The 57671-nt window shown below is 40.5% G+C and carries 49 protein-coding genes and 2 pseudogenes (2 of these 51 only partly in view); 22 read left to right on the forward strand and 29 right to left on the reverse strand.

Annotated features, from left to right (window positions below; genetic code table 11):
- The 6 genes and pseudogenes from ABZP26_RS04830 to ABZP26_RS04855 all read left to right on the forward strand — a co-directional run.
- On the forward strand, positions 1-143 hold the final stretch of the coding sequence (locus ABZP26_RS04830; RefSeq protein WP_368485415.1) for a FliH/SctL family protein. 490 nt of this gene lie to the left of the window's left edge; only the last 143 of its 633 coding nucleotides appear in the window; its start codon lies off the left edge, out of view; its stop codon occupies positions 141-143.
- Positions 136-1485 (forward strand): FliI/YscN family ATPase, encoded by a 1350-nt coding sequence (locus tag ABZP26_RS04835; protein ID WP_368485416.1) that lies wholly within the window; start codon positions 136-138, stop codon positions 1483-1485. Before ABZP26_RS04830 ends, ABZP26_RS04835 begins: the two co-directional genes overlap by 8 nt.
- The gene (locus tag ABZP26_RS04840) at positions 1478-1894 is read left to right on the forward strand and encodes a hypothetical protein (protein ID WP_368485417.1); all 417 of its coding nucleotides are present in this window, start codon (positions 1478-1480) and stop codon (positions 1892-1894) included. Before ABZP26_RS04835 ends, ABZP26_RS04840 begins: the two co-directional genes overlap by 8 nt.
- Positions 1895-1942: 48 nt before the next feature.
- Positions 1943-4369, forward strand: coding sequence for an ATP-dependent helicase HrpB (gene hrpB, locus ABZP26_RS04845; RefSeq protein WP_368485418.1), 2427 nt, complete (start codon positions 1943-1945; stop codon positions 4367-4369).
- A gap of 220 nt (positions 4370-4589) precedes the next feature.
- Positions 4590-5141 (forward strand): heme NO-binding domain-containing protein, encoded by a 552-nt coding sequence (locus ABZP26_RS04850; RefSeq protein ID WP_368485419.1) that lies wholly within the window; start codon positions 4590-4592, stop codon positions 5139-5141.
- Positions 5134-6083, forward strand: a pseudogene (locus ABZP26_RS04855) (sensor histidine kinase). The gene ABZP26_RS04850 and the pseudogene ABZP26_RS04855 overlap by 8 nt, the downstream one beginning before the upstream one ends.
- A gap of 76 nt (positions 6084-6159) precedes the next feature.
- On the opposite strand, the gene ABZP26_RS04860 reads toward ABZP26_RS04855, so the two are convergent.
- Positions 6160-6381, reverse strand: coding sequence for a hypothetical protein (locus ABZP26_RS04860; RefSeq protein ID WP_008108632.1), 222 nt, complete (start codon positions 6379-6381; stop codon positions 6160-6162).
- A gap of 191 nt (positions 6382-6572) precedes the next feature.
- On the opposite strand from ABZP26_RS04860, the gene ABZP26_RS04865 reads away from it, so the two are divergent.
- Both ABZP26_RS04865 and ABZP26_RS04870 read left to right on the forward strand, forming a co-directional pair.
- Complete coding sequence (locus ABZP26_RS04865; RefSeq protein ID WP_368485420.1) at positions 6573-7286, forward strand: DUF1499 domain-containing protein; 714 nt, start codon at positions 6573-6575, stop codon at positions 7284-7286.
- Positions 7287-7405: 119 nt separating this feature from the next.
- Entirely contained in the window at positions 7406-8452 is a 1047-nt protein-coding gene (locus tag ABZP26_RS04870; protein WP_013464412.1) for an NAD(P)-dependent alcohol dehydrogenase, read from the forward strand.
- Positions 8453-8506: 54 nt separating this feature from the next.
- Here the strand turns inward: ABZP26_RS04870 and ABZP26_RS04875 are convergent, their stop codons facing one another.
- A complete protein-coding gene (locus ABZP26_RS04875; protein WP_368485421.1) occupies positions 8507-9712 on the reverse strand; it encodes an MFS transporter in 1206 nt (401 codons plus the stop codon).
- A 340-nt stretch (positions 9713-10052) separates the two neighbouring features.
- Between ABZP26_RS04875 and ABZP26_RS04880 the strand changes: the two genes are divergently transcribed.
- The 3 genes from ABZP26_RS04880 to ABZP26_RS04890 all read left to right on the forward strand — a co-directional run bounded on the left by ABZP26_RS04880 (position 10053) and on the right by ABZP26_RS04890 (position 12884).
- Positions 10053-10475 (forward strand): hypothetical protein, encoded by a 423-nt coding sequence (locus ABZP26_RS04880; protein ID WP_028835426.1) that lies wholly within the window; start codon positions 10053-10055, stop codon positions 10473-10475.
- Positions 10472-10669, forward strand: coding sequence for a helix-turn-helix transcriptional regulator (locus ABZP26_RS04885; protein WP_013464415.1), 198 nt, complete (start codon positions 10472-10474; stop codon positions 10667-10669). The genes ABZP26_RS04880 and ABZP26_RS04885 overlap by 4 nt, the downstream gene beginning before the upstream one ends.
- Positions 10670-10757: 88 nt before the next feature.
- The gene (locus ABZP26_RS04890; protein ID WP_368485422.1) at positions 10758-12884 is read left to right on the forward strand and encodes a TonB-dependent receptor plug domain-containing protein; all 2127 of its coding nucleotides are present in this window, start codon (positions 10758-10760) and stop codon (positions 12882-12884) included.
- 79 nt (positions 12885-12963) lie between these two features.
- Here ABZP26_RS04890 and ABZP26_RS04895 read toward each other — a convergent pair whose 3' ends face one another.
- Positions 12964-13845: a LysR family transcriptional regulator gene (locus ABZP26_RS04895; protein WP_368485423.1), complete on the reverse strand. Its 882-nt coding sequence runs from the start codon at positions 13843-13845 to the stop codon at positions 12964-12966.
- Between the two features lie 111 nt (positions 13846-13956).
- Here ABZP26_RS04895 and ABZP26_RS04900 point away from each other — a divergent pair, with 111 nt between their 5' ends.
- Positions 13957-14937: a TDT family transporter gene (locus ABZP26_RS04900; protein ID WP_290191258.1), complete on the forward strand. Its 981-nt coding sequence runs from the start codon at positions 13957-13959 to the stop codon at positions 14935-14937.
- Between the two features lie 77 nt (positions 14938-15014).
- Here the strand turns inward: ABZP26_RS04900 and ABZP26_RS04905 are convergent, their stop codons facing one another.
- Positions 15015-16415 carry a pre-peptidase C-terminal domain-containing protein gene (locus ABZP26_RS04905; RefSeq protein WP_368485424.1) on the reverse strand — a complete coding sequence of 467 codons (1401 nt, stop codon included), beginning with the start codon at positions 16413-16415 and terminating at the stop codon, positions 15015-15017.
- A 294-nt stretch (positions 16416-16709) separates the two neighbouring features.
- On the reverse strand, positions 16710-16883 hold the full coding sequence (locus tag ABZP26_RS04910) for a DUF2986 domain-containing protein (RefSeq protein ID WP_013464421.1): 174 nt from the start codon (positions 16881-16883) through the stop codon (positions 16710-16712).
- A gap of 161 nt (positions 16884-17044) precedes the next feature.
- Between ABZP26_RS04910 and ABZP26_RS04915 the strand changes: the two genes are divergently transcribed.
- On the forward strand, positions 17045-18532 hold the full coding sequence (locus ABZP26_RS04915) for a dipeptidase (RefSeq protein ID WP_368485425.1): 1488 nt from the start codon (positions 17045-17047) through the stop codon (positions 18530-18532).
- Positions 18533-18604: 72 nt separating this feature from the next.
- On the opposite strand, the gene ABZP26_RS04920 is transcribed toward ABZP26_RS04915, so the two are convergent.
- The 5 genes from ABZP26_RS04920 to ABZP26_RS04940 form a co-directional block, all read right to left on the reverse strand.
- Positions 18605-19366 carry an EAL domain-containing protein gene (locus ABZP26_RS04920; protein WP_058154340.1) on the reverse strand — a complete coding sequence of 254 codons (762 nt, stop codon included), beginning with the start codon at positions 19364-19366 and terminating at the stop codon, positions 18605-18607.
- A gap of 256 nt (positions 19367-19622) precedes the next feature.
- Positions 19623-20051, reverse strand: coding sequence for an OsmC family protein (locus ABZP26_RS04925; RefSeq protein ID WP_058154341.1), 429 nt, complete (start codon positions 20049-20051; stop codon positions 19623-19625).
- A 192-nt stretch (positions 20052-20243) separates the two neighbouring features.
- The gene (locus ABZP26_RS04930; RefSeq protein ID WP_058154342.1) at positions 20244-21401 is read right to left on the reverse strand and encodes a N(5)-(carboxyethyl)ornithine synthase; all 1158 of its coding nucleotides are present in this window, start codon (positions 21399-21401) and stop codon (positions 20244-20246) included.
- Between the two features lie 285 nt (positions 21402-21686).
- Positions 21687-21821, reverse strand: a complete 135-nt coding sequence (locus ABZP26_RS04935; protein WP_010391223.1) for a DUF2256 domain-containing protein — start codon at positions 21819-21821, stop codon at positions 21687-21689.
- Positions 21822-21823: 2 nt separating this feature from the next.
- On the reverse strand, positions 21824-23353 hold the full coding sequence (locus ABZP26_RS04940; protein ID WP_058154343.1) for a cryptochrome/deoxyribodipyrimidine photo-lyase family protein: 1530 nt from the start codon (positions 23351-23353) through the stop codon (positions 21824-21826).
- A 102-nt stretch (positions 23354-23455) separates the two neighbouring features.
- On the opposite strand from ABZP26_RS04940, the gene ABZP26_RS04945 reads away from it, so the two are divergent.
- The gene (locus tag ABZP26_RS04945; protein WP_368485426.1) at positions 23456-24064 is read left to right on the forward strand and encodes a flavin reductase family protein; all 609 of its coding nucleotides are present in this window, start codon (positions 23456-23458) and stop codon (positions 24062-24064) included.
- Positions 24065-24082: 18 nt separating this feature from the next.
- Here ABZP26_RS04945 and ABZP26_RS04950 read toward each other — a convergent pair whose 3' ends face one another.
- The 6 genes from ABZP26_RS04950 to ABZP26_RS04975 all read right to left on the reverse strand — a co-directional run bounded on the left by ABZP26_RS04950 (position 24083) and on the right by ABZP26_RS04975 (position 32442).
- Positions 24083-25384, reverse strand: a complete 1302-nt coding sequence (locus tag ABZP26_RS04950; protein ID WP_290191264.1) for an MFS transporter — start codon at positions 25382-25384, stop codon at positions 24083-24085.
- Positions 25385-25451: 67 nt separating this feature from the next.
- A complete protein-coding gene (locus ABZP26_RS04955) occupies positions 25452-28757 on the reverse strand; it encodes a PAS domain S-box protein (protein WP_368485427.1) in 3306 nt (1101 codons plus the stop codon).
- The gene (locus ABZP26_RS04960) at positions 28757-29995 is read right to left on the reverse strand and encodes an ABC transporter substrate-binding protein (protein ID WP_368485428.1); all 1239 of its coding nucleotides are present in this window, start codon (positions 29993-29995) and stop codon (positions 28757-28759) included. Before ABZP26_RS04960 ends, ABZP26_RS04955 begins: the two co-directional genes overlap by 1 nt.
- A 181-nt stretch (positions 29996-30176) precedes the next feature.
- Positions 30177-31019, reverse strand: a complete 843-nt coding sequence (yghU, locus tag ABZP26_RS04965; protein ID WP_036956827.1) for a glutathione-dependent disulfide-bond oxidoreductase — start codon at positions 31017-31019, stop codon at positions 30177-30179.
- Between the two features lie 18 nt (positions 31020-31037).
- Positions 31038-31643: a rhomboid family intramembrane serine protease gene (locus ABZP26_RS04970; RefSeq protein WP_036956828.1), complete on the reverse strand. Its 606-nt coding sequence runs from the start codon at positions 31641-31643 to the stop codon at positions 31038-31040.
- A gap of 115 nt (positions 31644-31758) precedes the next feature.
- Entirely contained in the window at positions 31759-32442 is a 684-nt protein-coding gene (locus ABZP26_RS04975) for a type 1 glutamine amidotransferase domain-containing protein (protein ID WP_036956829.1), read from the reverse strand.
- A gap of 156 nt (positions 32443-32598) precedes the next feature.
- Between ABZP26_RS04975 and ABZP26_RS04980 the strand changes: the two genes are divergently transcribed.
- Entirely contained in the window at positions 32599-33516 is a 918-nt protein-coding gene (locus tag ABZP26_RS04980; RefSeq protein ID WP_033103835.1) for a LysR family transcriptional regulator, read from the forward strand.
- A 6-nt stretch (positions 33517-33522) separates the two neighbouring features.
- Here ABZP26_RS04980 and ABZP26_RS04985 read toward each other — a convergent pair whose 3' ends face one another.
- The 4 genes from ABZP26_RS04985 to ABZP26_RS05000 form a co-directional block, all read right to left on the reverse strand.
- On the reverse strand, positions 33523-34257 hold the full coding sequence (locus tag ABZP26_RS04985) for a dienelactone hydrolase family protein (RefSeq protein ID WP_028835409.1): 735 nt from the start codon (positions 34255-34257) through the stop codon (positions 33523-33525).
- 71 nt (positions 34258-34328) lie between these two features.
- Positions 34329-35654 (reverse strand): glycerophosphodiester phosphodiesterase family protein, encoded by a 1326-nt coding sequence (locus tag ABZP26_RS04990; protein WP_290191266.1) that lies wholly within the window; start codon positions 35652-35654, stop codon positions 34329-34331.
- Positions 35655-35723: 69 nt separating this feature from the next.
- Positions 35724-36578 (reverse strand): DMT family transporter, encoded by an 855-nt coding sequence (locus tag ABZP26_RS04995; protein WP_290191267.1) that lies wholly within the window; start codon positions 36576-36578, stop codon positions 35724-35726.
- Positions 36579-36678: 100 nt separating this feature from the next.
- Positions 36679-38814, reverse strand: a complete 2136-nt coding sequence (locus ABZP26_RS05000) for a M3 family metallopeptidase (protein WP_036956833.1) — start codon at positions 38812-38814, stop codon at positions 36679-36681.
- A 340-nt stretch (positions 38815-39154) separates the two neighbouring features.
- Here ABZP26_RS05000 and ABZP26_RS05005 point away from each other — a divergent pair, with 340 nt between their 5' ends.
- The 6 genes from ABZP26_RS05005 to yegD all read left to right on the forward strand — a co-directional run bounded on the left by ABZP26_RS05005 (position 39155) and on the right by yegD (position 46153).
- Positions 39155-40027, forward strand: coding sequence for a mechanosensitive ion channel family protein (locus ABZP26_RS05005; protein WP_013464439.1), 873 nt, complete (start codon positions 39155-39157; stop codon positions 40025-40027).
- 348 nt (positions 40028-40375) lie between these two features.
- On the forward strand, positions 40376-42664 hold the full coding sequence (locus ABZP26_RS05010; protein ID WP_028835403.1) for a TonB-dependent receptor: 2289 nt from the start codon (positions 40376-40378) through the stop codon (positions 42662-42664).
- Positions 42665-42779: 115 nt separating this feature from the next.
- The gene (locus ABZP26_RS05015) at positions 42780-43079 is read left to right on the forward strand and encodes a hypothetical protein (RefSeq protein ID WP_024602851.1); all 300 of its coding nucleotides are present in this window, start codon (positions 42780-42782) and stop codon (positions 43077-43079) included.
- A gap of 96 nt (positions 43080-43175) precedes the next feature.
- Positions 43176-43832: an HAD family phosphatase gene (locus tag ABZP26_RS05020; RefSeq protein WP_036956834.1), complete on the forward strand. Its 657-nt coding sequence runs from the start codon at positions 43176-43178 to the stop codon at positions 43830-43832.
- Between the two features lie 34 nt (positions 43833-43866).
- Complete coding sequence (locus ABZP26_RS05025; RefSeq protein WP_036956835.1) at positions 43867-44709, forward strand: DNA ligase; 843 nt, start codon at positions 43867-43869, stop codon at positions 44707-44709.
- A gap of 79 nt (positions 44710-44788) precedes the next feature.
- Positions 44789-46153 (forward strand): molecular chaperone, encoded by a 1365-nt coding sequence (yegD, locus tag ABZP26_RS05030; protein ID WP_036956836.1) that lies wholly within the window; start codon positions 44789-44791, stop codon positions 46151-46153.
- A gap of 4 nt (positions 46154-46157) precedes the next feature.
- Here the strand turns inward: yegD and ABZP26_RS05035 are convergent, their stop codons facing one another.
- The 4 genes and pseudogenes from ABZP26_RS05035 to ABZP26_RS05050 form a co-directional block, all read right to left on the reverse strand.
- The gene (locus ABZP26_RS05035) at positions 46158-46622 is read right to left on the reverse strand and encodes a methylglyoxal synthase (protein WP_013464445.1); all 465 of its coding nucleotides are present in this window, start codon (positions 46620-46622) and stop codon (positions 46158-46160) included.
- Positions 46623-46637: 15 nt separating this feature from the next.
- Complete coding sequence (locus tag ABZP26_RS05040; RefSeq protein ID WP_033103913.1) at positions 46638-47270, reverse strand: LysE family translocator; 633 nt, start codon at positions 47268-47270, stop codon at positions 46638-46640.
- A 145-nt stretch (positions 47271-47415) separates the two neighbouring features.
- A pseudogene (locus ABZP26_RS05045) lies at positions 47416-49189 on the reverse strand (S8 family serine peptidase).
- A gap of 225 nt (positions 49190-49414) precedes the next feature.
- On the reverse strand, positions 49415-50590 hold the full coding sequence (locus tag ABZP26_RS05050; protein ID WP_013464448.1) for a multidrug effflux MFS transporter: 1176 nt from the start codon (positions 50588-50590) through the stop codon (positions 49415-49417).
- A gap of 184 nt (positions 50591-50774) precedes the next feature.
- On the opposite strand from ABZP26_RS05050, the gene ABZP26_RS05055 reads away from it, so the two are divergent.
- Positions 50775-51248 carry a hotdog fold domain-containing protein gene (locus ABZP26_RS05055; RefSeq protein WP_036956837.1) on the forward strand — a complete coding sequence of 158 codons (474 nt, stop codon included), beginning with the start codon at positions 50775-50777 and terminating at the stop codon, positions 51246-51248.
- A 76-nt stretch (positions 51249-51324) separates the two neighbouring features.
- Here ABZP26_RS05055 and ABZP26_RS05060 read toward each other — a convergent pair whose 3' ends face one another.
- From ABZP26_RS05060 to ABZP26_RS05080, 5 genes are all read right to left on the reverse strand, one after another.
- The gene (locus ABZP26_RS05060) at positions 51325-51807 is read right to left on the reverse strand and encodes a polymer-forming cytoskeletal protein (RefSeq protein ID WP_036956838.1); all 483 of its coding nucleotides are present in this window, start codon (positions 51805-51807) and stop codon (positions 51325-51327) included.
- Entirely contained in the window at positions 51797-52960 is a 1164-nt protein-coding gene (locus tag ABZP26_RS05065) for a M23 family metallopeptidase (RefSeq protein WP_016899427.1), read from the reverse strand. Before ABZP26_RS05065 ends, ABZP26_RS05060 begins: the two co-directional genes overlap by 11 nt.
- 142 nt (positions 52961-53102) lie before the next feature.
- The gene (gene fahA, locus ABZP26_RS05070) at positions 53103-54416 is read right to left on the reverse strand and encodes a fumarylacetoacetase (protein ID WP_028835398.1); all 1314 of its coding nucleotides are present in this window, start codon (positions 54414-54416) and stop codon (positions 53103-53105) included.
- Positions 54417-54613: 197 nt separating this feature from the next.
- Positions 54614-55660, reverse strand: a complete 1047-nt coding sequence (gene hppD, locus ABZP26_RS05075; RefSeq protein ID WP_016899429.1) for a 4-hydroxyphenylpyruvate dioxygenase — start codon at positions 55658-55660, stop codon at positions 54614-54616.
- A 540-nt stretch (positions 55661-56200) separates the two neighbouring features.
- Positions 56201-57671, reverse strand: the 3' portion of a protein-coding gene (locus tag ABZP26_RS05080) for a peptide MFS transporter (protein WP_036956839.1). 29 nt of this gene lie beyond the right edge of the window; the window shows 1471 of its 1500 coding nt (coding positions 30-1500); the start codon falls outside the window, past its right edge — the gene reads right to left on this strand; its stop codon occupies positions 56201-56203.

The raw sequence follows: 57671 nt of genomic DNA on the forward strand, positions 1-57671 counted from the left end.
TTTACTTTGATGAGGCTCTGATCAGTGGAGACGTTGAACTGGTGGCAGAGCAACAAACACATCGGTTTTCTTTTTCAGAGCGCCTACAAAGCTTACTGGGTGAAGTGATACCTGAAATACTCAAAGCGCAGCCACATGACTAACCCCCTACACACTAGTTTAAAATCTGCGCTGACAGCGCTAACCCCGCCTGAATTAGTTAAAAGCTATGGTCGTTTAACACGAGTCAATGGTTTAACACTTACCGCGACGGGTGGGCAATTCGCTATGGGCGAAAAGTACCAAGTTGAGAGTGTTGACGGTCACTGGTATGACGCTGAAGTTGTGTGTTTTAATCAAGATGAAGCCTATTTAATGCCCTTGAAAAAAATACAAAATTTATATTCTGGTGGGCGAGTCAGACCAGTTATAAAAAACAGCCATGTGGCTATTTCAGAAAAGTTATTGGGGCGAGTAATTGATGCGCAAATGCAACCCATTGATAACCTAGGGCCACTTGAACAAGACAGCACAATGGGTGCTTGTAAATTGAGTAACGATTATTCTTTAACGCCACTGGAGCGCAAAGGCGTTACCGAGCCGTTAGATGTGGGTATTCGCGCTATTAATAGCCTATTTAGTGTGGGTAAAGGCCAGCGGTTAGGGTTATTTGCAGGTTCGGGTGTGGGTAAAAGTAAATTACTTGGCATGATGACCCGCTTTACCTCGGCCGATGTAGTCATTGTAAGCCTAGTCGGTGAGCGTGGTTGGGAAGTAAAAGATTTTATTGAGCAAAGCTTAGGTAAAGAAGGGTTAAAAAAGGCTATTGTGATTGCATCCCCAGCGGACGATTCTCCCTTATTGCGTATTAAAGCCGCCGAGCTTAGTCATAAACTGGCGGCCTATTTTAGAGATAAAAACTCAAATGTATTGCTATTAATGGACTCATTAACCCGCTATGCGCAAGCACAGCGTGAAATTGGCCTATCGGTAGGCGAGCTGCCCGCATCTAAAGGGTACCCGCCATCGGTATTTAGTAAATTAACCCAGTTGGTTGAAAGCTCCGGTAATAGTGAAAAAAGTAAAGGCAGCATGACCGCCATTTATACGGTATTGGCTGAGGGGGATGATCAACAAGACCCAATAGCCGATAACGCCCGAGCAATTCTTGATGGCCATATAGTATTGGATCGCACCTTAGCAGAAAAGGGCCACTATCCGGCCATTAATATTGGTTCATCGATTAGTCGAGTGATGCCAAATATAGTGAGTGATGAGCAGCTAAGCTTTTGTTATAAATTGAAAAAACTTTATAGCCGCTATATGCAAGTACATGAGCTTATACCTTTAGGGGCGTATCAGGCAGGTAAAGACCCGGAACTCGACAGTGCGGTAAATTTGTATCCACAAATCGAATCATTTCTATGCCAAGGATTGAACGAACAAGTGGATTTCTCACAGTCAGTGAATCAGTTAAATGCAGTGATGGGTGAACTGAATGCTTAATAAATTTTTAGGATTACAACAGCAAAAATTAGATAAAATGCTGGCCGAGCAAACTCAATTACAACAAAGAAGTAACTTAGAGCAGCAGCGACTATCGCAGCTACAGCAGCACATAAACAGTATGGATAAAAACCAGCAAATGAGCTCGGCGCTAAGCTTACAAAATTTATCAGGGATGAAGCGTATTTTGTCTGGTTTGTCAGCGCAGCAACAAGCGCGGATTCATGATTCACAGCAATATGAATTACGTCAACAGCAAGCTTGTTTTAAGCAAATGAGCTTTACCAAAGGCATAGAAGGGATAGTAAGCAACAGGCACCGTGCTTTTCAAAGCCAAGCGCAGCAACAAGAAGCTAAAGTTTTAGATGAAATGATAAGCCAAGCACATAGTCGTACCCTACATAAATAACTGCTAATTTTTGCTACAATGGCGACAAAGTAATTTAGGGTAAATAGCGTGCTGCCGGTTCAAGAAATATATAACTCACTCATTGATGCATTAAAAGCCAACCCAATCACCTTACTGCAAGCGCCGCCTGGTGCAGGTAAATCAACGTGGTTGCCATTACAGCTTATGCGCGATGGGCCTTATAAACACATAGTGATGTTGGAGCCTCGGCGCTTAGCTGCACGTAATATTGCCAATTATTTAGCGCATTGCCAAAACGAAACGCTGGGGCAAAGTGTCGGTTTACGGATGCGAGGTGAGAGTAAAGTAAGCGTACACACGCGCCTTGAAATAGTCACCGAAGGCATGCTGACACGCATGTTACAAAATGACCCTGAACTCAGTGATGTTGATTTACTGATTTTTGATGAGTTTCATGAGCGCTCTATCGCAGCAGATACCGCGCTGGCTTTTGCTTTAGAATCGCAAGCGGCGCTACGTGAAGATTTAACCATTATGCTGATGTCGGCCACCCTCGATAGCGATCGTTATACCGCATTTTTTAATTGCCCAGTTATTCAGTCAAGCGGGCGAAGTTACCCGATTGACGAAATATATTGCCCAATAAAAGATGAAAGCCGCTGGCTTGATGCCATCCCCGCTATTATAAAACAAGCACTCAATGAGCAAACCGGCAGTGCGCTGGTATTTTTACCCGGCCAACGAGAAATACTGCGCGTGCAACAAGCATTGAGCGACTTACCTAGTAACTGCCTAGTCGCCACTTTATTTGGTGAGCAAGATAAAGCCAATCAACAAGCTGCAATAGCACCTGCGCCTCAAGGGATGCGAAAAGTAGTACTGACCACCAATGTTGCCGAAACCAGCTTAACCATTGAAGGCATTCGAATTGTGATTGATAGCGGCAAGCGCCGTGCAGCCAGCTTTAATTTAAAAACCGGTGTAACTGAGCTGACGACTCAAAGTATATCTCGTTCATCGGCAGTACAACGCGCAGGGCGTGCAGGACGAATAGAACCAGGGGTTGTGTATCGTTTAGGTTCAAAACAAACTTTTGAGCGACGAAACAGCCACGATAACCCTGATATTTTGACCTCAGATATTAGCCAACTGATGCTTGAGGCGAAGCAGTGGGGCGCAAGCATTAGTGAACTCACCTTACTTGACCCGCCGAGTGAGCAACAATGCAACCAAGCTACCAATTTATTATCTATGCTTGAAGCGATAGATAGCCACGGTAAGCTCACCGCACTGGGGAGTAAAATGTTGGGCTTTGGTGCCGATATTCGCCTAGCGCACATGTTATTAAAAGCGCAAATGCTAGAACCACAGTTAAGTGGGATTTATCGCTTAGCTATTTATTTAGTCGCCTTACTAGAAAGCCGAGTTAGCACTGCCAATGAGCTCAACCTAGCACTGCATAGTCAACAGCAGCGTCCGCATCCTGTGTTTAAGCAACAATTAAATTATTGGTTAAAACGCTTAAAATTTACCGACAGCAAAACAGATTTAAACACCGATCATTTAAGCTTATTAGTGTCGCTTGCCTACCCAGATCGCATCGCTAAAAAACGCGGTAATGGCTACTTACTTGCTAATGGCGCAGGGGCCGAGCTAAACCCTGACTACTGGCATAATGACGAATATATAGCTATTGCCAGTATGGGCGGACACAAAGGCGGGCGAGTTTTTGCGGCCACGGCGCTAAATCCATTAGCGCTTAAAGAGTATTTACCGCATTTATTCACTGAGTTGACCCGCTGCGAGTTTGATGAAAAAGCTGCTAGGTTTATTCATCAAGATGAAGTAAAACTTGGAGAAATTACCCTTAGCAGCCAACCAAGTAAACATAAGCTTGATAAAACAGAGCGTGCCAAGGCATGGCTTAGTGTGTTTGCCAAGCAGGGCTTTTCACTGTTTAACGAGCAAAAAGAAAGTGAGCAGTTACTTATTAGAATGTGCCTAGCCAGCAAATTGATGCCAGAACAGTTTCCTGTTATTAATCAGCAGCAGCTCATTGAAACAGCAGGTGATTGGTTAGGGGTATACCTTGAAGATATTAAAACCCTTGAGCAACTTAAAAAGTTTAATTATTTTGAGGCACTACAAAACTGTTTTAATTGGCAACAGCAAAGCGAGCTAAAATCTTTACTCCCACTGCGACTAACAGTACCAAGTGGCTCTAACATAAAAATTGAATACCAACTTGATGGACCTGCCAAGCTTAGTGTGCGCATGCAAGAGGTATATGGTTTAACCAGTACACCTATGCTAGCTAACGGTAAATTAGCATTGCTAATGGAGTTGTTATCGCCAGGCAAGCGTTCACTACAGTTAACCCAAGACTTAGCACATTTTTGGAATAGTAGTTACCGCGAGGTACAAAAAGAGATGAAAGGGCGCTACCCCAAGCACTTTTGGCCAGACGATCCTGCCAATAGCGTTGCCACCAATAGAGTAAAAAGCAGAATGTGATCACGCTTCCTTAATGTCACTTAATGTTAAACGTTGACCATACAAATAACGAACATTTTTGGGCGTTTTACAAGCGACTAAACTATTATTACTTTAATGCTGATATTTTACTGGGTAAGACTTATTACCCTAGTGTACATATGAGCAGTAAGGTAGCGAGCGTTTGTAACTAATTGAAGATGCAGCTAACAATCTAAAAGTGATAATAGAGGGAACATGCATGAAAGGCGTTATCTTTAGAGGGCTTGAGGCACTGGTTATTGAAAAACGTGGCATGGCAGCATGGGACGACTTACTTGAAAAAAATGCACCGGAGGGTCGTGTTTATATTTCTGCAGAAAGTTATCCAGATGAAGAAATAGTTGGTTTAGCACAAGATGTAGCAACTGCACTTTCTATGTCTATGCCAGAGGTATTAAAGGCCTTTGGAGAGTATTTATTTTCTCACTTAAAGGCACGTCATCCAAGCATTGTTGCTAACTTTAATTGTTTTGCTGATCTCATTATTGGTATTGATAAAGTAATTCATGTTGAAGTAGCTAAGCTTTATCATGAGCCTAATTTACCTGAAATTGACGCCCAAATTATTGAAGACGGGTTTATTTTAATGCGTTACAACTCTAAGCGACAGCTTTGTATGTGCGCCGAAGGGCTTATTTTTGGTGCTGCGGCTCATTATGGGGTTGATGCTAAACTTAATCATGCCCAGTGTATGCATGATGGGTTTGATTCGTGTTTAATTGAAATAAAATATGAGACTCCCCATGGCTGAAGACGACTACAATTATAAAAAAGCGTATTTGCGCGAAAAATCAGCCAGAGATCAATTAGAAACCCTACTAGAAGACAAAACACGGGCATTGTTTATTGTTAATCAAGAGCTGGAAGAAAAGCTCGAAACGGTTAAAAACCAACAAATAACCTTAATGCAAAGTGAAAAAATGGCCACGCTAGGGACACTCTCTGCTGGGATGGCCCACGAAATAAATAACCCGCTTGCTTACATAACCAGCAATGTAGAAAGTATAAAATTTATAAAGCCCGTGTTGGTTTCGTTAATGACGGCGGCTCAACAATTTGTAGATAAATCGATTTCAGTATCGCAGTTAGAGTCTATTTTAGTTCAGCTCAATCAAGAAAACGATTTAAGCTTTATTGTGGACGATATTGATGACTTAGTTGATGATACCCAAGAGGGATTAGAACGTATCGCTCATATTGTTAATAACCTTGTTGACTTTGCAAGCCTAAAAGACAACGTAACTGCAATGGCAGATATTACAGAATCACTCAATAGCACACTAAAACTACTCGACAACCAGCTAGGGACATGTGCTATAGAGTTACACATTGAAAAGTTACCTCTAACACGGTGTAATAATCATCGATGAAACAAGTGTTTGTAAACTTATTAATTAATGCCAAACACGCCTGCGACGATTTGCGCGATCAGCAAGGAAAAATAAGTGTTAAGCTGTTTGCCAATGAAAACAATATTTACATAGAGGTGGCAGATAACGGCTGTGGAATGGACGCTGATACACTTAAACAAATGTTCGATCCCTTCTTTACCACTAAACCCGTAGGCCAAGGCACTGGTATGGGAATGGCTATAGTTTACAATGTACTTAAAGAGCACAATGGCACTATAGAGGTTGAAAGTAAAGTGGGTATGGGGTCTTTAATACGTTGTGTAATACCTATTGCTACATAACTTTGTAAGCTTAAAGTTTACAATGCAGGCATGGCTACAAAGTGTGTTGTGGCTATTGAGCGTAGGTATAAGTATCTTAACTCGATACTTCTTGTCCGCCGTGTTGCTCGGCTAAATCATCAAGTTCGGCAACCGTATAATCAAATCCGCTTTCATCATATTCGTAGCTTACTTTAACGCTGTCGCCGCCATTAAAAAGACGTGTTTTTACGTCATTGACTGGCCAATCTTTTAATTCGTGTAAAAAACGGTTTGCAACTTGGGATGATTCAAATCGATAACTAATCTCTGTCTTCATAAATAATAATACCCTGATAATTTTACCCCCGTAGTTTGTTGATTTTTACCAAGGAGTCAAGTTATCTACTTTAAAAGGGCAATAAATTATGACTTTATAGATACTTATCGGTCATAGTAATCTAAATTGGAGTGTTAACAGTATAAAGCTGTTTAAAAAACAATAACCATATAACAATAACGGAGTAGGCAATGAAACATTTAGTGACCTTAGTTGGGCTTATCGCTTTTTTAATGGTGGTACTACCGGGACCCCTTTATAAATTTAATATGGTTGAGTTAGGTACTGCCTTTGCTGGTTTTAGATTAGGCGTTTATGTTGGTGGGGCAGCATTAGCCTTATTATTAGTTCAAGTGCTATTCATGCGTAAAACAGTGAGCCTAACCAGTGCAGTGGTCACGGTTATTTTTGCAGCTGTTGCGATTGCAATGCCGATTAACATGATGAATACAGCAAAAAGTGTTCCGCCAATTCATGATATTTCTACCGATTTAATTAACCCACCTAAGTTTGTTGCGGTTGTGCCTTTGCGTGCAGATTCGCCAAACCCGGTTGCTTACGCGGGTGAAGAAACGGCAGCGCAGCAACGTAAAGCGTACCCAGAGCTAAAACCGCTCGAGTACAACCAAACCCAAACAGAGCTGGTGGCAGCAATCACTAAAGCAATGGAAAACTTAGGCTGGGAACTGGTTAATAGTGATGTTAATAATGGCATTGTTGAAGCAACAGACACCACAACATGGTTTGGTTTTAAAGACGATGTTGTGGTTCGTATTAACGATAAAGGCAGTAAACGCGTGGTCGATATACGCAGTAAATCACGCATTGGTAAAAGTGATTTAGGTAAAAATGCGCAGCGTATTAAAACACTGATTGACGAGTTAAATGCCGTTGTTGTGGAATAATTGATAACAGAAAAACAGCCCTGCACTTTGCGGGGCTATTTGCAGTTGCACATGATCAGCTTATGTTCATAGCTGACAGTGTATACTGTGTATGATTTTTAATAAACTATGGAGTTATTATGAAAACAGTCGGATATGCAGCAAAAAGCCAAGGTTCTGAGCTTACAGAGTTTTCTTTTGAGCGCCGCGATTTACGAAATAACGATGTAGCAATAGAAATTTTATATTGTGGTGTGTGCCATTCAGACTTACACGCAGTGCGTAACGACTGGGGGGGTAGTAATTACCCATTAGTTCCTGGGCACGAAATTGTAGGTAAAGTAATATCAGTCGGTAGTGATGTAAAAAAATACAAACAAGGCGATACCGTTGCCGTAGGGTGTATGGTTGACTCCTGCCAAAGCTGTGACCAATGTGATAATCACGAAGAGCAATTTTGTCGTGAAGGCATGGTCGGTACTTACAGCGGGACCGATAGAGTTAACGGCGAAATGACTCAAGGTGGTTACTCTAAACACGTTGTAGTACGTGAAGAGTTTGTATTATCAGTGCCTGAAAACTTAGAATTATCGCGCGTGGCACCGTTACTTTGCGCCGGTATTACTACTTATTCACCGTTACATAAATGGGGTGTAAAAACAGGTAGCCGTGTTGCAGTGGTAGGCCTTGGTGGATTAGGTCATATGGCGGTTAAAAATGCAGTAGCAATGGGTGCAACCGTTACTGTTATTGGTCGTACAGAGTCTAAAAAAGAAGATGCAATAAAGCTCGGCGCACAGCATTATTTAGTATCAAACAATGATGATGAAATGAAAAATGCGCAGTCAGCGTTTGATGTCATTATTGATACCGTGCCTGTAAAGCATGACTTATCAATTTACACACCACTACTTGATATCGATGGTACCTTGGTTATTGTTGGCCAAGTAGGCCCAGTAGATGAGCTAAACACAGTTCCTCTTTTAATGGGTCGTCGTCGTGTGGCTGGTTCGTTAATTGGCGGCATTGCAGAAACACAGCAAATGCTTGATTTTTGTGGTGAGCACAACGTACTGCCAGAGTGTGAAATGATCAACATAGACGAAATTAACACCGCTTATGAGCGTATGGAACGCTCTGATGTGCGATACCGTTTTGTTATTGATATGTCATCTATTAGCGTTTAATACGCTAAAGAGTAAAATGTAAAAAGAGCCGCTTAGCGGCTCTTTTTGTTTTTATTAACAAGGCTGTGCCTGTTTAGTTTTGTTGCCGCTAATTTGTATATAACTAAGCAGCCACATTAACAGCCCACCTAAAAATAAAGCCGCAGCAACATAGCCTGTTTGATTTGGCGCTGCCCCTTTTGCAATAGCAATGCCGCCAACCCAAGGGCCAATAGCATTTGCAATATTAAACGCACACTGCACTAATGCCCCAATCATGGCGTGGCCGTCAGGTGATACATCCATTAATAGCGTTTGCACTAAGGTTGATAGCCCTAAGCTGCAGCCAATAAAAAATATAACCGCATACAGCAGATAAATATTATAGCTGGCACTGACATATGCAAATGCAAAAACAATGGTAGAGGCAAGCGTAAATCCGGTGGTTTTTATCGCTGATTTATCGGCAGCTTTACCTAGTACGTAATTACCGAGCGTAGAGCCAACACCAAACATCACCATAGCAATTGAAATTGTATAGGGCGCGCTCTGAGTGACCTCTAAGATCGTATCGGCCACATAGGTATAAATACAAAATACGCCACCAAAGCCAATAATAACAATCCCTAATATTGACCAAACCAGTTTGTTTTTTAGCACCCCTAATTCGTTGAGTAAGTTAGAAGTATGGGTGTTTTTAACATTAGGCACCACGTTATACACAAAAATAAAGGCAATAAACGCCAACACCCCAGCCGCAGCGAGGCAATAACGCCAACTAAGATTTTGCCCAACCAATGTCACCACCGGCACACCAACGATAGTGGCTATGGTTAAGCCCATAAACACTTTTGACATAAAGCTAGCGCGTTTTCCTTGCGGTGCTATATCAGAGGCCAGTAATAACGCGGCACCAAAATAAGCGCCATGGGGAAGGCCACTTAAAAACCTAAACAGCACCAGTTGTTCTAACGAGGTCGCTAATGCACTTAAACTGTTTGAAATACACATTAAGCTTAAAAATAATAATAGCGCTCGTCGTTTTCGCATATTTGCCGTTGCCAGCATTAAAATGGGTGCGCCAACCACCACCCCAAGAGCATAAGCACTAATAGCATAACCACTTTGTGACGGGGTACTGCCAAAAGCCTCACTAATTAATGGCAACATAGGCATCATAGAAAATTCAGATAACCCTAAAATAAAAGTACCCAACGCCAGCACAATTAAAATAGCGGTTCTATTGGGCTGACCCGACGGCGATGTAGTATCAACGGCCATATAAATCCTTGAAGATAATAAATAAAATTTAATAACAAACTAAACGTCAGTGCGTTTAAAAATAAAGCACACACGCTTATTTAGTTGAATGTGGAAATGAGGAGTAAAGAGGCGTGCATTTTAAATTAAAAGCTCTCTTTCGTCATGGACTAAACCATAATTTAAGATGAATAAAATTTAACTTAAGCCAACCAAAGGACGGTTAAGTAAGTTCAGCAAAGTATTAACGCAATCAAAAATAAGCAGTGTTAAATTTAAAGTGTAATGTTAACTTGACTTTTTGTAAGACATGAATGATATTTGTAAAGTAAACATTACTTTTAAAAACAGGATAAAGGCAATGAAAGCAGAATTAAATTTAAAACAACGCCAAATTAAAAATACCAGTTACCTAGCTAAATGGACCTTAATATGGCTTTTTACTTTAGCTATTTGCAGCTTTGGCCCCACTTTAATCTGGGATCGTTCAGCGCTAATTAGTGGCTTTTTTATTATTATAAATTTGGCTGCTGGCGTAGGGATGATTTTAGCCAACAAGCGCTATTTGCAAGGCATGGATGAATTAATGCAAAAAATACATCTCAGTGCCATGGGGTTTACCTTAGGTGCAGTGTTAGTAGGCGGGCTGGCATACACCAATTTACAATTGAGTGGTTTAATTGATTTTAAAGCGCAAATACCCGACTTAATGTTTTTAATGGGGGCGGTGTATTTAATTAGTGTGTATGTGCTTAATAAACACTATTGCGCAGGTGATGAATGAAAAATAGATTAAAAGTGTTAAGAGCCGAGCATAATTTCACTCAAGCAAAGTTGGCCGAGCTGTTGGATGTATCGCGCCAAACGATTAATGCCATTGAAAAGGGCAAGTTCGATCCCAGCTTGCCACTGGCTTTTAAGGCCGCAAGGTTGTTTAAACTTAAAATAGAAGACATTTTTGATGACGAACAGGGTTAAAAATTAACAAAGTGCGACAATATGTCGCGCTTTTTAACTTGCCGCAGCACGTATAATTTACCCACAAAATTTTTGTGGTAAATCAATAATGACTGATAAAAAAAATCCCCTAACCTCCTATTTAGTATCGCCTTTGGCACTTGTTATAAGTGGCGTATTATCGCCTGTTGCCTTTGCAGATGACGCCTCAATTGAAGTGATCGAAGTACACGGTCAAGCACAAAACAAACACCTATCGTTAGGTTCATCTGAATCGTTATTAACTGATTTAGGTGTGGACTTTTCAGCCGCCGGTGGCATGGCTAACTTACCTGTTTTAAATGGTTTAATGGGCGATAGAGTGGCGGTACTGGTCGATGGAGCGCAAATCACCGCCGCCTGTGCCAATCAAATGAACCCGCCACTGTCGTATATTTCAGCCAATCAAATTAGTAGCTACAAAGTGGTTGCAGGTATTTCTCCGGTAAGCGCGGGAGGCGATAATATTGCAGGGGTGATCGCGGTTAATTCTATTTCACCTCAGTACAGTGAAAGCAAGCAACTTGGCTGGCACTCTGGCTACGTATCAGCCCAATACAATACGCTAGATAACGGCAAAAAGGTAGGCGCGGGCATGCGCATTGCCAGCGACGTATTCAGTTTTAATTATCAAGGTGCGTTTAGCGATGCTAACAGTTATGAAGATGGTAACGGCGATTTAGTGCTCGATACCCTGTACCGCGCGCAAAACCATAGTTTAAGTGCTGCCATGCGCGATGATAAGCAACAATTAGTTGTTAAGCTAAGCCATCAAAAAATACCCTATCAAGGCTTTGCTAACCAATATATGGATATGACAGATAACACCAGCTATGGCGCTGTTGCCCAGTATAAGCGTGCTTTTACAAACAGTGAGCTTGAAGCGCAGTTAAATTGGCATAGCGTAAAGCATGAAATGGGCTTTTTCAGCGCAGAAAAAACCGGAAAAATGCCAATGAAAACCGACGCCGAAGATATAAGCACTCAGTTAAAATGGCGATTAGCGCTTGATAACAACAGCCAGTTATTACTCGCCCAAGAGTACCATTATATGAATATTGATGATTGGTGGCCTGCGGTTGAAGGCTCAATGATGATGGGGCCAAATGACTACAACAATATTAATAACGGCCGGCGTCAGCGTATTGCCTTGCTTGCTGAATATGAAAGCCAATTAGATACTCGCTGGTGGTTAAATGCAGGCGTTCGATTTGAAAATGTAATGACCAATACCGACGATGTACAAGCATATAACGCAGGTATGGTCGCTATGAGTGCGATGGCCATGGCGATGCCAAGTGATGCAATGGCCGCTAAAGAGTTTAATGGTCAGAACAAAAAACAAACAGACAACCTAGTCGATGCAAACGTGCTGATTAACTATCAACTAAGCAATAATGACGAGTTACAAATTGGTTTAGCTCGTAAAAATCGCGCACCTAATTTATACGAACGTTACAGTTGGGGGGTGGGAAATATGGCCACCACCATGATAGGTTGGTACGGCGATGGTAATGGCTATATTGGTAACATTGCCCTTAAACCTGAAACCGCACATACGCTTAGCACTACGTATACCCGTATGGCTAAAGACGACAGCTGGCGTATCAGTGCTAATGCGTGGGTGAGCGATGTAAATGATTATATTGACGTCAACAGAGTAAGAAGCTTTAACCGCACAGCGCTTGCTGCCAATACTCGTAATGTACTTATGTTTAATAACGTAGATGCCACGCTTTATGGAGTAAAGCTAGATGCGGTTGCTACTCTGCACGAGTCTAAGCAGTATGGTAGTTGGTCGTTAAAAGCTAACATTACCAATACCCGTGGTAAGCGCGACGATACCAATCAGCCGCTTTATCAAATTAAGCCACTGCAAACCTACTTTGCGATTAACCAGCAAATAGGCCGCTTTGAAAACGCACTCACGTGGCAGTGGGTCGATAGTAAAACCCGCGTAGATAGCAACCGCCTAGAAAACCAAACCGAGCAGTATCATTTACTTAATTTAAGCTCAAAAGCCAGTTGGGATGCATTGACTGTGAGTGTTGATATTACCAACCTGCTTGATGAGTATTATGAATTACCACTGGGCGGCGTAAGCATTGCTGAGTTTAAACAAGATTCAACGCAGGGGTTCAATCAATTAGCAGGACAGGGTCGTTCTATTAATTTGGCTATGAGTTACGCGTTTTAAGATGAGAGAGTAAGTTAGTGTGAGCTGTCAGATTCGATTTTTGGTTAATCGAATCTGACAGTTAATGACTATTAATTTTTTAATTCTGCTTGTGACAAAAATCTATAAACTGCGTTAGCAGCGGATTTTTGTATTTGTCTTTATGCATCACTAACCAAAACTGTCTTTGCATGGAGTGGTTTAAGTTAAGCTGCGTAACGCGGCCATCGTTTAAAGCGTACTGTGCCGCGAGTGACGATAAACATCCCAGTCCTAACCCTTCTGCAACGCTGTTGATCAATGCCTCTGTGGTATTGAGCTCAAAGCTTTGGCTCCAATTATCGATATGCGTAGCAAGGTTTTGTAAAAAGAATGAGCGTGAGCCAGAGCCGGTCTCTCTTAATACCCATTGACTGTTTGCTAAGTCATTAAAACTAAGCTGTGGTTTTTTAGCTAAAGGGTGGGATGGCGGCGTAATTATGCACATGGTGTCTTGACTAAACACGGTTGAGACTAAGTCACTTTGCTGGGCATGGCCTTCTATTAATGCAATGTCGAGTTCAAAGTCGCGCAGTTTTTGACAAATAAGCTCAGAATTTGAAATAAAAACCTGCTGAGAATAATGCTGCTGTTGTTGGCGAAATCCACTGAGTATAGAGGGTAACACATGATTACCAATGGTATCGCTGGCACCTATTTTTAACGTGCCGCTGGCTTTTGCGTGGGACGAAAAAAGCGTATTAATATCATTTGCTCTGTGCAGTAATTCATCTGCCAAGGGCAGTAATTTTTGCCCTTCTTGATTTAAAATTAAGCGATGATTTACCCGATCAAACAGTGGATGGCCTAATTGTTTTTCAAGCTCGCTAAGAGACATACTGAGTGCCGCTTTAGACAAGTAAAGTCGCTCTGAGGCTGCGCTAAGCGTTGTATGCTGGGTAATACCTACAAACACTTTAAGTTGTTTAAGAGAAATATTCATGAGCTTGGTGTTTAGTTTTTCTGAACGTGTGTTCTATATAATTAGATTTAACTAAACAAAATGCAAGGTTAAACTTCTTTATAAGATAAACAGTGAGAGTGGAGTATAAACATGTTTAATTATATAAAAGCCAAAGTAATAACCGCACCCACCCCAATGGGCGGATTAGCATTAGGCATAGCCAGCCTTGGTTGGGCTTGGGAAAATATGTTCAATGTAAATGGCGCAGCGCAATACACTGGGGCGGCAATTGCAAGCGTATTATTGTTAATACTTGGCTTAAAATTTTTACTGCACCCGCAATTACTAAAAGCCGACTTAGCGCACCCTGTTGTAGGCAGTGTGGTGCCTACTTTTGCTATGGCAACGTTGGTGGTATCTAATTCGTTAGAGCACGTTAATCCATTAGCAGGGGATGTGCTTTGGGTAGGCGCATTTTTATTGCATTTGGGATTTTTACTGAGCTTTATTATTCATCGTGTTCGTGAGTTTAAAATTGAACACATGGTGCCAAGTTGGTTTGTACCACCGGTGGGGATTATTGTTGCCGATGTCGCGTTCTCGGGTAATCCTGCACTGCTATTTTTAGCGCAAGGGGCACTTTATTTTGGCATGTTAATGTACGCAGTTATGCTGCCGATAATGATTTATCGGATAATATTTGCTGAGCAAATTCCTGATGCTGCACAGCCTACACTGGCTATTTTAGCGGCGCCAGCAAGTTTATCGTTAGCGGGGTATTTCACTGTGGTGACCCAACCGTCACCAGTGATTATTGGGGGGTTATTTGGTATTGCCATACTAATGACACTCATTATTTACACTGCCTTTTTTAAATTACTGCGCCGCACATTTTGCCCAGGGTTTGCTGCATTTACCTTTCCCATGGTTATTGGTGCTACGGCGTTATTTAAACTTGCAGATTGGATGCAAACGATGAATATTGATATGCAGTTTATAAATCAAATACACCATTTAGCGGTATTTGAATTGCTAGTAGCAAGCGCTGTGGTTGGCTATGTAGCGATCCGTTATACGCATTATTTTAACCCTTTGGCTTCAAAGTGGCTTGAATATAAAACGAATAGGTAATTATCAGGTTTTTGTTTATTTAATTATTATTTTTGCGACAGTTAAAAAAGAGCCCAAAGGGCTCTTAACTGGGGGGATTAATAAGGATTGATAGGGGAGTAGAAGTTGTTGTTATTACCATTAATGCTCACGTCTAGTTGCATACCATTATGAGTGTGGCTAACCACATTGTAATTATCACCAGGTAGTAGCTTTACTCTATTAATATTTTGATAGTTAACAGCACTGCCACATTGCAATGTCACTCTTTGCGTATTAGCGGTTTCTTTGAAGATGTAAACTTCATTGCTGCCGTCAACAACACCTGTACCAGAGGCCTCGATGAACAGTGAGGTTGCCTCACTGGCTGCAATAGAAAAGTACTGATTGCTGTGATGGCCTAAAGACACGATGGCGCGCCCCATTCTGTCTCGTTCTTGGAAGTGCGTATCGGTTAAGCTATTGTCTAAAACAGGCACATCAATAAAGCGACTGCTGAAGTTAAGTGTCTCATGGCAAAAGTCAGTGACTACTTCATCGGATACTGCACCAGCAACACCATCCGGGTCGTACACGCTGTTTGCCATTAATGCCATGCCTGCAGACGTTCCGCCAACGACACCGCCCTTATCAAAAACGTGTTGCACAGCGGTTTGTACTTTTGTACCTTGCCATTGATTAAGGTAATCAGATTGGTCACCGCCTGCAATCCATACAAATTCGGCACTGCGGATAGCCCAGTCAACATAGTCATCATTTGCTTTGTTGCGAGTATCAATGATCAGTGTTTCTACTGAGTCGGCATTCATTAAGTTCAGTAAATAATCGTTGTAGGCGTCAGTACCTGAGGTTCTAAGCACAACAACATCGGCACCGCTGCCAACATGGTTGGCAACGCGATTACTAAATGCTTGATCAACATCGCTGCCACCACCCATAAGTAATACAGCACCTTGATCAGCTGTTAATGTGCTACATGAATCAGCACTGCCACCTTGTAAATATGCTTGTAATGAACCTGGTTTTGCAGGGCGAGAACTATAGCCACAATCACCGTTACCACTTCCGCCACCGGTGTTACTACCTTCACCAAAATTGACTGTTAGATCGTACCAACCTGTACCCGAGTAACGCGTTACTTTTACATAATAAGTACCCGTTGATTGCGCGTTATAACTGCCTGTTTCTGGTACATTACTGGTCGCTCCTTCGGCTAGGGCCGAACCCGTTTCTTGATATAATGCCCAGTCAAAGTCATCACGAGTATGATGATCAAGATTAACTTCAATAGGTCCGGTTTGCGTTAGTTCGAATCTAAACCAATCAGTATCATTTCGACTCAACGAGCCTGCAACGGCGGTATTACTACAAAGTGGGGAATTTGCATTGCTTTCAGTGTCGTTTGATTCAACTTCGTTTATTAAACAAGCATTACTTGCAAACGAAAAAAACATGCATGCGGCTAGTGATCCATTAAGAATTGAGAGTTTTCTTTTCATTATTGTTACCTGAATTTTAATTACATAGAAGCCTTCCTACTGCGAGGCATTATTGCTTTTAAATTATTCAGGTTTTTTTATTCGTCGAACCATTCACTTAAATGATAGTCGACAGAACATTCTTGAGGAGCACTAGGAGTGATAATAAATAGTTTGTTCATTTATGCCTCCTAAGTGATTATTGGTGTGTTTCAGCATTGTTGCTGAATGTTCAATATTACAGTTAGGTGTTTAGTTTGCAACTATTTATTAACTTTTATTTTACCTTTGTTTCAAGTTTTTGTTTTTATTGATTTATAAACATGTTTCATCGTTTATAGACTCTATTTGCTGTTCTTGAGCCAGTAATGCTAATTTTTCACGTTCAGCTTTAGACACATAAGCAGGTTTATTACTTTTATGTAATTTTGCATTTGCGCGCTTATCTTTGTTATTAAACTTTGTAATGATCTTTTTTCTGCGATTCATGATTAACCCCGTAATTTTAAGGTGCGCATTATACAGGCATCTTTAGTAAAGCTGTTAGATAAATATAGTGGCGGTTTTACGCTCTGTCGCAAAGCGTTGTTTGTTATTAAACAAGGGCGTTATAATTATGGTTCTTAGTTGTTAATTAAATGGGATTTGTTTTGAAAAAGTTAGCTTTAGCTAGTATCGCTTTATTGGCCTTTAATACTCATGCACAATTAAATAAAATTAATGACAGCGTGGCTGATTACGCTGTAAATACCTACCAAAGTGCGCAAGTACATACACTCACAAATTTGGTGTCTTTTCCAACGGTTAATAAAAGTGATGTTAGCGCACCACAAAATCCCGACTTTATTGGCTTTAAAGCGTTACTAAAAATGAAAGCGGCTGAGCTTGGTTTTGATTATCAAGATTTAGGTTACACCGTACTTATTGGTATGGGGCAACAAACTGATAAGGTAACCATAGTAACTCATGGCGATGTACAACCTGCTAATGCCAGCAAATGGAAGCAAAGCCCATTTGTTATTGACACCTCAGAGGCGGGTAAGTTGGTTGGTCGAGGTACCGAAGACGACAAAGGCGCTATTGCGACTGCAATGTACGCCATGAAGGCGATAAAAGATAAAGGCATAGCGCTTGATAATCGTATTGAATTAATGATTTACCTAGCGGAGGAGTCTGACTGGGGGCCGTTAACTGAGTTTATGAAAACTTATCAGCAACCAAAGTATGCGGTAACCATTGATGCCTCTTACCCTGTAGTGGTTGCTGAAAAAGGCTGGAGCTTAATTGCGCCAACATTTGATGCAACATCACCACAAACAGGTGTGTATGTCAGTGATGTAACCGGCGGCGCATTTGCCAGTCAAATCCCTGAAGATGCCAGCCTATTACTACATAACGCCAACGAAACATTAATTAATCAATTAAAAGCAAAAGCTAACACACTTAAGCAAGTTGAATTTAATTTTACAGAGCAAAATAACGCGCTGGCCATAAGTGTTAAAGGCATGTCGGCTCACTCATCTGAACCGGAATCAGGCGTTAACGCCATTGCTTATTTAGCTGAAATATTTAAAAACGTTGAGCTTGAAAACAATAGTGATGGCCAGCTCATTGATTTTGTTAATCAGCTTATTGGTTTAGATATTCACGGTAAACAGTTTGGCGAAATTGCTTATGAACATGACTTTATGGGGCCAATGACCGTAGCGCCTACGGTTATTGAACGTGAGGGTAATGCGCTTACTTTAGCGGTCAATGCTCGCCGTCCGGTTGGGAAAGATGAGACGTTACTTAAACAACAAATTGATACTGCGCTTGCTAATTGGCAAACGGCTAATCAGGTTACGTTAGCTAACATTAAAACCACCATTGGTACGCCCATGCTTTTAGATAGCGCACCCCATGCGCAAAAGCTACTTGATATTTTTAAGCATTATACGGGTGATAAAAACGCTGATTTTGTTTCAATAGGGGGCGGTACAAATGCCAAGCTATTTGATAATGCCGTGTCGTTTGGCCCATCTATGCCGGGCAAACGCTACACCGGGCACTCAGAACATGAGTTTATTACCCTTGAGCAATTAGCACTTAATTTACGTATGTACACCGCAATGATGATAGAGTTGGGGAATATGTAATTTTGGATATATAACCTATATCTAATACGAAAAAACCGCCGTAACGGCGGTTTTTTTTATAGCAACGGTGTGCTATTGAAAATCAACTTCTGGCAAGCATTCAAATCCAGGTTTTGCAAATAAATAACCTTGCATTAGCTCAATACCTGCGTGTTTCAACCACTGATATTCTTCAACGGTTTCAATGCCTTCAGCCAGAGCTGTAACATTTAGCGCGCTAAACATGTTTAAACAGTGAGTTACGATTGCCTGGCGATTTTTATCTTTGTCGATATCTCTGATCAGCGCCATATCAAGCTTGATAATATCAGTTTGAAAATCGGCTAATAGGTTTAATCCAGAATAGCCTGAACCAAAGTCATCGGTGGCTGTTTTAAAGCCTAATTCTTGGTAATAGCTCACAACACGTTTTACATGTGCGCTGTCTTCTATTTTTTCGACTTCTGTAAATTCAAACATAATATTTGTTGTAGGGAAGTTATACTTTTTAGCGGCTTCTAGGGTGGTACGAATACAACGCTCTGGCTTGTAGATAGCGTTTGGTAAAAAGTTAATACTAAGCATCGAATCTACACCCAGCTTTGATGCAAGTGCAATCGCTTTAATTCTGCATAACTGATCAAACGTATAGCGGTTAGTATCGTTAACGCGAGAAATAATAGAGTAGGCAGATTCATTATTTAAACCACGGACAAGTGCTTCATATCCAAAAATAGTATTATTTTGACAATTTACAATAGGCTGAAATGCCATGGTAAAGTCAAAATCTAGTTCATTCGAATCAACGCAATTGCTACAAGATACTTTTTCGCAATTTAGTGATTTATCATTCATTCATCGTACCCTTTGTTTTAACCTACAAAATAAGGTGTGGTTAAGCCTGCCCTTAATCCTAACAAAGTATTGATATTTTACATAATCTATTTAACTGTTTTTGTTTAACCTTTTTGTAACTCACCGCGATTAAACAGTGCCTTTATTTCTATGATTAATGAAAAAGTAGCAATAAGGTTATGGCTTTTTTACATGCGCATAACCTTACTTTTTATGGGCTTTAAGCGCTTTGCGCCTAGCTTAATACACTCGGTATTTACTTAAGTATGGCGTTAAGCGAAATCTCAGTATTTAATAATTTTGAGATAGGGCAGCCTTTTTTGGTTTGTTCGCACAATGCTTGAAATTGCTCATTTGAAATATCTGCAATGGTTGCATTTACTTCAAGGGCAATGTGCGTCACGGCAAAGCCATCATCCACTTCGTCTAAACTAACCACTGCTTCGGTGTTTATGTTCTCAGCGGTAAAGCCCGCTTCACCAAGTGCCAGCGATAAAGCCATACCAAAACAGGCACTATGTGCTGCACCCACTAATTCCTCAGGGTTTGAGCCTGGCTTATCTTCAAAGCGGGTATTAAACCCATACGGCTGGTTATCTAATGCGCCACTTTGCGTTGAGATATAACCTTTCCCTTTTTTAATATCACCAGACCATGTTGAACTTGCAGATTTTTTAATCGTCATTATGTTCTCCTTGTTGAGGGTGTAGGCTTTTTAGGTTAATTAGTCATACCGTGTAGTGTTTGCAATACGTTGTAAACACTACACGGTAAAACAGCTAAAAAGCGTTATTTATATAGATAGTTGCAAAATAGAAGCCAAATAATTGAATAAACAAGGTTCACGTTATGTTTGGGATTATTTATTATCCCGAATTTAGGTTATGTCAGCTATTTGCAGGTGATAAGGAGGCGTACTTTCACGGTTTTGAAACGCTAAAATAGCGTTGTTTTTAATTATTCCGTGTTCAATATTGATAGCGCGGCGAATGGTTTCGTCTTTTTGCCATTGCTCTGGGCCGACTAAAACAGTTGGCAAGTATACAATGAGCGCGGCAGAAATAGAGCGCGTTGCACTTTCCCATAAGTAGCTAGGGGTATGATCAACCGCGTAATAATCCGTGGTTTTATAGCTAAACATTGGGTGTTTAAATGTTGTTGGCTTTGCAAAAAAGAATCCCATTCCTTCATCACAGCTTACATCTATTATAAGGCTATTGGGTTTTAAGCAATCGGCTTCAGATTCAATCACAAAATTGACGGGGTTTGCGGTTTCTTGGTAGGTGCCATTAACAATAATGTCAGCTTCGCTAATAAGCTCAGTAAGCGGACGCTGCGAACCATCGTGCTCAACCACTATCATACGAGCTTCGCCTTCAGTGCCTGGGCGTACTTTAACATAATGACAATCAAGTACTTCTTCACGCACTTCATGATCGGGGCGCTGTATACAAATTGTAATATCTCTAAAACCATGAGCTTTTAATGCATAAATAGCGCCTCGGCTAACAGCGCCAAAACTAAAAATAATGGTTTTACGTTGATTACCGTAATGACCATCAATGCCTTTTAGTTGCAGAGCATGTAACACCGCACAATAACCAGCCATTTCATTGTTTTTATAAAAAGTATGACGGCCCACATTCCCCTGTGGTGACCATACAAACATGTCTTCAAAGGCAATAAGAGTAAGCTTTCTATCAAGGGCAGCTTGGGTAATTGCTTGTTGTTGTACGCAATGTACATAGCCCCAAATTGTGCCGCCTTCTTTAAGCTCTTGTAAATCAGCAAGCACTGGTTTGGCAATAATGACGGTGCCTAATTGGGTTAAAATATCACTGCGGGTGGCAATGCCGCCTGTCAGTGCTGCAATTTCTTCGTCGCTCATATTAAATGCCGCGCCATAACCTTGCTCAAAAATCATATTTTTTCTGAGTTTTTCAGGTATACGCATTAAATGCGCAGGATGAATAGGGTAGCGTCTTTCATCTGTTTTACGTGATGTTCCAATTACGCCAATAGTTAATTCACTCATGCTATATCCTTGATTAAAGTATGCTGAGTTTATAAACGAATAATGCTACATCGCTAACAAACAAAGAGGGGTTTTACAGGCAAGATCACGCCATGGCTGTAAAATAAGGCTTGGTAAAGGGTGTTCTTTTAATTAGCTGTGCTAGGTATAATGAATGTTGAGCAGGCAGAGGGTAGAGTGTTAACTTGCATTGAATAACAAGTTGAAACGTTAACCACTATAACAGCTATGTAAGATATAAAGTGAGATTAAAGCGAATATGCGTGTATTGGTTTTTATAAGCGGCTATTTGCTGCGTTTGCACCGCTCTGAGCAATAAATAACGTTATCCCAATCTCGTTGCCACTTTTTACGCCACGCAAACGGCTTATTGCATACTGGGCAAATTTTTTGCGGTAAGTTAAGTTTTTTGTGCGCCATAATTAGGTGTTCTCTTTATTGCTGTTACTGCGAGTTTTGCGTTTTACACGGGTGATTTTTTGAGTCGGAGCTACGTGTTTTTTAAGAATTTTACCTATGGCGCGTTTTACATCGGGCCGCTCTCGGTATTGCCATAGCCGTTCGCGGGCTTCTTTTGAGGCGGTGGTTAAATCAAGCATCGGCTCAGGGTAGTCTTCACCTAGTTTAAAGTCGTTAAATAGCGCTTCCATGGGCGTTTGCTCCCAAGGTTGATGTAAATATTCAATGGGGAGCTTTTCAAGTTCAGGGCACCATTTTTTTATAAACGCACCGGTTGGGTCTTGATCCTCCGATTGCTTTATTGGGTTGTAATGACGAATAGTATTAATACCGGTGACAGAGGCTTGCATTTGAATTTGTGGGTAATGAATTCCCGGTTCAAAGTCTAAAAAGTAATTAGCCAGCGGAAAACTTGCTTGTTGCCAGCTGATGTTTAAATGATGCGTTACAAAGCTAACTAGCATAGCGCGCATTCTAAAATTAATATAACCGGTGGCTTTTAAACAGCGCATGCAGGCATCAATAATAGGAATACCAGTTTGCCCCTGTGCCCAGCGTTCAATATCGCTAGTAACCTGGGCGTCATCACGATACGGAAATGCATGGTAACCCGGATTTAGCGCTTTAAATTCCATGGTGCATTCGCTTTCAAACTTTTGCATAAAATGGCAATGCCAATGCAAGCGCGATACAAACGCGGCAAGTGGGCGCTTCCAGCCTTTTTTATCAGCAGAAGTGCTATGGTATGCGTCAATCGCCATTTGATACACTTGCCTCAGGCTGATATTTCCCCACGCTAAATAGGGCGATAACCTAGAGCAATGCGTACGGCTTAAGCTTGGGCTGGATATTCCTTTTTGATAACTCTTACCGCGTTCAGCAAAAAAGCTTTGCATTACTTCACGGGCAAGTCGAGGGCCCCCGTGCTGAAAATGTTCATTATCTTGCGTGTAGGCGCTCGGCAGTATAGGTGCTTGATAATCAGTAAGAGTAAGTGGTTTTATTTGCTTCCAATTAGGTATAGCAATAGGTGCTTGCATGGTTTGTTGCCAGCGCTCGTTCCAATTACTGCGATTTCTTTTGCCACGTATCACAGCCCCCGTTGGCGACTCTAACCAGTTAATGTGATGGTGTTGGCACCAGGCTTTAATTGCTATGTCACGCTCAAAGGTATTGTTTAGCCCTATTTCTTGGTGGCTAAAGAGGTTTGTGATTTCAAACTGCGAGTGAAGCGATTCAAGCAAGGTTTGCATATCTTCATTAAATATATATACGCGGCTGTTAAAGCGATCCAACTGAGTGTTTAAGTCGCAAATAGATTGATATACAAAGCGCCAATGCCGCTCGTTGTAATGCGCATCGTTAAGCAGTAAAGGTTCGAAATTATAAATTAAGAGGGTAGGCAGGCCGTTACTAAACGCATTTTTTAAAGGCTGATGATCGCTTAGGCGTAAGTCACGTTTAAACCAGACTATGTTTATTTTTATGCGCATGGATTCAATGTATTATTTAAAAATGCTATGAAGTAATTATTTAACTTGTACGCAGCGTAGCGATTTTCCGATTTAGTTTTTTAAGATTAAAAGTGAGAAACCATGTTTTTAGATTTAACCGATAATAGCAATCACTCTGTTTATAGCTACTTAGTGGGCGGTATAAGCCCAAGACCGATTGCGTGGGTAAGTACGTTAAGTGAGGAGGGGGTTGCTAATATTTCGCCTTATTCGTTTTTTACTGTTGCTAGTTGTAACCCGCCGGTTTTAAGCGTCACGCAGGTAAACCCTCGCGATAATGCAAATAAAGATACGTTAAATAATTTACTCGCTACCAAAGAGTGCGTAGTTAATATTGTTAGCCATTCGCTTGTTGATCAAATGAACCAAAGCTGCGCTAACTATCCACGTGACGTGAGTGAATTTGATGCTGCAAATATACAGCGTACCCCCAGCCAATTAGTCAGTGTGCCAAGTGCTGCTGCGTCAAAAGTGCGCTATGAATGTAAGTTGCGAGAGGTGATTACTATTTCAGATGAGCCAAGCGGTGGGCAAATGATGCTGTTAGATGTGGTGGGTATTTTCCTCGACGACACCGTTTTAGTGAACGGATATATTGATCCAACGCGTTTAGATGCGGTGGGTAAAATGGGCGGCGATTATTTTAGTACCACGAAAGACAAATTTGCACTAAAGCGCCCACAGTTATAAAGCAATGTTGGTAACCTATTATTCGGTTTGTGGTAAAAAGAATGCACTTATAGCACCTAAAAAACCAAGGGTGCTGTAAAGTAAAATTAGCTCAGCGGTTGATAAAAAAGCCTCGAGTAAACCTATACTACCCAGAAGTAGTAATAACACCCCAATTACCGTGTTACTTACCGATACATAATCGGTGCGTTTATTGCCCTCAGCCATATCAACAAGGTAAGTTTTTCGCCCTAAACGCACGCCTTGGTGTGCGACTGAGAGTAAAAAATACAATATAGGCATAACCCACCAATTTAGCAGTAGTGCGCTATACCAAGTGGCAATAACAAATACGGCTAAGCCATTAAATGTGACTAATATAGCGCTAAGCACTAAAACACGCTGGCTAGATAAATCACTGAGCCTGCCCCAAATAGGCGCCGAGACTAAACTAGCAAAGCCAGAAACGGCAATAAAAGTGGCAAGCAGAGAAAATTCAAAAGACTGTTTACTGGCTAAAACTATATAAAAAGGGGCACTTAGAGCTGAGCATAAAAGTAGCGCACGGGTAACAACAAAATGGGCAAATTGTTTATCTTTATAAAGCAGCTTAAGTTTAGAAAACGCATGAAGCAAGCCATTTTCACCGCCATCGGTTGCCCCTTTATATTCATTTATTTTGCTGTAAAAAAAAGCCGCGATCACCCACATTATTGCACCGAGTGCTAAGGCTATAATGACGGTGTTTTGATCTTTTTGTTGTGAAAAAAACCACATGAGCAAGCCAAACGTTAAGGTGGCAAAACCGGCAATACTGGCAGCTAAGCCACTAATATTACCGCGCTGTTGCTTAGGAATAACTTTTCCAAGCACATCTTTTGCGGCCACCGAGTTAAACCCTCTAGCTAAGCTAAATAAAATTAATAAACCAATAATGGCGTAACCCGCAAGCTTGCCCTCAAGTGTAAACGCGATACCAACCATAGCCAAAATACATAAAGACTGCACAATAGCGCCAATAACCCACACCCATTTACGAATAGGCAATTGGCGGATAAAGCCAGCAATGGCCAACTGCGGCAGTAGTGAACCCGACTCTCTAATAGGTACTAGCCAAGCAATAAAACTCGCTGGCACGTTTAAGCTTTGCATTAACCACGGCAGCGTTACTTTGGGGTTGAGTAGCGCATCAGCAAACTTACTAAACAGTTGGCTTAGCAGTAAAGTAATAAAATTACCGGGGACTTCTTGGCATGCGTTATCGTCAATGGCCTTACACGCGCGAGCATCTTCTTCGTTATTTAAGCGTTTATAAATTTGCTCTTTTGTTAGTTTTTTCACTCTATTTTACCGCTGTATAAGTACAAATATTTATATATATTAAGATGATATGGTTAACATATCTACTTTACTCATTGTTTTTAAGCTCATATGGCAACCATTTTAGGAGTTTTTTAAATAATATGTCTTGCGCAATGGGCTTAGAAATATAGTCGTTCATTCCAACCTGTAAGCACTTAGCTTTATCGCCCACCATAGCGTTTGCTGTCATAGCAATAATAGTAATTGGAGGATTTTTACTTCCAGCTTCATTTACTCTTATATGGGTTGTGGCTTGGTAACCATCCATCACTGGCATTTGGCAATCCATTAAAATGAGTGAGTACGGGTTATGGGAAGTTGTTTGTTTTAAATATTCGAGCGCGTGCTGGCCATTTTCTGCAATATCAATGCTATTAATTCCTATCTTTTTAAGCGTGGTAGAGGCGACGATTTGATTAATGTTGTTATCTTCAACCAGTAAAATACGAATACTTTTGTCCCACACAATATCATCGCTCGACAAAGGCAGAGTGTCAGATAAATCCTCAGTAATGAGGCTGCTATTACTTTGCTGTTTATCGCTAAAGCAGGTCGATAGCATCTTAAAAAGATTTTGTGTGATTATGGGCTTTGTAACAATGGCTGAAAACCGAGGCGCTTGATATAAATCGCGCTGTTTATTTAGCTCACTCGTGGTCATTAAAACAACATGCGCAGCCATAAGATCTACTTCTTTATCAAGGGTTTTACTTAAGCTTAAAGCATCGCCGTCACTTAGCTGCATATCAATCATAATTAAATCAAAACAAAGGTTTTGTTTTTCGATATATTGCTGACATATTTGCACAGCCTGCTTTGCGGATGGGCTGATTACGGCTGTTGCTCCCCATTTAGTAAACTGCTTGTGTAAAATAGAAGATTGAGTTTGATTGCTGCACACAATTAAAATATTTAACGATGACATATCTACAGGAGGTAATACTTTTTGTGGGTTTTTACTGCGTTTTAGAACAACATTAAAGCTAAAGTTACTGCCCTTATTTTCTTTAGATTGTACCTGTATATCACCTTCCATTAGGTGGCATAACTTTTTAACAATCGCTAAGCCTAAGCCCGTGCCTCCATATTTTCGTGTTGTTGAAGAGTCAACTTGAGAGAATGATTTAAATAGCTTGGCTTGTTGGGCTGCAGAAATACCAATGCCAGAGTCTATTACTTGGCAGTTAAAACGCATTTGATTATTGTTAATCGGTGTGAGTTTAGCAATAACTTGCACTTCGCCTTTATGAGTAAATTTAAGCGCATTATTTACTAAGTTTGTTAAAATTTGTTTGAGGCGTCCGGCGTCACCAATGACAAAAGCGTATTCAAGATGCTCTATATCTAGCATTAACGGAATATTTTTACTGTGGGCATGAATTGCTATTGTTTCGATAAAATCGTCGAGCATGTTACAAAGGTTAAACTCTAACTCCTCAAGCTCAAGCTTACCGGCATCCACTTTTGAAAAGTCTAAAATATCGTTAATAATATTTAATAAGGAGTTTGCACTATTGAGTGCAATGCTTACCTGATGGTGTTGTTTTTCATTTAATGAGCTATCTAAAATCAAATTAAGCATGCCTAATACGCCATTCATAGGCGTGCGAATTTCATGACTCATTGCTGCTAAAAACTCGCTTTTGGCAATGTTAGCCTGTTCAGCCGCCGCTTTTGCTTCAATTAATAATTGATTCGCTGCTTTTTGCTCAGTGATATCTTGCTGAATTCCCACATAAGCTGTGAGCTGTTGCTGCTCGTTAAAAACAGGTGAGATTTGTAGGCTATTCCAAAATTCCGTGCCATCTTTTTTATAATTTAGTATTTCTATACGTTGAGTTTTTAATGTTTTTATTGCATTAGTAATAATATCTATTGCGTTCTTATCTGTGTTTGGCCCTTGAAGTAAGCTGCAATTTATTCCTAGCATTTCCTCTTTACTATAGCCTGTTATTTTTTCAAATTCAGAGTTTAAAAAGACTAAAGGAAAGCCTTGCACGCTCGCATCGGCTATAGAAATACCCACATTACACGATTCGATTGCCTGCGCTAATAAATCATTTTGCTCTTTTGCTTGTTTTAATGCTTTTTGAGAACGTTTTTGCTCAGTAATGTCAGTTACAGAGCCTGCCATTCTAATTGCTTTATTATGCTCATTGCGCAGTGCCATCCCTTTTACTGTAAAATAACGATAAGCGCCTGATTTAGTCTTTAATCTATAATCGTAATTAAAGGGAATGTTGCTAATTAAGTGATTTGCTATTTGCTTTTTATGCTTGGTTATATCATCAGGGTGAAGTAACTTATAAAGTGCATCAGCACAGTGAGGCAAAGCGTTTTTATCGTTTTCGTCGTAGCCAAGCAATACGCTAATACGGGGAGAAAAATATACTTCATTTGTAACAATATCCCAATCCCAAATACCATCATTACTGCCCTTAACCGCCAGTTCGTAACGCGCTTCACTTTGCTTTATAGCTTCTCTTGAGGATTCTAAAAGCTTAAACGGGTTTAGTAGTAAGTGCCGACCAAATACAAACAGGAATAACGACGATAAAGCCATACTTACAATAATTGATATAGCAATATCGATTATGAAGCGAGTAGTTTTAGCAGCAATTAAATTGGCAGTAATGTAGTAGTTTAATGTTATATCTGTATTGCCAATGAGGTTTTGGTTAATACTGACATACTCGTCACCTTGATTTAAATTAGAATAATAAACCCATGGGCCTGCTAAAGTCAGTCCATGGCTTTCACGGTCAAAGTCGGTCGGTAGTAACTGGGTCATTGGCGTATTAAATTGCACCATAAGCACGCCCTCAGTAAAGTTATTATATTTTATAGGCACCGCAATGGTGAATAGGTCGGTGTTGGTTGGCTTATTTAATATCACCGCCTTTTCTGTTTGCTCTTCAAGTAAGCTATTTATCCATGGTTGCTCAATTATACTCAGCTCGTTAAGCGAAGGGTCGTTACTAAAAACCACCTCTTTTAATACGTTTATAATCGTTATTTTTTCGGTGCTACCCATTATTTTATATTGAAAAAGGTAATCTTGGAGTAGCGCTTTTGAGGTGTCTGACCCCATTATGGCGTTAGATAAAATAGGTTGACGAGCAAGGTCATTAAGAATTTGTGTTCTTGTTTCTAAAAATAGTGTGAGGTAGCTGGTGGTGAGTTTAGATTCAATCTCAAGACTTTTACTTTGCAAATCATAGATAGCTGTATTTGCGCGATGACCAACAAACAGTAAAGAAATAGTCACTGATAATATTAAGCTCAATGCTAAAAAAGTATAAAAAGCATTATTTGTTGAGAGCTTAAATTTTTTATTTATTAATGCTCGCATTACTCAATATTGCCTATTGGGTTTTCGATAATGTGTATTTTTCCATCTGGCTGATAATTTGCCATGCATAAATCGTCAAAACCAAGTGCTTCGTGGGCATCAATATTATTAGCTGACCACACAGCAAAAGGACGTTGGTATTGTTTTATTAAGCCATTAACTGGCATGGTTAAGTTTTCAAGTGCATGTTTGATTTTTGCTCTGTTGTGCTCTGTATTATCGGTTAAAGTTATTTGTGATATGCCCTGTAACAATAGTTTTGTTAAGTCGTAGGCATGAATAAATCCAGCCGGAGAAATTAACTCAGTGGGTGCTACAGGGGTAGGCTTGAGGGATAAGCTTTGTGCTATAACATTTTTAGTTAAAGCGGTTTGCGGCGTTTTTAAAAATGAAAAACAGCTTTGTATAAAATGTAAGCTCAAGTTTGATTTTATGGCTTGCTCAACGTTGGCAAAAATACCCCCACCCGTTATTCCCCAATGACTAACAATAGGAAGGCGTTCATTTTTGGCAAAACTTGCCATCGCATTTATAAATACAGCCCCCTCAATGGCATTTCCAACAAATAAAATACACTCTGCAGGTGTATTTTTTATTTGATGTAGCATTAATTTGGCGTTATTTATTTTTGTGTTCCAGTTAAACCATTTTACTTGTGGTTTTATATCACCAAAGGCCTTAAGCATGGTGTTGTTGTTTGATTTTCCCCATGGCGTGTCTTCTAAAAGTAAGAGCGGATTTTTGCAATTTAGAGTTTGCGTTGCAAATTGGGCCATTCTATAACCGGCTTTTGTATCATCTACCGAGAGCCTAAATACCCAGTTATCATCGCTAGGGTATCGGGTAATAGACCCTCCGGCAGCCCAAGGCAGTAGTAGTAATAGTTTGTTTTTATTGATGAACTCTCTATTTTTTATATAGGGCGGGGAGTGCAATCCACCAATAAAAACCAGTGCATTGGGGTCTTTTAGAAACTGCTGCATGTGCAATAAGCTGCGATTCGCATTACCTCGGTTGTCTTTTTCAATCAGTGTGAGCTGATAATCTTGCACGTTATTATTAATCTCTGCTAAAGCAGTCAGCACCCCCATCTTCATTGCATAGGCCGATTCGTAATGGTTTGAATAGTCTGAGTCATGGTAGAGCGTTAATGTTTTCAGATCTTCGCTGCGTGCACTTAAAGGAAATGCTGCAATATAAAGTACACTTAAGAGGAGTACACAAACCAAAGATCGCATAATAAACTTTATGTTAGTAATTTTTATTAAAGTTAGTCCATTTTGGCGTGTTTTCCTGTTTTAAAAGGAAATTATTTAATTTTTTATAAAATATGAAACTGAAATATGATTCAGTTTCATATTTTATTAATGGACATAAAAAAGCCAGCTAAGCAGCTGGCTTATTGAACTGTTTTGACTTTTATTTAAAGTCTTGGGCCGTGTGGCGCTCTGCCATTTGCTCTTCTTCCGGGCCCCACGTACGATTAACGCGACGACCTCGTTTTACGCCTGGGCGTGCAGCCACTTGTTTAGCCCAACGAACCACATGGGTATAAGATGCAACATCTAAAAACTCTGCCGCGTCGTATAGGTCACCTAAAACCAGTGAGCCATACCACGGCCAAATAGCAATGTCGGCAATTGAATATTCACTGCCTGCCATGTATTCATTGTCACTTAAATGGCGGTTTAGTACATCAAGCTGGCGCTTAGTTTCCATGGTAAAGCGGTCAATCGGGTATTGCATTTTACTCGGTGCATAACTGTAAAAGTGGCCAAACCCACCGCCTAAGTAAGGTGCTGAGCCCATTTGCCAAAATAGCCAGTTACGACACTCTGTTTTGGCTTTGAGATCGTTAGGAATAAAGGCATCAAATTTTTCGCCTAAGTATTGTAAAATAGCACCTGACTCAAATATGCGTGTTGGCGGTATGGTTGAATGATCCATCAGCGCGGGTATTTTTGAGTTCGGGTTGATATCAACAAAGTCAGAGCCAAACTGATCGCCTTCACCAATATTAATTAAATACGCATCGTATTCGGCATCGGTTAAGCCAAGCTCTAAAAGCTCTTCAAACATAATACTAACTTTTTGGCCATTGGGTGTTGCCAGCGAATAAAGCTGAAATAGATGTTCGCCAATCGGTAATGTTTTGTCATGAGTAGCGCCTGCAATGGGGCGATTTATACTAGCAAATTTACCACCACTTTCATTGTCCCATGTCCATACTTTAGGCGGGATGTATTTGTTGTTTTCACTCATAAATAACCTCTATCTTTATTAAACGCGTGTTTTAGTTGTTGCTTGCTGATTTTTTAATTTATCTGCTTTTGCTAGTTTATAACCTAAAAACAATCCACTTAATGCACCAAAAAAATGGCTCTCAAACGAGATATGAAAACGCTGCGGTAATACGCCCCAGATAAAGCCACTGTATAAAAATGCTACGATAACAGCGATAAAAATCGATTTAAATGAACGTCTTACAATGCCATAGCATAAAATAAAGCCCCACAAACCATAGATGACACCGCTTAGACCCACATGAATATTACTGCGGGCAAACATCCAAACTAATAAGCCACCTACTAAAGCGGTGAATATAAATACACTATAAAAGCGCTGTACGCTGTACTGGCAAACTAACCAGCTTAATACAGCAAATGGCAACATATTACTGGCAAAATGCCACCAGCTACCGTGTAAAAAGGGAGCACAAAGAATACCAACCAACCCTTGAATACTTCTGGGATAAATACCTAAACCGTTTAAATTAATGCCAGGTAGGCTATTAATAAGCTGCAATACAAAACAAATAATAATAATGCTAAAAATAGCAAAACGGGTACTGGTAATAAGTGAAAGCGTGTTTGGTTTAGTGGCCATAGTGTGATCCTAATTTACCGAAAGTGTTGCCAGTATAGGAATTGTATAAGGTAATGAAAAGCAATTAAAAAAGCACAGCATAAAATGCTGTGCTGATTTGAGTTGTTGGCTGCTATTAACCTAGTTTAGTTAATAGCTTTTTAGCTGCAAGTTCTGAGCTTGCTGGGTTTTGACCGGTGATCAATAAACCATCTTCTAGAGCAAGTACGCCCCAGTCATCGGTTTTTTGGTAATCGCCACCTTTTTTGATAAGTTCGTCTTCAACTAAAAATGGAACTATGTCAGTAAGTTGTACAGCAGCTTCTTCGCTGTTAGTAAAGCCCGTTACTTTTTTACCGGCGACTAATGCATTGCCATCAGCGTCTTTAACATTTAAAAATACCGCACTTGCATGACACACGCCAGCGACTGGTTTTTGCTCTTTAATAAAGCTTTCAATGAGCGATACAGAATCGGTGTTATCGACTAAATCCCATAAAGGGCCGTGACCACCAGGGTAAAATACGGCGTCGTAATCAGAAGAGTTTACTTCGCTTAAAACCTTGGTATTTGCCATCAGTGTTTGTGCACCACTGTCTGCATCGTAACGTTTGGTTGCCTCAGTTTGAAAATCATCAAGTGTACTAGTTGGGTCAATCGGTGGCTGACCGCCGTTTGGAGAAGCCAATGTTACTTCAATACCTGCATCAACAAATGCGTAATAAGGGGCTGCAAATTCTTCTACCCAAAAACCAGTTTTTTCGCCTGTGTTACCAAGCTCTGCATGTGATGTAAGAACCATTAGTATTTTTTTAGCCATGTAAGGTATTCCTTATGATGATTTAAATTAATTAATCTTGCTTGGTAAATACTATATGCACTAAGAGAGCTTTAAACAACGATGATAAATTTAACTTAATTGATTCAATAATTGATACAATAAGAGGGTTGAAGTTAAAACCGCATTGGAGCACCTATGAAAGTCTCGTTTGAACAGTTAAAAAGCATGGTGGTATTTGCACAAATTGTAGAGCAGGGCAGCTTAACTGCAGCGGCAAAACAATTAGGGCTGACCCGTGCCGTAGCGAGTTATCACTTAAAAAAATTAGAAACACAGCTCGAAGTGACGCTACTTAACCGTTCTACCCGCACTATGGCGTTAACCGAAGCCGGAATGGCCTATTATGAGCGTTGCCGTGTTATTACAGAGCAAGCTAATGCCGCTAATCAGCAAATAGAAAATATAAAAAGTGAACCTCAAGGGCTATTAAAAATAAGTTGCCCAGTAAATGTAGGGATGCAGTTAATTGTACCGGCAATAAATACCTTTAAACGTCAGTACCCTAAAATTGATATAGATTTACAGCTAACTGATGATGTGGTGGATATTATTAAGCACGGGTTTGATTTTGCAATTAGAGGGGTTGCACTGCGCGATTCGAACTTACAAGCCACTAAGCTCACCACTATGAGTACCTGTATTTGTGGTGCGCCCGATTATTTTGCGCATTTTGGTAAACCCACTACACCCGATGAGTTGGCAAAGCATCAATGGGTGGTTTATCAATTAGGCAGTAAAACGCTGACCTTACAAAAAGAAGGAAAAAAGGTCGATATTACAATGCAAGGTAGTTTAAGCACCAATAACGCTGCTGCACGCACTGCGTTTGTAGAGGCGGGGCATGGTATTGGTCGTATTCCACTTTATGATGCATGGCCAAAAGTACAAGCGGGTTTGCTGCAAATTATACTCGATGATTATAAAAGCAAAGACATTGAGCTTTATGGGGTGTTCCCGCCTGGGGCGGCGGGCTCTAAAAAACTGCGTTTGTTTATTGATTATTTAAAAGCGTATTTTGTAAAGCAACATACCGCATTAGGTATGCTTAAATAATAGCGCTTAAAGCACTCGGTTAAACAAAGCAACGGCTTGCTGATACATGGTGATAGCAAGTGCTGCATCGTACCGCTCGCCTTCATCACGCATAAAGGCATGTTGCGCGTTCACTTCTTGCCATTGGTAATTAATACCCGTACTAACCGCTTGTTGATAAATTTTGTCGCGACCTTGTTGTGGCACATGAGGGTCTTGTTTTCCCCAAATAAAGTGGATTTCACCTTGTATATCGGCCATACGTTCAAATGAATTATTCCCTTTTTGTGCGGGAAGTGTATCGCTATGAATATCAGTGGCATATAAGCAAAAAGCAGCTTTTATTGCGGGGTTTAATGCGGCCCTATACGCTAAATGCCCACCAATACAAACACCCATTGCACCCACAGAGCCAGTACAGTAATCGTGTGTTTGCACAAAGTCGATTAACGCTTGGGTATCGCTGTCGTGAGATTCAAGCGGTTTTGCCCATTTATCGTTATTGCCTTTATCTTTACCCGCATCATCATAAGCAAGCACTGTCCCGATAGGGTTAAGCTCATGAAATACTTCTGGCACAAGTACCACAAAACCATGACTTGCTAAAATAGCGGCGCTGCGAGCAATAGGCGCGGTTTGCTGAAAAATCTCAGAGTAAAAAATAATGGCTGGGAATTGCCCGTGAGCGTGTGGGCGATAAACCGTAGTGCGCATTAACCCCGTTGGGGTAGGCAAGTCAGCATGGTGGTGTTGGATGATCATAAAAGTGCTCAGTTAAATAATATATAAAATATATGGTAACTGAGCACGATAAAATAAACACGCCTTAAAGTTTAAATACTTGCAGGCATGTTATTACAACTAGCATAGTAACTTACGGTTGCTGGCCAATCGGAAAAGATACCCATTACACCTACGTCTTGCGCTAACACATCAACCACAGTGAACATATCGCCATCGTTATCTATAACATCACTAATTGACTGATAATAATAACCGCCACCTTGATTTAGAGGGCCTGAGCGCTCAAGACTCCATGCAATGATATTAAGCCCCGCGGCTTTAGCGTCAATGGCATACTGTGAGGGGACAATATTACTGTTGTTATCTATGCTTAATAGCATCCATATGGGTGGCGCAATAATTTTAACGCCGTCGTTTACGAGCTCTGCCATAGATGGCTGCCATGTTGCAGCGTTGTTTGGATCAAACCCTGCATTGCTGTCGCGCCCATCTAAATAGACACTCTGCGCTGCAAATTCAGGATTAGTATTAATCCAATATTCTACGTCGGCTAAATTAAATGATTGCGGATACACTCGCGAGGCGGGTACATCCATTTGCGTGTATTCATCCAGCATTTTTTGTGCGTATTGCGTTTGGGTCATACCGTTAAAAGGCATACTTACTTGAGGGGATTTAAGCTCTGGGGTCATTTTTACTCCCAGCTCTTTAAAGAGTGCAATACTTTGTTTGTGGGTCATGAGTGTACCAGAGGTGGCGTATAAGTCAGTGCGCCAACTGGGTGTACCTTTCATGTAATCGCTAACATTGGTGGCACTGGTGTTTGCGCCATCCATCTTGCCCTCAAGAGTTAAAAATTCTGCCAAACTAATATCACTGGTACAACATTTAGCTGAAGCAGGCGTGCCACTGTTAGAGTTTGCTGGGGTAAATGGCTCACTACATTTAGCAGCCAATGTTGGAATGGCTAAAATATTGGTGGTGGTGTGCAAGTCGCACTGAGAATGACGACATACTAGCTCTTTATCATTGGTAAAGGTTACATCGCATTCGACAACACCTGCTCCCATGCGAGCGGCTGCAATATAAGATTCTTTAGTGTGTTCTGGGTATTGCATTGGAGCACCGCGGTGACCAATTGAAAAATCAGTACGATAAAAAGGACCATCCTTGCACGATTCTAATTTTGTTTTTAGTGCGCTGCTAGCCATATCGTCAACTAGGTAGTCTGGGCGAGTACCTAGTTGAATATTAGTGCCTTGTGCTACTTCAACAATAACCGGGGTAGGTACTTCAACAATTTCAACGTCAGTGTTGGTAACAACCACTTCTTTTTCGACTATTTTTACATCGTCATCACAGCCAGTAAGTGAGCTTAATAATAAAAAAGTTGTTAGAAAAGGTATGCGCTTCATTATTTGTCCTTAAAAATAAAAGTGGACGCTACCTTACTAATTATTAATGACAATTTCACTACAGAGTGATTAATTTGCTGATTTAGTCATTATTTGGTTTACCACTAAGGCAACCAGCATCACTCCCCCGCCAATGCTTAATCTAAGTAGGTCAGCGTCTCGATTCCAAATAAGCACATTAACAATTATACCGGCAGGAATAAGTAAGTTGTTCATCACCGCCAGCGCACCAACATTGACAAGCGTCGTGCCTTTATTCCACATAAAGTAGCCTAAACCAGAGGCCACAATACCTAAATAAATCAGTATACTCCATTGAGTTGAGGTACTTGGTAATTTGTTAAGATCACCAAATAAGGCGTAACAGGCGCTTGCAACAATTAGTGCGCCAATAAAAAACCAACCAAATACGGTTTTATCATCGAGTTGTTTATTAAGCATTAATCGTTTGTAGGTTACTTGGCCGATGGCAAAACTAATATTAGCGCCTTGAACCAGTAATAATCCGACTAAAAAGTTACTGTCTAAGTTTTCATAACGAATGGTAATAGCCCCTAACACGGCAATAAACGCGACGATAAAAAACTGCGGATTAAACTGTTTATTTAGCGCATCGTTTAAAAGCGTAATGTAAAGCGGGGTCATTACAGTAAATAATAGCACTTCAGGCACACTTAAAAACAAAAATGAGTGGTAATAAAAGCCATACATAACCCCCAGTTGCAGTGCGCCTATCAGCATGAGTTTACATGCAAGCGGGGTGGGGATTTTCTTTAAAAAAGGCAAAAATACTAACGCTGCTAAAGCCACACGAATTAGCACACTAAACCACGCATCAACTTGGCCTGCTAAATACACACCAATTAAACTAAACGAAAACGCCCAAAGAAGGGTAACTGCAAATAAATAGCCCATAACACTCATCTTGTCTTAAGTAAGGGTGTCAGTTTATCTGTTATATATTGTTCTATAAACAATAAAAGCCCGCAAGCGGGCTTTTATATCAGTTGATTAAAAATATTAATTAATCAACTAAACCACGGCGCTTAAGCAATGCATCAGTCGTTGGTTTTTGGCCTCTAAACTCAATGTAGCTTTGCATTAAGTCACGGCTATTACCTTTTGATAGGATCTCTTTACGGAACTTATCGCCATTTTCGCGCGTTAAGCCACCGTTGTTTTCCATGTGAGCAAACGCATCGGCTGCAAATACTTCAGTCCACAGGTAAGCGTAGTAACCTGCTGAGTAACCACCTGCAAAAGTATGGCTAAAGTAGTTTGATTTATAACGCGGCGGAACAGGGTAGTAATCAATACCATGTGCCTTTAATGCGTCACTTTCAAACTGCTGTACGTCAGTTATTTTCTTATCAGAACCAAATGAATGCCATTCCATATCCAGTAGTGCTGCTGCTAAATATTCAGTGGTACCAAAACCTTGGTTGAACTTTTGCGACTCAAGTACTTTATCAAGTAGTGCTTGAGGAATTGGCTCTCCAGTTTTGTAATGTTTAGCGTAGTTAGCAAGTACCGTTGGTTCAATCATCCAATCTTCGTGTGCTTGTGATGGAAATTCAACAAAGTCACGTGCTGTTGCAGTACCTGCTAGGCTTGGGTATTTAACGTCAGAGAATAAACCGTGTGCCGCATGACCAAACTCGTGGAACATAGTTGATACTTCGTCAAACGTCATGAGCGTTGGCTCGCCTTCAGCCGGCTTTGGAATGTTTTGTGCGTTGTAAATAACAGGTTTAGTGCCTTTTAAGCCGCTTTGGCTTACGTATGCACTCATCCATGCACCGCCACGCTTACCTTCACGTGCATATGGGTCCATGTAAAATAAACCAATGGCGCTGCCATCGGCGTTAAATACTTCAAATGCCATTACATCGTCGTGGTAAACCGGCAGGTCTTTACGCTCTTTAAAGGTAATACCGTAAAGTTTTTCCATAGCGAAGAACAGGCCGTTATGGATAACCGACTGCATTTCAAAATAAGGCTTAACTAAGGCTGGATCTAGGTCGTATTTTTCAGCGCGTACTTTTTCTGCGTAGAAAGACCAATCCCATGGTTTAAGTTCAAAGTTTTCACCCGAATCATTAATTACTTTTTGAATTGCTTGTGCTTCTGCTTTCGCTTTTTCAACGGCTTTTGGCGCTAAGTCATCTAAAATGCCGTACACGTTATCAGTAGTTTGCGCCATGCGTGAAGTCATTACATAAGAAGCCCAATCTTTAAAGCCTAACAGTTCTGCTTTTTGTGCGCGCAGGTTAGTTTCTTTAATAATGATAGGGCCATTTGTTTTAGCAGCACGATTGGTTGATGCTTTAAAAATTTGCTCACGTAGTTCGCGATTTTCAAGGCTTGCTAAAATAGGCTGTTGCGTGGTGTTCACTAAGGTGATCATGTAGCCATCTTTGCCTGCTTTTTCAGCAGCGGCTGCAAGACCGGCAATTTCACCTTCAGATAAACCCGCTAATTTGCTTTTATCTGTTACTAAAATGACATCTTCTTTAAACGATTTTAATACGTTTTGAGAAAACTCAGTTGATAGTTTTGCAAGCTCTGCGTTGATTTCACGCATTTTTGCTTTTTCAGCATCGTTTAATTTTGCACCGGCTTTTACAAACTGTTTGTAGTAAAAATCGACTAGGCGTTGATCTTCAGCGCTTAACTTATCTTTATTGTCGTATACCGTTTGTACACGTTTAAACAATGCACCATTTAAATAAATGTCATCAGAGTGAGCCGAGAAAACTGGCGCCATTTTTTTATCAATACGTTGGTATTCATCGTTTGAAATAAGGCCTGATAGGTTATAAAACGCAGCTGATGCGCGGTTTAGTAGCTCGCCTGCCAGCTCCATTTCAACTAAGGTGTTTTCAAAAGTGGCTGGCGCTGGGTTGTTGGCAATTGCCAGTATTTCTGCATTGTGCTGTGCAATACCTGCATCAAATGCGGCTTCGTATTCAGTCGTACCAAACTTATCAAACTCAGGTGCCATGTATTGAAGTGGACTTGGTTTGAACAATACATTGCTTGCGTTAATGTCTTGAACTTGCGCTGCGGTTTCTTGTGTTGTTTCTTTAGTGCTCTCAGAAGAGCAGGCAGATAATAAAAGTGCACTAGCAATCGTAGTGGCAATCAGTGTTTTACGCATAATAACTCCATAGAAAAAATAGCCGAAATAGGCTTAGTGAGTCGAAAACACAGTTAACTTACCAAATTTTGACTTATATACAACAAAGTTTATCGATTTAAAACAGGATTTAAACGCAAATTAGATTGCAAAAACAGCTTTAGTAGATAAAAGCAGCAGTAAACAGCCCAAATTACCCCAAGGTCAATGCAAGCATGTCGACACGAGGCAATCACGGTTGTTTTACCGTCATTATTTTAAACAGACTGTTACTTATTTAATTTAACCACATGCTAGACTCACTCAATTATTAGCATTTACTGATTTACTAACTGCTAGCTTATTTTTATATGGAATAATCATGAATATAGAACAAATTAACGACATACTAGGTTTTGTGCTGTTTAGTTATAACGACGTACATATTACGGTTGCTAAAGTCATTCAAGTCCCACTGATTTTATTTACTATGTGGTTTGTGGTTACACGTATTGGTAAATTGATTAAGAAGTCATTACTTGCTCGAAAAATGAGCCCAGATGCAGTGCATTTATTCACGCGTTTTTATTTTATTTTAAGCATTGCGATTTTACTTTTTACCTCCCTTGAGGTGCTCAACATTCCACTAACCGCATTTGCCTTTGTATCGGGTGCCATTGCCATTGGTGTGGGGTTCGGTGCACAAAATATTATTAATAACTTTATTAGCGGTTGGATATTAATGTGGGAGCGGCCAATCCGTATTGGCGATTTTCTAGAAGTTGGCACTGCAAAAGGGGTGGTTGAAACTATTAACACTCGCTCTACCCGCATTCGCAGAAACGACGGGGTGCATATGTTGATCCCTAATAGCCAGTTATTAGAAAATACGGTTACAAACTGGACGCTCATTGATGGCAATGCGCGCTCGTCGGTAAGCGTAGGCGTAGCTTATGGCTCTGATGTATTACTGGTTAAAAAGTTAATTCAGCAAGTATTAGATGAACATGAAGCAATATTAACAACGCCCCAATCAACGGTGTTGTTTGATGACTTTGCCGACAGCTCGCTGGTCTTTAATGCTATTTTTTGGGTGTGCGCTGAATCTGAAACTCGCTTAAGACAAGTGCGCAGTGATATTCGCTTTAGTATTTATGAAGTGTTTGAACAACACGATGTGGTGATTGCATTCCCGCAGCGAGATATTCATATTGATGGTGAAATTGCACTGACGCGTTCATTAGTGAAAAAGTAGTATTTAAAAAAGTGCCGCGTTATTTGCTATATTTTTTAACAATTCATTGTAAGGACATATGTCCGCTTTTTGGTTGTTTAGTTGCTAAAAGTACACTAAAAGTCGGGATAGTGCGCTTAAGTGTTAAAAATAAGTTTATATTTTTAACACTCAGCATGCGGTAAATTAATTACAGCATGGTATAATCTCGCGCATTCAGTCAGCCTTATTTATGCCGTTTTTGTACTCTCGGTAATAAGGTCCGCGCCGCATAGAGCAAGTCGCGAAAAATTGACTGAATCCGTAATTATGTAATTGCGCAACACATCAACCGTTGAACAAGAGTGCACTAAAAAGGTTAACCCCGACATGAAAGCAATGAAAAGATCTACGTTAGCAACCCTTATCAATGCAACGTTGTTCTCTGCCGTAGCAGGTACGTCAATTTCAGCCCTAGCTGCTGAGCAAGAAACTACTGCTAAGAAGAACCAACTAGAAGTTATTCAAGTTACTGCTCGTAAACGAGTAGAAAACGCTCAAGAAGTGCCTGTTGCTGTTTCAGCCCTGCAAGGCGACAGTTTAGATGCTTACAGCTCAGCTGGTATGGATATTCGTTTTATGAATGCGAAAATCCCAAGTTTATCTATTGAATCTTCATTTGGCCGTTCATTCCCACGCTTTTATGTACGTGGTTTAGGTAACACTGATTTCGATTTGAATGCTTCACAGCCTGTGTCACTTGTGGTTGATGAAATTGTACAAGAAAATGCTATTTTAAAAGGTTTCCCTGTATTTGACGTAGCCCGTGTTGAAGTGCTTCGTGGCCCACAAGGTACCTTGTTCGGCCGTAATACGCCTGCTGGACTAGTTAAATTTGATACCGTTAAACCAAGTCAAGAATTTGAAGGTTATGGCTCTGTATCATATGGTAGCCGTGGCGCAGTTGATTTTGAAGGCGCTGTTGGTGGTTCATTAACAGACCGTTTATCAACGCGTGTTTCAGTACTTTGGCAAGACAAAGACGATTATATTGATAATCGTGCACCGGGCTTTGAACAAAAAGATGCCTTAGGTGGTTACACTGAACAAGCTGCACGTATTCAATTTTTATATGAAGGTGACGATTTCACTGGATTATTTAACTACCATGTCCGTGATTTAGATGGCTCTCCAATTGCCTTTCGTGCCAATACTATCAAGCCTGGCACTAACGACTTAGTTGATGATTTTGAAAATGATGTGGTTTACCACGATGCCGCATCGCGTGCGACGCAACAAGTGGAATCACAAGGTGCAAGCCTTAAACTTGAGTGGGACTTAGCTAACCACACAGTAACGTCAATCTCTGGTTGGGAAAGTGCAGAAATTTACTCTCGTGCTGACATTGATGGTGGTTACGGTGGATTCTCTATCAATGATGTTCCAGTAGCTATGGGTCCTGGTTTTATTCCTTTTTCTTCAGAAAGTGCTGATGGTATTCCAGACCAAGACCAATACACGCAAGAGTTACGTTTATCAAGCAACTTTGCTGGCGATGTAAATTACCAGGTGGGTGTTTTTTACTTCGACGAAGCATTAACGATTGAAAACTTTAGTTATGATACGGCTAATAATGGCGTATTAAATGGTTTTGTTAGCCAACAGCAAGACACTAAAGCATGGGCTGTGTTTGGCTCAGTTGACTACACCATTACTGATGATTTAAAAGTAACAGCAGGCCTGCGTTACTCTGACGATGAGAAAGAGTTCTCAGCAAATCGTACGCTTAGCCCTGTAGGTGGTGCTGCTACTTACATTGAAAAAAATGTAAGCGATGATCACGTAAGCTGGGATTTATCGGCTAACTACAAAGTCAATGATGACGTAAACTGGTATGGCCGCATTGCTAACAGTTTCCGTGCACCGAGTCTTCAAGGTCGTATCTTATTTGGTGATGAAGTAACCGTTGCTGATTCAGAGACTGTTACTTCGTTTGAAACAGGTATTAAATCTGATGTGTTAGATGGCCAAGGCCGTGTTAACGCAACGGTATTTTATTACACCATGGACGACCAACAGCTAACGGCTGTAGGTGGTGGTGCTAACTTTAACCGCTTATTAAATGCTGATAAAACAACTGGCTACGGTTTCGAAATTGATTCTGAGTGGGTGTTAACGGATGAGCTAAATGCCACGTTTAACTTAAGCTACAACAAAACCGAGCTTAAAGACAAAGATTTAGCCGTTGCTGTGTGTGCACAATGTACTGTTACTGATCCTACGTTCCAAGTACCAGGTGCATTTGGTCCTGAAGACCGTGCTATTTTAGATGGTAACAGCTTACCGCATGCTCCAGAGTGGATCTCTAACATCACACTTCGTTACACTAAAGAACTCGCTGAAGGTGAATTCTTCACTTACGCAGATGTGTCGTACCGCAGTGAAATTGACTTTTTCTTATATGAATCAGTTGAGTTTGAAGGTAAGCCATTAACAGAAGTAGGCCTACGTGCTGGTTATGCATGGGCACAAGGCGACTACGAATATGAAGTATCAGCATTCGTGCGTAACCTATTTGACGAGCAACAAGCAATTGGTGGTGTTGATTTCAACAACAACACAGCAATGGTTAACGAAGAGCGTTACATTGGTGCTGAATTTAAAGTTAACTTTTTCTAATCGAAAAATTTAACGTTAAATTGTAATTATTGATAAAAGCCTGCCTAGTGCAGGCTTTTTTATTTTTGTAGAGCTGCTAAAGTAGCGCTCATATGTTTATTAAAGAGAAAAAGTAATGGCTGGATTTTGGAATTACCGTGTAATTTTTTGTGAAGCAACCAAAGATGAAGCGGCGCAATATCAAATACATGAAGTGGAATATAACCTAAATGGTAAAGTAACTAACTGGTCAGAAACGGGGGCAGCGCCGTTTGGTACCACTTTAGATGAGCTAAAAGATGATGCTGAGCGCTTAAAAACCGCATTTGAAAAACCCGTACTTAAAGTGATGCGCAAAGCCCGTGGTTACGAGTTAGTTGATGTAGACACAGGTGAAGACGCTTATGCTGAGCCACCAGCAGGCTTGACCGAGTAACATAAATTAATTAAAGGTGCTTAGGCACCTTTTTTATTATTCAGAGCATAGGCTGATTAGCTAAACAGCTAAACAGCTAAACAACAAGGAGAAAGTATGTCTATTGAAGCGGTATTATTTGATATGGATGGCACGTTAGTTGATTCTGAAAGTGTTCATTATACCTGCTGGAGCCAATTACTTGCGTCTTTTGGTGTGCGTTATGACGAAGATGATTTTTGCCAGCGCTTTTCTGGGCGCCCCACAATTGACGCTGCAAAGGAAATAGAACAAACCCATAACTTGTCTGTGAGTAGTCGCTATTTAGCGGATGAAAAATACCGTTTGTTTAGCAAATACGTTAAAACCAATTTACCGCCTTTAATGCCTTATGCTGCAGATATTTTATTCGCAGTTAAAGAGCAAGGCTTAAAAATGGCGTTAGTAACAGGCAGCGCACGCCATGAAGCTGAGCCAATACTAAAAGGATTAGGGTTTTATGATTTATTTGATACGGTGGTTACAAAAGACGATGTAACCAATCCAAAGCCTGCCGGTGATCCCTATTTATTAGCACTTAAAAATATGCAGGTCGCTGCAAAAAATGCGATTGCCGTTGAAGATACCTTCACTGGCGTAACAGCAGCAAATAATGCAGCCTTAGCCGTTGTAGCGATTGCTAATAAGCACACCGAGCAGCACGACTTCAGTAAAGCAACACAGCAAATGGATAACCTTGAAGAATTTTGGCAATGGCTTCAATCTCAACTATAGTTTAAGCCATATTTAAATTTGCAAGGATGCAGTTATGGTTACTATTCAAAGATACCTATTTATTTTTTTAACGCTTTTTAGTGCGAGTTTATTAGCGCAATTGCCGCAGGTGCAACTCGCTGATGTTTATGATGAAACTAAGCATAACGATATTCGCCAATATTTGGTGAGTGAAAAGTTTGACGGCGTTAGAGCAATATGGACGGGGAAACAATTTGTTACCCGCCAAGGTAATCCAATTAATCCTCCAAAGTGGTTTACCGCCCCTTTGCCTGATGTTTGGTTAGATGGTGAATTATGGACCAAGCGGGGTCAATTTTCTGTTCTCAGTGGTATTGTTAGAACAAAAATACCCGACGACTTACTCTGGCAAACAGTGACTTATCAAGTATTTGATATGCCAGATACAAGCACGCCTTTTCATCGTCGCTATCAAAATTACCTGTCACTCATTACTAAGTTAAATAGCTCACATATTAAGGCGGTTAAGCAATATCAATTTAGCGACAATCAGCAACTAAGTGATTACTTTAATGAGGTCACCAAACAAGGCGGGGAGGGCGTTATGCTTCATTTAGCAGAGGCTAAGCATACGAGTGGTCGCTCTAGTGCATTGTTAAAACTCAAACCTTATTTGGATGCTGAAGCGCTAGTTATTGAATATTTACCAGGTAAAGGTAAATACACAGGTATGCTCGGGGCATTGCGAGTGCAAACCAAGCAAGGCGTAACCTTTTCTATTGGCACGGGCTTTAGTGATGAAGAACGCAAGCGTCCGCCAGCCATTGGTTCAACAATCACTTATCGATACCACGGATACACTAAAAATGGTTTACCGCGTTTTGCTAGCTTTTTGCGAGAAAGACCCGAAAAATAAAGAGTGTAGGCCAATTCAGTATATATTTTTTAGCAATTATGCTAAATTGCGCGGCCTTTTTGGTAATGTTTGGTGATCTATGTTTGTTGGTTTTGATTATGGTAGTTCTAATTGTGCTATGGGTGTTTTAAACGAAGAGCGTGTTCAGCTCATCCCTTTAGAGCAAGGCAAACATTATCTTCCATCAACTTTATACACACATCATAGCGCCTTAGTCGTTGATTTTGTTGCGCAGCATTTGCAGGGCTCAGAGCATGAGCATGCCTATAAAACCGCGCGCCAACCCTTACTTAATACACTCCCGCGAATTAAATCAGACCTAGACTTACAAGCCGGCGACGACACTCTATTTATTGGCCGTGAGGCAATTAGTGAATATGTGCAATTTCCTGAAGAAGGTTATTTTGTAAAATCCCCTAAATCATTTTTTGGCGCAACGGGCTTAAAGCAAGGGCAAATCAATTTTTTTGAAGATATTGCCACAGCAATGATTTTAAAAATAAAACAACGTGCTGAATTATCGTTAGGGTATACGCTGAGCCAAACTGTTATTGGACGCCCAGTGAATTTTCAAGCGGTCGGTGGTGAGCAGTCAAACCAACAAGCCGTGGGCATTTTAACACGCGCAGCAAACCGAGCGGGCTTTAAAGATGTTGAGTTTTTATATGAGCCACTCGCGGCTGGGATTGATTATGAAAGTGATTTAACGCAAGACCAAAAAGTATTGGTGATTGATATTGGCGGTGGTACCAGTGACTGCTCATTTGTACAAATGGGGCCAAGTTTTAGGAATAAGCAACAACGAGATGCAGACTTTTTAGCGCATAGCGGAAAGCGAGTAGGCGGAAACGATTTAGATATTGCTTTGAGCTACCATGGTTTAATGCCGTTACTCGGGCTTGGCAGTTCGTTTAAGTCAGGTTTACCACTACCTAATCAACCATTTTGGCAAGCTTGTAAAATTAACGATGTGAATTTACAAAGTCAGTTTTATAGTGCCCAGCATTATCGTGAACTCAGTGCGCAGTTACGTGATGTCAGCGCCCCTGAACTTTACAAACGACTTATTCACTTACAGCAAAATAAGCAAGGTCATCAATTAGTTCAACAAGCTGAAGCGGCTAAAATTGCATTAACATCCGCAAATAGTTTTAATTGTGATTTAGCCTTTTTAGATAACTCATTAAGCAAAGATATTTCAGTCGCTGATTTAGCGCTTGCTGTTGACGATAGCATTAGTCAGATTGTTACCTTGGCTAAACAGGCAATTACTGATGCGAATACCAATCCCGATGTGATTTACTTAACGGGAGGAAGTGCACAGTCTCCATTAATTAAAGCGGCGTTGAGTGAGCATTTAGGCAACATAAAAATGGTGAACGGTGATCACTTTGGTAGTGTAACTGCTGGCCTTACTAAATGGGCCAGCATGCTTTATAAGTAAGCTACTATAGAGATATTTGTCGGGTTGCGAGGTACTTTTCGTAATCTGGCAGTGTTCGCTCAAGCTCTATATCCATTAATGGTGAGCTAAGTAGCATATCGGCACTCACTTCATTACACGCCACAGGAATATTCCACACAGCAGCTAAACGTAGCAGAGCTTTAACATCAGGATCATGAGGTTGCGAGGCTAAAGGGTCCCAAAAAAAGACTAATACATGTATTTCATGCTCCGCTATTTTCGCCCCGAGTTGTTGATCGCCGCCCATAGGGCCACTTAATAATTGAATAACATCAAGCCCTGTTGTTTTCTCAATTAAATGCCCAGTAGTCCCTGTGCCATATAAAGTGTGTTTACTTAGAGTGGCCTTATGTTTTTCGCACCATAACTTAAGCGCGGCTTTTTTGCCGTCATGTGCTACCAAGGCTATATTTTTTTGCGCAGGTAGAGATTGTATTTTTTGATCCATGCTGATTCTTATTAGTTAGAGTAATAAATTGATAGCCAAGGCAATAAATACAATGCCTGTGAACCTATCAATCCAGAGCTGGCTATTTGGGTGATTTCTAAAAAATTGAGCTATTTTATCGCCGAAATAAATATACGTGCAGTCAATCGGAAAAGCAAAGATTGGATAAAGTAGCCCAAAAAATGCCAGCTGAAAGGTTGCAGATGACAAGCTAGGGTCAACAAATTGTGGGATAAAAGCAATAAAAAACAAAGCCACCTTAGGATTAAGCACTTCTGTCATCATGGCTTGAAACATGACATTTTTGTTTTTATTGGTTGTAACATGCGGTTTATCGCTTTGCTCACAAGATGGTGGCATAAACGTGCCTTTAAGCATCATAAAACCTAAGTAACATAAATAGGCTGCACCTGCATATTGTACGCTGGCATAGGCTGTTTCAGAGGCTTTTAAAATAGCACTTAAACCAATAACTGCAAAAAATGTATGTACTACGCCACCTAAGGCAAAGCCAAAAGCACTTTGCATACCTGCTTTTCGCCCATTAGCAAATGTTTGTGCCATTAAAAACGCGTTTGATGGCCCAGGCGCAACGGCCATTAAAAAGCTGGCGAGTAAAAATGAGAGCAAAAAGTCAGGGTTGATCATTAAATAGTACGAAAAAGAAGTGGTAAGTGATTTTATCAAGCAAATACAAAAATAAAAAGCGGGCATATTGCCCGCTAAGTTGAGGATACTAAGTTGTTATAAAATTAGCCGTTATACTTTTAAACATAACGAAGTGCTAAATTTATTAAAAACTAACGGTGATATTATTTGAACACACCGTAGTGCTCAGCGCTTCACATACTTGATATGTATACGTACCACCCCCTTTAGTATTTATACTGTCGGTGTAGGCATTATTATTTGCAGTGGTAATGACTTTGCTACCATTGCGGTAGATATCAACTTGGCTTGTTGCTGCGCCATTCCAACTTAAATCAACAAATTTAGTGCCTTTTGATTTGTAACCTGAAGCGCTAAGAGAGATATCATCTACGCCTGGCTCTGGATCAACACCACCAGTATCGCCACCCGTACAGCCGTTTGCTGTAAGGTAAGCATCAGCGTCTGCCGCTTTTACAATACCATAGCCAAAGTAATCCTCACGACCAGCAGCCCCTTGATCTTGCGCAGTTGCTTTTAACGCATCGCGAATTTCTGTGCCTGTACAGTCGCTATGGTTAGACCATACTAGCGCAGCAATACCTGAAACCGCAGACGTTGCCATTGACGTTCCACTCATAAAACCATAATCAGTTGCGCCAATATTAATTGTCACGTTTGTACTAGCAACTAATGCGCTACGATCTTCAAATGCAGCGCCTACAGCAGGAATTGAAGTATCGTTGGTATCACCTAGTGTTGCGTATAACATGCCGGCTTCATTGTTAATAATAACCGCACCTAAACCGCCTGAGTTTTCACAGTTAGCAACTTTGTCGTAAAATGAAACAACGCCGCGGTCAATCATACATACTTTACCAGCCGCTGCTGGATCAACTGTTTCGCCGGTCCCCATAAAGTAGGCACTCGCCGTGACTTGACCTGCATTTACCATTGCTGATGAATTTTATGCTGTGCCATCGGCTGACATACTCGCTGCTGTAGCCATACCTGCAGGGTAGGTTGATAGCGTATCAACACCACCGGCTGTTACTTCTACACAAATGGTTTCATCGTTTGTTGCACGTTTACCACGACCTGATGAACAACTTGGGAATTGTGAAAAATCAGCAATTTGATTATTGGCATCATTAGCACCAACCATCATTACCCGCGGCAGCAACAACAAGGCCGCCTGCATTAGTAAAGTTAGCAAACGCATTTGATTCTGTACTGTTTGAGCCGCCGCCCCCTAAGCTCATACTAATAATGTTCGCACCTGCTTGAGAACATAAATCGGCCGCTTGAGCTAAATCAGATGAGTAACCCCAGCCTGATTCGTTAAATACTTTAATAATGTGCATTGCCACACCCAGTGCCATACCCACAACACCGAGGTTATTATCTGCAGCACCAATTGTACCGGCTACATGCGTCCCATGTGGGCCGTCATTATCAAACCAATTACCGGTGATGTTGCCCCAAATAAAGTCAGGGTTTGAGCTATCTAAGCCGGAATCGATAACACAGACTTTCATGCCTGCATTGGCATCAAAAGTTACTTGATCAACCTGTGATTGATAAACGGCATAAGGCGTAATTTGCTGCTGCATTACATCGCCTACATCATCGTTAAATAATGGCATAGGTACACGCTTATGATCTTCTTCAATGAGTTTAATATGTGGGTTGTTGAGTAGGCCTTTTAAGCTACTTAAATCTTGACCAGTAAATTTTGCGGCAATAAATCCATTACCATCTACTTTAATCTCACCACCTAGTTTTTTAGTAAGCGCTTTAACAACACCTTTTTTATTATTATCAACTTGAATGATGAAGCGATCGTTTGCAGCATGGGCAGTTCCGGCTGCAAAAATACCAGTAAGAACTAATGCTAAGGCGAGTTTATTCTTTTTCATATTATAATATCCTAGAATTAATTGGTTAACTTTCTGTTAACTTAAACCAGCATTAAAATAATAAAAAGCAAAAAACAAGGTGTTTTATCTACAAAAACGAAATTATTTAACTAAAAATTAATTATTTTTAAACAAAAAATATATGTTTTGTTTGGATTAGGGGCGGCTAATCAAGTAGCACCTGAATTAGCCAAAATGAGAGAAGTATTGAAAATGCGTTAGTCGCTAAGCATATTTAGCATAACGAAACAGTAAATAACAAAAAGGAATTAATAATAGAAAGTGCGTACCAATAAGCTCTGGGGTTGATAAGTTTAAGTATTGAGTAATAAAAACCAATAAGCTTGCTCCACTCATTTGCATTGCTCCCAAAAGAGCAGAGGCGGTGCCAGCTTGTTTAGGAAATAAACTCAAAGCACGCCCAGCGGCAGAGCCAAGTGTTAAAGCAAAACCAAATGCTGCAATGAACATAGGGATCATTAATGCCAATGGCGTTTTATATTGGCTTAATAACAACATAAGTAAGCCGGCACTCACTAGCACTAAAAGGCCTATTTTTAAGGCTCTTTTAGGTTGGCGTTTAATGTAAATAGGCATAATAAAACTAGCAAGAATACTAAGCACCGCATTGAGCGAGAACCAAAAGGTAAAGTCGGCTACGCTGCCACCTAATTCAGTAATGAGCCAACCGGGAGCCAGTGTTACAAACACCAATATTGCTGACATAGTGACCATACATAACAAGCTATTAAATAAAAATAATGGGGTTGAAATGATGGGGAAAAAGCGTCTTAAATCTAAAATATGCCCCTGGTAATGACTGTCTGCTGGTCGTGTTTCCCTAAACAAGAATAAGGTGACAATAAACCCCAGTAATGCAAAACCGGTTAAAAATAGAAAGTTCATTTGCCAACCAAACTGTACGGTTAGCCAAGCACCTAAAATAGGCGCTAATGCTGGAATAAAGCAAACTATACCGTTTAGATAGGTAATTATTTGGCCACTGCGTTCACTACCAAACTTATCTCTTACTATTGCAAAAGCGACAACAAAGGTAGCGCACGCGCCTAACCCTTGAATAGCACGAGCAAACATCAGTACTAAAAAGCTAGGAGCATAATATGCACCCAATGCCGCCAGTCCATACAAAGCGACCCCAGTTAAGGCGACGGGCTTTCTGCCAAAACGATCAGCGAGTGGACCTGCAATTAACTGCCCCAAACCAACAGTAAGCATAAAAATAGCCACCGTTTGCTGTACTTGCTTTTCGCTCACTGAGAATTGCTCTGCGATAGTGGGAAAGGCAGGTAGGTAAATATCAATGCCCATCGGACAAAAAATGACGAGTAACGCTAAGATAAGTAATAAAGTAAAATTGGGTTTAGCGGGCTGTGTATGCATCAGGTCTCCTTTTGTCGGTATTTTAAGTGGCGACTGATGAAAAAGAAAGGGCTTATGGCCGATGTATCAGCCAACTTACCTACTTTTAACCTTATTATGATTATTTTTGTTTAAGTATCACACTTCTTTAAACTGATCCGATGTGTTAATTTGCTTTTTAAGCAAAGACAATGGAAAAATAATAATGAGTAATGAGTCTGCATTAATAAAAACATGGCATAAATTTAAAAAGTGGCCATGCGGTAACTGGCTTTTCAGTAAAGCCGTGTGTTTCAAGGCGCCTTATTTTGGCTCTATGAAACCCACTATTTTAGATTTAAAAGCAGGGCACTGTAGTGCAGTGGTTAAAAACACACGCCGTGTACATAATCATATTGGAACAATTCATGCGATTGCTCAATGTAATTTGGCTGAGCTGTGTGCGGGAGTGATGGTGGATGCGACGGTACCGCATAAAACACACCGTTGGATACCTAAAGGTATGACAGTACACTATTTAGCTAAAGTAGACACAGACGTTACCGCGATTGCTGAAATTGAGTTACCTCATCAATGGATTGATAAAGAAGATTTAGTGGTGCCGGTAAAGCTTTATAATACCCGAAATGAGTTGGTGTTTACTGCAGATATAACCATGTACATCACAAAGAAGAAGTAATTGCTAAATTATATTTTTATATAAAGTATTAAAAACAATGGTTTAGTTTATTGACTAAACCATTTTTTGTTCAGGTTTAACTTTTTGCAGTAGACGACTTGTTTACAAACGAAAGGCCACTGTCTTCATTATCAACAATGGCTTTTACATCGTTAACCGGTTTTGGTTTATCTTTAGCATGCTCAATGACTTCTTTTTCAAAGCGCTGCTTTAAACTACCTTCAATAATCGCACCGGCTTCTATGCTTAGTGTGTCATGAAAAATATCGCCAAGGACATGGGCATTATTTTCGATCTTCACTTCGTTTGCATTTAAAGAGCCTATGATTTTACCTTTAACAACAACGCTGCTAGCCTCAACAACGCCTTCAACAACACCGGAGGAGCCGATAACTAAATGCTCAGCTTTAATATCACCGTCAATACGTCCATCGAGTTGCACTTCACCTTGGCTAACTAAAGAGCCCGTAATACGCACATCGTTAGAAATAATTGAGGGAGTATGACTCACTCGCTTGATTGATGAGTCCGTTTTTGCTTGTTTATTTTTACCAAACACGAGAAAGCGCCTTTGTTATTTTTAGTGGATTGACATGCTTGTCGTCTATTAATACTTCATAGTGTAAATGAGTACTTGTACTTCTTCCGGTACTGCCCATTAAACCAATGACATCGTGCTTTGCAACAACTTGGCCTTTTTTAACATTAACTTTGTTTAAGTGACCAAAGCGCGTTACAACGCCATTTTTATGTTCTAATTCAATAAAGTTACCATAACCACCATTGCGGCCAGCTCGGCGTACCGTTGCATCGGCAGGGGCAAAAATTTCTGTTTTATGCCAGCCAGCTAAATCAACGCCTTTATGAAATGCGCGTCTTTTATTCATGGGATCTTTTCGAAGCCCAAAGTTGCTCGAAATATAATATTTTGCGGCAGGTAAGGGTAATGTGTTCGGCAAGGCGGTTAAAAAGTTTTCTAGCTGATTTAAAACAAGCAACTTATCGGCAATGGCTAAAAATGTATTGGGTATTTTACTTTCATCAAGTATGTCCAGCGGGCCACCTTGCGCCGTTGTTTGTGCCGCTAAGGCGAGGTGCTGTGCAAGTGCATTTTCAAGACCTGTGTCTTGCAATATCTCTAAAATAGCGTCGTGGCGTTGATTAATTTGCGCAGCTAATAAGGTAAAATTAGTATCGTATTGTTCATTTAGTAAAGTATAGCGCTGCTCAAAACTGGTGGCGCTATTATGGGCATGTTTGTTTTGTGACTTGTCATCTTCGAGCGGCTCATGGAATTCGCTCTCACTCTCATTTATAGGGGAGGAGTCAAGCTCACCCTCTAATTTAATGGCGTCTTTGCTAATAGAAGCAGGCAATGATTCAATCATACCTTGTAATAAAGCTTGTTTTTGTTCTAGTTCAGCTAACTGTTCTTGTTGTAATGCATAGCGTTGCTGCTGCTGCTTTACTTTTTGTTGCCACTGCGCTTGCTTATCAAGTTGAGTTTGTTCGATATGAGATATTTGGTGTGTTTGCATATACACACGAATACTAGAGACACTCATCCACACAATAGCGGTGATAATAATAGCGAGTACAGAAACTTGTAACCATGGTGCCAAAACCACATGCTTTACTTCGCCATTTTGGCGAATAAGCAGCTGGCGAGCTGGGAAGTTTTTATGAAAAAAAGATTTTATGAATACAGACATGTCACATATTTACTGGCTATTAACGGATTCAAGATAGCAATTTCAACTAAAAAAGCCAGAAAAAAATTGTAACTATGGCTTAATTAATAAAAAAGGGCGGCTTATTCGGCCACCCTTTTTTACTAGTTTATTGATTTTACAATTATTTTGCTGGCAATACCGTACTCTCCACGCAGCCGAAGCCAATACGTGCAAAACCTTCTTTTTCACACCAGCCACGCATTATCACGTTGTCGCCGTCTTCTAAGAAGCTACGCTGTTCGCCGTTGCTTAAGGTAATTTTTTCTTTACCACCACGAGAAAGCTCAAGTAATGAACCGGCTTCTTCATGAGTTGGGCCTGATTGCGTTCCAGAGCCCAGCATGTCGCCTGGCATAAAGTTACAACCGTTTACCGTATGGTGAGTCACCATTTGTGCCACAGTCCAGTAAGAATGCTTAAAGCTAGATTTAGACACTTGTGTTGGATTGTAGCCTTCATCACGCATTTTTTGTGTTTGAATTTTAACATCCATTTGAATATCAAATGCGCCTTGATCACGGTTAGCCGTTGATTCTAAATATTCCAATGGTTGCGGATCATTTTCATCACGCGTCCAGCTTGTTCTAAATGGTGCAAGTGCTTCGGTAGTTACAATCCATGGTGACACGGTTGATGCAAAGTTTTTTGCTAAAAATGGACCAAGCGGTTGGTATTCCCATGCTTGTAAATCACGTGCTGACCAATCGTTGAAAACACAAAAGCCAAACACATGTTTTTCAGCATTTTCAATGGCAATAGCATCACCCAGCTCATTACCCTTACCCAAGTAAATACCCAGTTCAAGCTCGTAATCAAGACGCTTACACGGACCAAATGAAGGTACTTCTGCGTCTGGCGCTTTAGTTTGTCCTTTAGGGCGATGGAACTGCTGACCAGATACGCCAATAGATGACGAACGACCGTGATAACCAATCGGTACCCACTTGTAATTCGGTAGCAGTGGGTTATCAGGGCGGAATAAACTACCTACGGCCGTAGCATGATAAATCGAGGTGTAAAAGTCGGTGTAATCGCCAATGCGACACGGCAGAGCAAATTCAATCTCGCTTTGCGCAATAAGTGCGTGTGTAAGTTGTTCTTGATGCTCAGAACCTTCACGTAATGCTTTCGATAATGCTAAACGTAGGGCTGACCAATATTGCTCACCCAGACCCATAAACTCATTTAGTGTAGGTTTACTTGCTGCAGCAATGGCGACTTGAGCATCGCCACTAAAAATAGCGAGTTCATTTACTTTTGCTAAATCAATAACCTGATCGCCAATGGCAACCGCGCCTCGGAAAGCTTCGTTGCTATTTTTGCGACGTACTTCGGCAAAAGGTAGATTTTGGATAGGGAAGTCACATTGTGCATCATTCGCTGATGCAACCCAGCTAGTTAAATTTATATCATGGGTTTCGTTAATTAAACTCATTACATTTCCTTTGGTTTAGTTGGTCGCGCATATCAATTTATTAGATAAGAACATAGCACCAGCAAATTTTAAATATCTACTAGTTATATGGTGATGAAAAGCGCGATTTAAACACGCAAAGAGAGATAAGCTCTCTTAGTTACGATTAAACGACAAAAAGCAGCGAAATACGCTGCTTTTTAGAGTCATAATTTTAATTATAAAACGCCGCGGCGTTCTTGATCTCGCTCGATTGATTCGAACAGCGCTTGGAAGTTACCTTCACCAAAGCCACCATCGTCAACACGTTGAATCATCTCAATGAAGATAGGGCCAAATAAGTTTTTAGAGAAAATTTGCAATAAGTAGCAATCTTCGCTTTGGCTATCAACCAGGATTTGATGCTCACGAATCTTTTCTTTGTCTTCTTTAACCCATGGTACACGGTCAAAAATAGTATCGTAGTACTCAGGGATAATATCTAAAGTGGCGATAGTTGATTTATCTAACTTATCAAGTGAGCTCACTAAGTCATCAGTTAAAAAGGCTAAATGCTGTACACCTGGGCCATTGTATTCGCCTAGGTATTCATCAATTTGGTTATTGTCGTTACCTTTACCTTCATTGATTGGAATAGAGAAAGTGCCACAAGGTGATTTTAATGCATAAGAGAGTAAGGCTGTTTTTTGGCCTTTAATATCAAAGTAGCGCACTTCGGTAAAACCAAACACGTCTTTATAAAAGTTAGCCCATGTTTCCATTGTGCCTTTATAAACGTTGTTAGTTAAGTGGTCGATACGTAAGAACCCTTTATCATTAACGACGTTTTGCTCAGCTAAATCTTCAAAGTCGTTTGCGTAGATAGAGCCTTTATCGCCAAACTGTTCAATAAAGTATATTAAGCTGTCGCCAATGCCGTAAATGGCAGGGTACGGTAAGTCTTTATTTGCCGCATCAGTAGCAGGCTTAGCGCCACGCTCAACCGCTGCTTCAAACGCCGCTTGAGCGTTCTCTACGCGCCAACCCATAGAACAAATTGCTGGGCCATGATTTTTAGCAAATTCAGCTGAAAAACCATCGCGTTCATTATTTAGTAAAAAATGAATATCGTTTTGGTTGTAATAAACAATGTCTTTACCTTTAAATTTTTTTAACTTTGAAAAACCAAAATCGGTAAACACTTTATCCATGTAATCGGCATCGGGTGTTGCGTACTCGGTAAATTCAATACCAACCAAACCTAAAGGGTTATTTACTTCACTCATTATAATTACTCCCGCAATTAAGCACTGCGATTATTAGTTATCGTATTGCCTGCATGATTAACCAGATTGGTGTTTTGGGGAAGAGGGTGTTGTTATTTAGTAAATAGCGCGTGTGTAAATTTTACGAGACGGTTATCAAAGTATGTTGTTTATTTACATACGAGCAGGTGAAAGTAAAAATTAGGTAGTGAGATGAAAGTGCAGGCTTTCTTGTTAAATTATTGATTGTTAATAGTTTAATTTAATTTATTTATATGTGTTTTTAGTTTTTTTGCGCTTAAAAAAGTGCGGTTTTTGTATTTTATTCTTTACACTTTTAATGAGTTTGGTTAGCTGCGATATATATAAAATCAAAGAGTATTGATGGTTTGCTGCTATAAACTCGTTTATGCACAGTGATGAGGGATAAATAATAAACGGCTGAATGTAAAAATTGTGGGGTTTAATCAAGCGGCCATAAAAATACCCCCTGCAGTTAACTACAGGAGGTATTTGATATCATTTATCAAAGCTCATAATTATGCGTGTGATAAATCTAAATTATTGTGTTGGTGCGGTTTGTTCTAAACCTTGTTTTTCCCATATTTTAGCTTTAAAACTCATCAGTACTAAGATGATACCTACACCGATACTAAATAAGGCAATTTGTAGGTAAAGGTTCGGGATTTCTTCAACATTGTTAGGATCAAAGTTACCAGCAAGTAATCCTGAAATAACGTTACCGATAGAGTATGTAAGTACGAATACCCCCATCATTTGACCAGTAAAGCGGCGAGGCGATAATTTACTTACAGCGCTCAATGCAACTGGGCTTAAACAAAGCTCACCCACTGTGTGTAAGAAATACGTAGTAACAAGCCAATAAGGTGCTACTTTTAAGCCTTCAGCGGCATAGTGTGCTGCCATAAACATTACTAAAAAGCCTGAAGCCATAATAACGAGGCCCAACGCACATTTTACGCTGTAAGTAGGCGAGACCATTTTTTTAGATAAATTAATCCAAAAAGCGGCAAAGAATGGCGATAGCGCAATAATGAACAATGAATTTAGAGATTGGAACCAAGTCGTTGGAATTTCAAATGTGCCAACCAGACGGTCTGTATAGTCACGAGCAAACAGATTTAATGAAGAACCAGCTTGTTCAAAGCCAGACCAAAAACAGGCTGAAGCGACACAGACTAAAAATAGCGCCCACATTCTTTGTTTTTCAGCATCGGTTAGTTTGCCTTTGAAGTATATAAGGCCAAAGTAAACGAAAAAGATAACAGTAAATATAACTGCGGTGTACCCTGCAACAATCGATGGGTTAATGACAATAGCACCTGTCATCGCAGCAGCGGTAACACCGGCGGTCGCGATAATAAATGCAGCAATACCGCCCCATGCGCGCGAAGTACCTTTAGGGCTTAATGGGTTAGCAGGTAATGCGCTGTGATCTGGTAAGTTTTTAAGTGTGCGCTTGTATTGAATTAAACCAATACCCATACCAACAGCCGCGGCACCAAATGCCCAGTGCCAACCTACGTTTTCCATAAAGTAACCACACACGTAGTAACCAATTAAAGAACCTAAGTTAATACCCATGTAGTAAATAGCGAAACCACCATCACGGCGCTCATCTTCGTCAGTATAAAGCTGACCAACCATGGCACTGATATTAGGTTTAAGTAAACCAGTACCTGTTGCAACAAAGATCAAACCAATGAAAAATGAATATTCATGTGGCACGGCTAAGATAATATGGCCACACATAATAATAATACCGCCATACCATACTGCTTTTTGGCCACCAAACAATCTATCTGCTAACCAACCACCAGGTAAACCTAAAAAGTATACTGAACCTGTGTATAAGCCATAAATTGCAGCAGCAGAAGCAACGGTAAATCCTAGGCCTTCTTGTTGTAAACTTGCTGTCATAAATAATACGAGCATCGCTCGCATACCGTAGTAACTCATTCGTTCCCACATTTCTGTGAAAAACAGGGTTGAAAGTCCTTTAGGGTGACCA

This window comes from Pseudoalteromonas sp. SD03 (assembly GCF_040937955.1).
Lineage (GTDB): Bacteria > Pseudomonadota > Gammaproteobacteria > Enterobacterales > Alteromonadaceae > Pseudoalteromonas > Pseudoalteromonas tetraodonis.

Excerpts from the sequence above, each read along its gene's own strand:
- ABZP26_RS04835 (WP_368485416.1), top strand. The coding sequence starts at position 136 with ATGACTAACCCCCTACACACTAGTTTAAAATCTGCGCTGACAGCGCTA.
- ABZP26_RS04840 (WP_368485417.1), top strand. The coding sequence starts at position 1,478 with ATGCTTAATAAATTTTTAGGATTACAACAGCAAAAATTAGATAAAATG.
- ABZP26_RS04850 (WP_368485419.1), top strand. The coding sequence starts at position 4,590 with ATGAAAGGCGTTATCTTTAGAGGGCTTGAGGCACTGGTTATTGAAAAA.
- ABZP26_RS04860 (WP_008108632.1), bottom strand. The coding sequence starts at position 6,381 with ATGAAGACAGAGATTAGTTATCGATTTGAATCATCCCAAGTTGCAAAC.
- ABZP26_RS04865 (WP_368485420.1), top strand. The coding sequence starts at position 6,573 with ATGAAACATTTAGTGACCTTAGTTGGGCTTATCGCTTTTTTAATGGTG.
- ABZP26_RS04870 (WP_013464412.1), top strand. The coding sequence starts at position 7,406 with ATGAAAACAGTCGGATATGCAGCAAAAAGCCAAGGTTCTGAGCTTACA.
- ABZP26_RS04875 (WP_368485421.1), bottom strand. The coding sequence starts at position 9,712 with ATGGCCGTTGATACTACATCGCCGTCGGGTCAGCCCAATAGAACCGCT.
- ABZP26_RS04880 (WP_028835426.1), top strand. The coding sequence starts at position 10,053 with ATGAAAGCAGAATTAAATTTAAAACAACGCCAAATTAAAAATACCAGT.
- ABZP26_RS04885 (WP_013464415.1), top strand. The coding sequence starts at position 10,472 with ATGAAAAATAGATTAAAAGTGTTAAGAGCCGAGCATAATTTCACTCAA.
- ABZP26_RS04890 (WP_368485422.1), top strand. The coding sequence starts at position 10,758 with ATGACTGATAAAAAAAATCCCCTAACCTCCTATTTAGTATCGCCTTTG.
- ABZP26_RS04895 (WP_368485423.1), bottom strand. The coding sequence starts at position 13,845 with ATGAATATTTCTCTTAAACAACTTAAAGTGTTTGTAGGTATTACCCAG.
- ABZP26_RS04900 (WP_290191258.1), top strand. The coding sequence starts at position 13,957 with ATGTTTAATTATATAAAAGCCAAAGTAATAACCGCACCCACCCCAATG.
- ABZP26_RS04905 (WP_368485424.1), bottom strand. The coding sequence starts at position 16,415 with ATGAAAAGAAAACTCTCAATTCTTAATGGATCACTAGCCGCATGCATG.
- ABZP26_RS04910 (WP_013464421.1), bottom strand. The coding sequence starts at position 16,883 with ATGAATCGCAGAAAAAAGATCATTACAAAGTTTAATAACAAAGATAAG.
- ABZP26_RS04920 (WP_058154340.1), bottom strand. The coding sequence starts at position 19,366 with ATGAATGATAAATCACTAAATTGCGAAAAAGTATCTTGTAGCAATTGC.
- ABZP26_RS04925 (WP_058154341.1), bottom strand. The coding sequence starts at position 20,051 with ATGACGATTAAAAAATCTGCAAGTTCAACATGGTCTGGTGATATTAAA.
- ABZP26_RS04930 (WP_058154342.1), bottom strand. The coding sequence starts at position 21,401 with ATGAGTGAATTAACTATTGGCGTAATTGGAACATCACGTAAAACAGAT.
- ABZP26_RS04935 (WP_010391223.1), bottom strand. The coding sequence starts at position 21,821 with ATGGCGCACAAAAAACTTAACTTACCGCAAAAAATTTGCCCAGTATGC.
- ABZP26_RS04940 (WP_058154343.1), bottom strand. The coding sequence starts at position 23,353 with ATGCGCATAAAAATAAACATAGTCTGGTTTAAACGTGACTTACGCCTA.
- ABZP26_RS04945 (WP_368485426.1), top strand. The coding sequence starts at position 23,456 with ATGTTTTTAGATTTAACCGATAATAGCAATCACTCTGTTTATAGCTAC.
- ABZP26_RS04955 (WP_368485427.1), bottom strand. The coding sequence starts at position 28,757 with ATGCGAGCATTAATAAATAAAAAATTTAAGCTCTCAACAAATAATGCT.
- ABZP26_RS04960 (WP_368485428.1), bottom strand. The coding sequence starts at position 29,995 with ATGCGATCTTTGGTTTGTGTACTCCTCTTAAGTGTACTTTATATTGCA.
- yghU (WP_036956827.1), bottom strand. The coding sequence starts at position 31,019 with ATGAGTGAAAACAACAAATACATCCCGCCTAAAGTATGGACATGGGAC.
- ABZP26_RS04970 (WP_036956828.1), bottom strand. The coding sequence starts at position 31,643 with ATGGCCACTAAACCAAACACGCTTTCACTTATTACCAGTACCCGTTTT.
- ABZP26_RS04975 (WP_036956829.1), bottom strand. The coding sequence starts at position 32,442 with ATGGCTAAAAAAATACTAATGGTTCTTACATCACATGCAGAGCTTGGT.
- ABZP26_RS04980 (WP_033103835.1), top strand. The coding sequence starts at position 32,599 with ATGAAAGTCTCGTTTGAACAGTTAAAAAGCATGGTGGTATTTGCACAA.
- ABZP26_RS04985 (WP_028835409.1), bottom strand. The coding sequence starts at position 34,257 with ATGATCATCCAACACCACCATGCTGACTTGCCTACCCCAACGGGGTTA.
- ABZP26_RS04990 (WP_290191266.1), bottom strand. The coding sequence starts at position 35,654 with ATGAAGCGCATACCTTTTCTAACAACTTTTTTATTATTAAGCTCACTT.
- ABZP26_RS04995 (WP_290191267.1), bottom strand. The coding sequence starts at position 36,578 with ATGAGTGTTATGGGCTATTTATTTGCAGTTACCCTTCTTTGGGCGTTT.
- ABZP26_RS05000 (WP_036956833.1), bottom strand. The coding sequence starts at position 38,814 with ATGCGTAAAACACTGATTGCCACTACGATTGCTAGTGCACTTTTATTA.
- ABZP26_RS05005 (WP_013464439.1), top strand. The coding sequence starts at position 39,155 with ATGAATATAGAACAAATTAACGACATACTAGGTTTTGTGCTGTTTAGT.
- ABZP26_RS05010 (WP_028835403.1), top strand. The coding sequence starts at position 40,376 with ATGAAAGCAATGAAAAGATCTACGTTAGCAACCCTTATCAATGCAACG.
- ABZP26_RS05015 (WP_024602851.1), top strand. The coding sequence starts at position 42,780 with ATGGCTGGATTTTGGAATTACCGTGTAATTTTTTGTGAAGCAACCAAA.
- ABZP26_RS05020 (WP_036956834.1), top strand. The coding sequence starts at position 43,176 with ATGTCTATTGAAGCGGTATTATTTGATATGGATGGCACGTTAGTTGAT.
- ABZP26_RS05025 (WP_036956835.1), top strand. The coding sequence starts at position 43,867 with ATGGTTACTATTCAAAGATACCTATTTATTTTTTTAACGCTTTTTAGT.
- yegD (WP_036956836.1), top strand. The coding sequence starts at position 44,789 with ATGTTTGTTGGTTTTGATTATGGTAGTTCTAATTGTGCTATGGGTGTT.
- ABZP26_RS05035 (WP_013464445.1), bottom strand. The coding sequence starts at position 46,622 with ATGGATCAAAAAATACAATCTCTACCTGCGCAAAAAAATATAGCCTTG.
- ABZP26_RS05040 (WP_033103913.1), bottom strand. The coding sequence starts at position 47,270 with ATGATCAACCCTGACTTTTTGCTCTCATTTTTACTCGCCAGCTTTTTA.
- ABZP26_RS05050 (WP_013464448.1), bottom strand. The coding sequence starts at position 50,590 with ATGCATACACAGCCCGCTAAACCCAATTTTACTTTATTACTTATCTTA.
- ABZP26_RS05055 (WP_036956837.1), top strand. The coding sequence starts at position 50,775 with ATGAGTAATGAGTCTGCATTAATAAAAACATGGCATAAATTTAAAAAG.
- ABZP26_RS05065 (WP_016899427.1), bottom strand. The coding sequence starts at position 52,960 with ATGTCTGTATTCATAAAATCTTTTTTTCATAAAAACTTCCCAGCTCGC.
- fahA (WP_028835398.1), bottom strand. The coding sequence starts at position 54,416 with ATGAGTTTAATTAACGAAACCCATGATATAAATTTAACTAGCTGGGTT.
- hppD (WP_016899429.1), bottom strand. The coding sequence starts at position 55,660 with ATGAGTGAAGTAAATAACCCTTTAGGTTTGGTTGGTATTGAATTTACC.